Annotated in this window: 58 protein-coding genes (1 of these 58 running past the window's edge); 34 read left to right on the top strand and 24 right to left on the bottom strand. The window is 49.4% G+C overall.

Features of this window, described 5'->3' with window-relative positions; translation table 11 throughout:
* The 4 genes from feoB to greB form a co-directional block, all read right to left on the bottom strand.
* On the bottom strand, positions 1-48 hold the start of the coding sequence (gene feoB / locus M979_RS16000) for a Fe(2+) transporter permease subunit FeoB (protein ID WP_064555568.1). The gene continues 2274 nt to the left of window position 1, outside the view; 48 of the gene's 2322 nt are visible here — the first part of the coding sequence; its start codon is at positions 46-48; its stop codon lies beyond the left edge, outside the window.
* 54 nt (positions 49-102) lie between these two features.
* Positions 103-327, bottom strand: coding sequence for a ferrous iron transporter A (gene feoA / locus M979_RS15995; protein ID WP_034460312.1), 225 nt, complete (start codon positions 325-327; stop codon positions 103-105).
* 512 nt (positions 328-839) lie between these two features.
* A complete protein-coding gene (locus M979_RS15990; protein ID WP_064555566.1) occupies positions 840-3170 on the bottom strand; it encodes a Tex family protein in 2331 nt (776 codons plus the stop codon).
* A gap of 120 nt (positions 3171-3290) precedes the next feature.
* Complete coding sequence (gene greB / locus M979_RS15985) at positions 3291-3764, bottom strand: transcription elongation factor GreB (protein WP_034460310.1); 474 nt, start codon at positions 3762-3764, stop codon at positions 3291-3293.
* A gap of 237 nt (positions 3765-4001) precedes the next feature.
* Between greB and ompR the strand changes: the two genes are divergently transcribed.
* Positions 4002-4721, top strand: coding sequence for an osmolarity response regulator transcription factor OmpR (gene ompR, locus M979_RS15980; RefSeq protein WP_001157751.1), 720 nt, complete (start codon positions 4002-4004; stop codon positions 4719-4721).
* Complete coding sequence (envZ, locus tag M979_RS15975; RefSeq protein ID WP_034460303.1) at positions 4718-6070, top strand: two-component system sensor histidine kinase EnvZ; 1353 nt, start codon at positions 4718-4720, stop codon at positions 6068-6070. The genes ompR and envZ overlap by 4 nt, the downstream gene beginning before the upstream one ends.
* 113 nt (positions 6071-6183) lie before the next feature.
* Here the strand turns inward: envZ and pckA are convergent, their stop codons facing one another.
* From pckA to M979_RS15950, 5 genes are all read right to left on the bottom strand, one after another.
* Positions 6184-7803, bottom strand: a complete 1620-nt coding sequence (gene pckA / locus M979_RS15970) for a phosphoenolpyruvate carboxykinase (ATP) (protein ID WP_064555564.1) — start codon at positions 7801-7803, stop codon at positions 6184-6186.
* Between the two features lie 285 nt (positions 7804-8088).
* Positions 8089-8967 (bottom strand): Hsp33 family molecular chaperone HslO, encoded by an 879-nt coding sequence (gene hslO, locus M979_RS15965; protein ID WP_064555562.1) that lies wholly within the window; start codon positions 8965-8967, stop codon positions 8089-8091.
* A 24-nt stretch (positions 8968-8991) separates the two neighbouring features.
* A complete protein-coding gene (hslR, locus tag M979_RS15960) occupies positions 8992-9393 on the bottom strand; it encodes a ribosome-associated heat shock protein Hsp15 (RefSeq protein WP_034460297.1) in 402 nt (133 codons plus the stop codon).
* Entirely contained in the window at positions 9393-10073 is a 681-nt protein-coding gene (yrfG, locus tag M979_RS15955; RefSeq protein WP_034460295.1) for a GMP/IMP nucleotidase, read from the bottom strand. The genes hslR and yrfG overlap by 1 nt, the downstream gene beginning before the upstream one ends.
* A 60-nt stretch (positions 10074-10133) precedes the next feature.
* Positions 10134-12275 carry an intracellular growth attenuator family protein gene (locus M979_RS15950; protein ID WP_064555560.1) on the bottom strand — a complete coding sequence of 714 codons (2142 nt, stop codon included), beginning with the start codon at positions 12273-12275 and terminating at the stop codon, positions 10134-10136.
* 329 nt (positions 12276-12604) lie between these two features.
* Between M979_RS15950 and nudE the strand changes: the two genes are divergently transcribed.
* Positions 12605-13165 carry an ADP compounds hydrolase NudE gene (gene nudE, locus M979_RS15945; protein ID WP_064555558.1) on the top strand — a complete coding sequence of 187 codons (561 nt, stop codon included), beginning with the start codon at positions 12605-12607 and terminating at the stop codon, positions 13163-13165.
* Between the two features lie 49 nt (positions 13166-13214).
* Here nudE and mrcA read toward each other — a convergent pair whose 3' ends face one another.
* Positions 13215-15767, bottom strand: a complete 2553-nt coding sequence (mrcA, locus tag M979_RS15940) for a peptidoglycan glycosyltransferase/peptidoglycan DD-transpeptidase MrcA (protein ID WP_064555557.1) — start codon at positions 15765-15767, stop codon at positions 13215-13217.
* Between the two features lie 80 nt (positions 15768-15847).
* On the opposite strand from mrcA, the gene pilM reads away from it, so the two are divergent.
* The 12 genes from pilM to trpS all read left to right on the top strand — a co-directional run bounded on the left by pilM (position 15848) and on the right by trpS (position 25970).
* A complete protein-coding gene (gene pilM / locus M979_RS15935; RefSeq protein WP_157093258.1) occupies positions 15848-16711 on the top strand; it encodes a type IV pilus biogenesis protein PilM in 864 nt (287 codons plus the stop codon).
* Entirely contained in the window at positions 16711-17262 is a 552-nt protein-coding gene (locus tag M979_RS15930; protein ID WP_064555552.1) for a PilN domain-containing protein, read from the top strand. The genes pilM and M979_RS15930 overlap by 1 nt, the downstream gene beginning before the upstream one ends.
* Positions 17246-17713, top strand: coding sequence for a HofO family protein (locus M979_RS15925; RefSeq protein WP_157093257.1), 468 nt, complete (start codon positions 17246-17248; stop codon positions 17711-17713). The genes M979_RS15930 and M979_RS15925 overlap by 17 nt, the downstream gene beginning before the upstream one ends.
* Positions 17703-18089 carry a DNA utilization family protein gene (locus M979_RS23390; protein WP_064555548.1) on the top strand — a complete coding sequence of 129 codons (387 nt, stop codon included), beginning with the start codon at positions 17703-17705 and terminating at the stop codon, positions 18087-18089. The genes M979_RS15925 and M979_RS23390 overlap by 11 nt, the downstream gene beginning before the upstream one ends.
* On the top strand, positions 18028-19275 hold the full coding sequence (gene hofQ, locus M979_RS15915; RefSeq protein ID WP_074388674.1) for a DNA uptake porin HofQ: 1248 nt from the start codon (positions 18028-18030) through the stop codon (positions 19273-19275). Before M979_RS23390 ends, hofQ begins: the two co-directional genes overlap by 62 nt.
* Before the next feature lie 319 nt (positions 19276-19594).
* Positions 19595-20116 (top strand): shikimate kinase AroK, encoded by a 522-nt coding sequence (gene aroK / locus M979_RS15910; protein ID WP_034460280.1) that lies wholly within the window; start codon positions 19595-19597, stop codon positions 20114-20116.
* 60 nt (positions 20117-20176) lie between these two features.
* Positions 20177-21265: a 3-dehydroquinate synthase gene (aroB, locus tag M979_RS15905; protein ID WP_064514320.1), complete on the top strand. Its 1089-nt coding sequence runs from the start codon at positions 20177-20179 to the stop codon at positions 21263-21265.
* Between the two features lie 97 nt (positions 21266-21362).
* A complete protein-coding gene (gene damX, locus M979_RS15900) occupies positions 21363-22661 on the top strand; it encodes a cell division protein DamX (protein ID WP_064555547.1) in 1299 nt (432 codons plus the stop codon).
* Positions 22662-22725: 64 nt separating this feature from the next.
* Positions 22726-23544 (top strand): adenine-specific DNA-methyltransferase, encoded by an 819-nt coding sequence (dam, locus tag M979_RS15895; RefSeq protein WP_034460273.1) that lies wholly within the window; start codon positions 22726-22728, stop codon positions 23542-23544.
* Between the two features lie 45 nt (positions 23545-23589).
* Positions 23590-24267, top strand: a complete 678-nt coding sequence (gene rpe, locus M979_RS15890) for a ribulose-phosphate 3-epimerase (RefSeq protein WP_064555545.1) — start codon at positions 23590-23592, stop codon at positions 24265-24267.
* The gene (locus M979_RS15885; RefSeq protein WP_034460268.1) at positions 24260-24961 is read left to right on the top strand and encodes a phosphoglycolate phosphatase; all 702 of its coding nucleotides are present in this window, start codon (positions 24260-24262) and stop codon (positions 24959-24961) included. Before rpe ends, M979_RS15885 begins: the two co-directional genes overlap by 8 nt.
* Positions 24962-24965: 4 nt before the next feature.
* A complete protein-coding gene (trpS, locus tag M979_RS15880) occupies positions 24966-25970 on the top strand; it encodes a tryptophan--tRNA ligase (protein ID WP_034460265.1) in 1005 nt (334 codons plus the stop codon).
* Positions 25971-26077: 107 nt separating this feature from the next.
* Here the strand turns inward: trpS and M979_RS15875 are convergent, their stop codons facing one another.
* The 5 genes from M979_RS15875 to nirB all read right to left on the bottom strand — a co-directional run bounded on the left by M979_RS15875 (position 26078) and on the right by nirB (position 31700).
* On the bottom strand, positions 26078-26248 hold the full coding sequence (locus M979_RS15875; protein ID WP_034460262.1) for a DUF4223 family protein: 171 nt from the start codon (positions 26246-26248) through the stop codon (positions 26078-26080).
* Between the two features lie 214 nt (positions 26249-26462).
* Positions 26463-27836, bottom strand: a complete 1374-nt coding sequence (gene cysG / locus M979_RS15870) for a siroheme synthase CysG (RefSeq protein ID WP_064555543.1) — start codon at positions 27834-27836, stop codon at positions 26463-26465.
* A 19-nt stretch (positions 27837-27855) separates the two neighbouring features.
* Positions 27856-28662 carry a nitrite transporter NirC gene (gene nirC, locus M979_RS15865; protein ID WP_064555541.1) on the bottom strand — a complete coding sequence of 269 codons (807 nt, stop codon included), beginning with the start codon at positions 28660-28662 and terminating at the stop codon, positions 27856-27858.
* Positions 28663-28824: 162 nt separating this feature from the next.
* Entirely contained in the window at positions 28825-29151 is a 327-nt protein-coding gene (nirD, locus tag M979_RS15860) for a nitrite reductase small subunit NirD (protein ID WP_064555539.1), read from the bottom strand.
* A complete protein-coding gene (gene nirB / locus M979_RS15855; protein WP_064555537.1) occupies positions 29148-31700 on the bottom strand; it encodes a nitrite reductase large subunit NirB in 2553 nt (850 codons plus the stop codon). Before nirB ends, nirD begins: the two co-directional genes overlap by 4 nt.
* A gap of 227 nt (positions 31701-31927) precedes the next feature.
* On the opposite strand from nirB, the gene M979_RS15850 reads away from it, so the two are divergent.
* Positions 31928-33205 carry a cytosine deaminase gene (locus tag M979_RS15850; protein WP_064555534.1) on the top strand — a complete coding sequence of 426 codons (1278 nt, stop codon included), beginning with the start codon at positions 31928-31930 and terminating at the stop codon, positions 33203-33205.
* A 60-nt stretch (positions 33206-33265) separates the two neighbouring features.
* On the opposite strand, the gene tsgA is transcribed toward M979_RS15850, so the two are convergent.
* Complete coding sequence (tsgA, locus tag M979_RS15845; protein WP_064555533.1) at positions 33266-34447, bottom strand: MFS transporter TsgA; 1182 nt, start codon at positions 34445-34447, stop codon at positions 33266-33268.
* Positions 34448-34727: 280 nt separating this feature from the next.
* Between tsgA and ppiA the strand changes: the two genes are divergently transcribed.
* The 4 genes from ppiA (at position 34728) to argD (ending at position 37926) form a co-directional block, all read left to right on the top strand.
* Complete coding sequence (gene ppiA, locus M979_RS15840) at positions 34728-35300, top strand: peptidylprolyl isomerase A (RefSeq protein ID WP_034460242.1); 573 nt, start codon at positions 34728-34730, stop codon at positions 35298-35300.
* Positions 35301-35406: 106 nt separating this feature from the next.
* Positions 35407-36009 carry a putative adenosine monophosphate-protein transferase Fic gene (locus M979_RS15835; RefSeq protein ID WP_064555531.1) on the top strand — a complete coding sequence of 201 codons (603 nt, stop codon included), beginning with the start codon at positions 35407-35409 and terminating at the stop codon, positions 36007-36009.
* 33 nt (positions 36010-36042) lie between these two features.
* Positions 36043-36606: an aminodeoxychorismate synthase component 2 gene (gene pabA / locus M979_RS15830; RefSeq protein WP_064555530.1), complete on the top strand. Its 564-nt coding sequence runs from the start codon at positions 36043-36045 to the stop codon at positions 36604-36606.
* A 99-nt stretch (positions 36607-36705) separates the two neighbouring features.
* On the top strand, positions 36706-37926 hold the full coding sequence (argD, locus tag M979_RS15825) for a bifunctional acetylornithine/succinyldiaminopimelate transaminase (RefSeq protein ID WP_064555528.1): 1221 nt from the start codon (positions 36706-36708) through the stop codon (positions 37924-37926).
* A gap of 3 nt (positions 37927-37929) precedes the next feature.
* On the opposite strand, the gene M979_RS15820 is transcribed toward argD, so the two are convergent.
* Positions 37930-40014 (bottom strand): YccS/YhfK family putative transporter, encoded by a 2085-nt coding sequence (locus tag M979_RS15820; protein ID WP_064555526.1) that lies wholly within the window; start codon positions 40012-40014, stop codon positions 37930-37932.
* A 176-nt stretch (positions 40015-40190) separates the two neighbouring features.
* Positions 40191-40823, bottom strand: coding sequence for a cAMP-activated global transcriptional regulator CRP (gene crp, locus M979_RS15815; RefSeq protein ID WP_003852956.1), 633 nt, complete (start codon positions 40821-40823; stop codon positions 40191-40193).
* 315 nt (positions 40824-41138) lie between these two features.
* On the opposite strand from crp, the gene M979_RS15810 reads away from it, so the two are divergent.
* A complete protein-coding gene (locus tag M979_RS15810; protein WP_034460229.1) occupies positions 41139-41543 on the top strand; it encodes an OsmC family protein in 405 nt (134 codons plus the stop codon).
* Between the two features lie 93 nt (positions 41544-41636).
* Here the strand turns inward: M979_RS15810 and M979_RS15805 are convergent, their stop codons facing one another.
* The 3 genes from M979_RS15805 to M979_RS15795 all read right to left on the bottom strand — a co-directional run bounded on the left by M979_RS15805 (position 41637) and on the right by M979_RS15795 (position 43865).
* Positions 41637-42515 carry a phosphoribulokinase gene (locus M979_RS15805; RefSeq protein WP_064555524.1) on the bottom strand — a complete coding sequence of 293 codons (879 nt, stop codon included), beginning with the start codon at positions 42513-42515 and terminating at the stop codon, positions 41637-41639.
* 113 nt (positions 42516-42628) lie between these two features.
* Positions 42629-42847: a YheU family protein gene (locus tag M979_RS15800; protein ID WP_034460225.1), complete on the bottom strand. Its 219-nt coding sequence runs from the start codon at positions 42845-42847 to the stop codon at positions 42629-42631.
* A 1-nt stretch (position 42848) separates the two neighbouring features.
* Complete coding sequence (locus M979_RS15795) at positions 42849-43865, bottom strand: hydrolase (protein ID WP_034460222.1); 1017 nt, start codon at positions 43863-43865, stop codon at positions 42849-42851.
* 62 nt (positions 43866-43927) lie between these two features.
* Between M979_RS15795 and M979_RS15790 the strand changes: the two genes are divergently transcribed.
* On the top strand, positions 43928-44527 hold the full coding sequence (locus tag M979_RS15790; protein WP_034460220.1) for a LysE family translocator: 600 nt from the start codon (positions 43928-43930) through the stop codon (positions 44525-44527).
* Between the two features lie 58 nt (positions 44528-44585).
* Here M979_RS15790 and M979_RS15785 read toward each other — a convergent pair whose 3' ends face one another.
* Entirely contained in the window at positions 44586-45527 is a 942-nt protein-coding gene (locus M979_RS15785; protein WP_064555522.1) for an omptin family outer membrane protease, read from the bottom strand.
* Between the two features lie 249 nt (positions 45528-45776).
* On the bottom strand, positions 45777-47681 hold the full coding sequence (locus tag M979_RS15780; RefSeq protein ID WP_064555520.1) for an ABC transporter ATP-binding protein: 1905 nt from the start codon (positions 47679-47681) through the stop codon (positions 45777-45779).
* A gap of 125 nt (positions 47682-47806) precedes the next feature.
* On the opposite strand from M979_RS15780, the gene kefG reads away from it, so the two are divergent.
* From kefG to slyD, 4 genes are all read left to right on the top strand, one after another.
* Positions 47807-48358, top strand: a complete 552-nt coding sequence (kefG, locus tag M979_RS15775; RefSeq protein ID WP_064514274.1) for a glutathione-regulated potassium-efflux system ancillary protein KefG — start codon at positions 47807-47809, stop codon at positions 48356-48358.
* Positions 48358-50166 (top strand): glutathione-regulated potassium-efflux system protein KefB, encoded by a 1809-nt coding sequence (gene kefB / locus M979_RS15770; protein WP_064555519.1) that lies wholly within the window; start codon positions 48358-48360, stop codon positions 50164-50166. The genes kefG and kefB overlap by 1 nt, the downstream gene beginning before the upstream one ends.
* Before the next feature lie 15 nt (positions 50167-50181).
* Positions 50182-50382 carry a YheV family putative zinc ribbon protein gene (locus M979_RS15765; protein WP_034460208.1) on the top strand — a complete coding sequence of 67 codons (201 nt, stop codon included), beginning with the start codon at positions 50182-50184 and terminating at the stop codon, positions 50380-50382.
* A 99-nt stretch (positions 50383-50481) separates the two neighbouring features.
* Positions 50482-51066, top strand: coding sequence for a peptidylprolyl isomerase (gene slyD / locus M979_RS15760; RefSeq protein ID WP_034460207.1), 585 nt, complete (start codon positions 50482-50484; stop codon positions 51064-51066).
* Positions 51067-51118: 52 nt separating this feature from the next.
* On the opposite strand, the gene M979_RS15755 is transcribed toward slyD, so the two are convergent.
* Entirely contained in the window at positions 51119-51337 is a 219-nt protein-coding gene (locus M979_RS15755; RefSeq protein ID WP_034460204.1) for a protein SlyX, read from the bottom strand.
* A gap of 226 nt (positions 51338-51563) precedes the next feature.
* Between M979_RS15755 and fkpA the strand changes: the two genes are divergently transcribed.
* The 8 genes from fkpA (at position 51564) to fusA (ending at position 57597) form a co-directional block, all read left to right on the top strand.
* The gene (gene fkpA, locus M979_RS15750; protein WP_064555517.1) at positions 51564-52388 is read left to right on the top strand and encodes an FKBP-type peptidyl-prolyl cis-trans isomerase; all 825 of its coding nucleotides are present in this window, start codon (positions 51564-51566) and stop codon (positions 52386-52388) included.
* Between the two features lie 177 nt (positions 52389-52565).
* Positions 52566-53288 carry a helix-turn-helix transcriptional regulator gene (locus M979_RS15745; protein WP_034460202.1) on the top strand — a complete coding sequence of 241 codons (723 nt, stop codon included), beginning with the start codon at positions 52566-52568 and terminating at the stop codon, positions 53286-53288.
* On the top strand, positions 53288-53674 hold the full coding sequence (gene tusD, locus M979_RS15740; protein WP_064555515.1) for a sulfurtransferase complex subunit TusD: 387 nt from the start codon (positions 53288-53290) through the stop codon (positions 53672-53674). Before M979_RS15745 ends, tusD begins: the two co-directional genes overlap by 1 nt.
* Positions 53674-54033, top strand: coding sequence for a sulfurtransferase complex subunit TusC (gene tusC, locus M979_RS15735; protein WP_064555513.1), 360 nt, complete (start codon positions 53674-53676; stop codon positions 54031-54033). The genes tusD and tusC overlap by 1 nt, the downstream gene beginning before the upstream one ends.
* A gap of 6 nt (positions 54034-54039) precedes the next feature.
* Positions 54040-54327 carry a sulfurtransferase complex subunit TusB gene (gene tusB, locus M979_RS15730; protein WP_064555511.1) on the top strand — a complete coding sequence of 96 codons (288 nt, stop codon included), beginning with the start codon at positions 54040-54042 and terminating at the stop codon, positions 54325-54327.
* Between the two features lie 126 nt (positions 54328-54453).
* The gene (gene rpsL, locus M979_RS15725; protein ID WP_003023654.1) at positions 54454-54828 is read left to right on the top strand and encodes a 30S ribosomal protein S12; all 375 of its coding nucleotides are present in this window, start codon (positions 54454-54456) and stop codon (positions 54826-54828) included.
* Positions 54829-54918: 90 nt separating this feature from the next.
* Positions 54919-55389 (top strand): 30S ribosomal protein S7, encoded by a 471-nt coding sequence (rpsG, locus tag M979_RS15720; RefSeq protein ID WP_034460190.1) that lies wholly within the window; start codon positions 54919-54921, stop codon positions 55387-55389.
* Between the two features lie 93 nt (positions 55390-55482).
* Positions 55483-57597, top strand: coding sequence for an elongation factor G (fusA, locus tag M979_RS15715; RefSeq protein ID WP_034460188.1), 2115 nt, complete (start codon positions 55483-55485; stop codon positions 57595-57597).
* Positions 57598-57671: the final 74 nt, after the last annotated feature.

Raw genomic sequence — 57671 nt, 5'->3', positions numbered from 1 at the left:
TTTCCCTGAGTTAGGGTTACCTATTAAGCCGATAGTTAATTTTTTCATTTTTTTCGTGAACTTAAAGAAAATAGCAACGAGCGCGAGCGCTCACCCCGCCAATCAGGCAATGGCTTCAACGTGCAGCAATTCGAGATCTTTTTTACGTAGTACCAAACTGACGCGACGTGTTTCGATATGAATCGGATCGCCTAACGGCGCAACACGTACAACGTTGAATGAAGAGCCTGGCAACATACCGAGTGATAATAATTTTTGGCGGTATGACGGGCTAATTTCACTGGCAAAACCGGTAATCTTCCACGCACTACTTGGTAAGAAACGCATAGGACCTACTTAGAGCTGGGCTCGGGTATTTAAAAATATCGTTGGGCATTGAGGAGAAATAACGAACAAATCAATGATAATGAGAATGGTTTCTGTCTTCAATAATTATTTTTGGGGTGAATGACTCGTTTAAATTTATTTTTTCAGAGGGATTTTATTTATTAGATATGTTGGCTGTATAAGCTATTTTTATATAAACATCATTAATAACAGTGTGTTGCATTTGTTTTAAAATAATAATTTTATTATTTTATCTCTTTTAATGTTGTCATGATATTTCAGGTGTTACATATTTGATAAATATTAGTGGTGTTTTTATATTTTTGCGAAAATTGATCTATCGCAAACTCACTCTATTTTCTGACGAATTACTGCGGATGCTAAAGAAATGTTATTCATTCGCTGCGGGGAATGAAACAAGCAAATTGTGCTGAATTTAACTGTGAGGAAATACATTCGGGTTTGTTCCGCCCCCTCCTGATGAAAGGAGAGGGGGAAATCAGCATTAAGGATTAACGTTTCTTACCCAATGCCGCTGCCAGTGCATCACTCATCGCACTGTTACCGGTACTGCTGCTGGTGTTTTCACGGCCGCGAGGTTTTTGTTGCTGTGCCGGGCGGCGTTCGGTTTGCTCGCGTGGTGCACTGCCACGGCGGTTGGACTCACCCGGTTGCTCATCCAGACGCATGGTCAGCGCAATACGTTTGCGAGCCAGATCCACTTCCATCACTTTCACTTTGACGATATCCCCGGCTTTCACCACTTTGTGCGGGTCGTCGATGAACTTGTCAGAAAGTGAGGATATGTGGACTAAACCGTCCTGATGTACGCCGATATCTACAAACGCGCCGAAGTTGGTGACGTTCGTGACAGCACCTTCCAACACCATGCCAGGCTGAAGATCGTTCATGGTTTCAATGCCATCAGCAAACTTCGCAGTTTTGAACTCAGGGCGCGGGTCACGGCCTGGTTTTTCCAGCTCTTTGATGATGTCGGTAACTGTTGGTACACCAAAACGTTCATCGGTGAAATCGCGTGGGCTCAGACCGCGTAACGCTTCACCATTACCCATCAAATCCTGCAGTGCTTGCTCGGTCGCAGCCAGGATGCGCTCAACAATCGGATACGCTTCCGGGTGCACGGTGGAGGCATCGAGTGGGTTATCGCCGTGGTTAATACGCAGGAAGCCCGCGCACTGCTCAAAGGCTTTTGGCCCAAGGCGGCTGACTTTCAGCAACTGCTGGCGGTTCTGGAAACGGCCATTCTCATCACGCCAGTTGACGATGTTCTGCGCCATCATGCGCGTTAAACCTGCCACGCGAGTCAGTAGCGGCACAGACGCAGTGTTCAGATCCACACCCACGGCGTTTACGCAGTCTTCTACCACCGCATCCAGTTTTTTTGCCAGTTGTGACTGGCTAACATCGTGCTGATACTGGCCGACACCGATGGATTTCGGATCGATTTTTACCAGCTCGGCAAGGGGATCTTGCAGGCGGCGGGCAATCGAAACTGCACCACGGATCGAAACATCGAGATCAGGGAATTCCAGCGCTGCAAGCTCAGATGCGGAATACACTGATGCCCCCGCTTCGCTGACGATGACTTTCTGCGCGGTGACTTTCGGGAATTGTTGCTGCACATCGAGGAAGAAGCGCTCGGTTTCACGTGATGCTGTTCCGTTGCCGATAGCGACCAGCTCAACATTGTGCTTCTCGCACAGTGCAGCAACAGCAACAGCGGCTTTTGCGGCTTGTCCGGTATGTGGGTAAATGGTGTCGGTGGCAACCAGTTTGCCGGTTGCATCAACCACCGCCACTTTTACGCCAGTACGCAGGCCCGGATCGAGGCCCATTGTGGCACGTAAGCCAGCAGGTGCCGCCATTAACAAGTCGTGGAGGTTACGGGCGAAAACGTTAATTGCTTCGTCTTCAGCACGTTCACGTACGGTTCCCATTAGTTCGGTTTCGAGGTGCATCAGCACTTTGATGCGCCATGTCCAGCTCACTACCGCACGGCGCCAGGCATCTGCTGGGGCGTTGTTCAGGCGCAAACCGAGATGGTCGATAATGATTTGTTCGCAATAGCTTTCACGCGGCGGTTCATCGTGTTGCGGATCGGCATTCAGCGCGAGTTGTAGAATGCCTTCGTTGCGGCCTCGGAACATGGCGAGGGCGCGGTGCGAAGGAGCGGTGGCGATAGGTTCGTGATGGTCGAAGTAGTCGCGGAATTTCGCGCCTTCCTCTTCCTTACCACTGACCACGGTAGCCACCAGATGCGCGTTCTTCCACAGGTAGTTACGTACTTTTGCCAGCAGCGCGGCATCTTCGGCAAAACGCTCCATCAGAATGTAGCGTGCGCCATCGAGTGCGGCTTTAGTATCAGCAACACCTTTATCGGCATCAACGTAACTTGCAGCGGCTTCTTCCGGCGTGTGGGAAGGGTCATTCCACAGCAATTCAGCCAGTGGCTCAAGACCTGCTTCGATAGCAATCTGTCCGCGTGTACGGCGCTTTTGCTTATACGGTAAATAGAGGTCTTCGAGCTCGGTTTTGCTCAGCGTGCCGTTGATGGCTGCGGCAAGTTCGTCACTTAATTTACCCTGCTCGGTAATTGATTTAAGGATCGTCTGACGACGGTCTTCTAATTCGCGCAGATAGCCCAGACGAGTTTCGAGCTGACGCAGTTGCGTGTCATCCAGACCGCCGGTGACTTCCTTACGATAACGTGCAATAAACGGCACGGTATTCCCTTCATCCAGCAGGCGAACGGCGGCATCAACCTGTTCGTTTCGGGCTTTTAGCTCGCTGGCAATAATGCGGCAGAGTGAATCATTCATCATGGCTTTTCATCTGAGTTAGTCGGAATTATTTGGGGATAGTTATACGGATTGGAGGGTAAAAATGCCAGCCGCAGCGCCCGACAGGTGATGAATCGGACTGTTCTGTTGCTGGCCTGTATGCTATTTCACATACTCGATTTCATTAACGTACCACTGCGCTTCTCCGGCGGGTGTCTGCACAACGGCGAGGTCACCCACTTCTTTTTTCAGCAATGCTCGCGCCATCGGTGAATCGATAGAAATGTAATCTTTGCGTCCAAAAATCTCGTCGTAACCGACGATGCGAAAACGCATCTGGTTTCCTGCATCATTTTCAATCTCGACCCACGCGCCAAAGAACACTTTTCCTTCTTGTTGCGGTGAATAGTCGACAATTTTCAACTGTTCGAGGCATTTCGTGAGATAACGCACTCTACGATCTATTTCTCGCAGGCGTTTTTTGTTGTACTGGTAGTCGGCATTTTCACTGCGATCGCCAAGGCTTGCCGCCCAGGTGACCTTTTTTGTCACCTCTGGACGCTCTTCACGCCACAAGGTGTCCTTTTCTTGTTTGAGCTTTTCATAGCCTTCGCGGGTAATTAATGGCGTTTTCATCAGCAAGCCTTGCATGGGTGAAACAATTAACGGTGATTTAAACCGAAATATCAGGGTGATGGCAATCCCGGAGATTTGCGAAGTAAGTCATTGTTCTGTGCTAAAAAGTGCCTATAACCATCTGTTTAATATGCTTTGTAACAATTTCGACTAGAATATATACCAGATTTGACTGGTCGTAACGTCGCAGTTTTTTAAGAATACGCACTCACTGTTCGAGCCTTTGGGAGTATAAGAATGCAAGAGAATTATAAGATTCTGGTCGTGGATGACGACATGCGCCTGCGTGCGCTGCTAGAGCGTTATCTCACCGAACAAGGCTTCCAGGTCCGTAGCGTTGCTAACGCAGAACAGATGGATCGCCTGCTAACCCGTGAGTCCTTCCACCTGATGGTGCTTGATTTGATGCTGCCGGGGGAAGATGGCTTGTCTATCTGCCGCCGTCTACGCAGCCAAAGCAATCCAATGCCAATCATTATGGTTACCGCGAAAGGCGAAGAAGTTGACCGTATTGTTGGTCTTGAAATTGGTGCCGATGACTACATTCCAAAACCTTTTAACCCGCGCGAGCTGCTTGCACGTATCCGTGCTGTTCTTCGCCGTCAGGCTAATGAACTGCCTGGTGCACCTTCTCAGGAAGAGGCGGTTATTGCGTTTGGTAAGTTTAAGCTGAACCTTGGCACTCGCGAGATGTTCCGTGAAGATGAACCTATGCCATTAACCAGTGGCGAGTTTGCGGTACTGAAAGCGCTGGTGAGCCATCCGCGTGAGCCGTTGTCTCGCGATAAGCTGATGAACCTGGCGCGTGGACGTGAATACAGTGCGATGGAACGCTCAATCGACGTGCAGATTTCTCGTCTGCGCCGCATGGTTGAAGAAGACCCTGCGCATCCTCGCTACATCCAGACTGTATGGGGCCTGGGCTACGTATTCGTGCCGGACGGTTCCAAGGCATGAGGCGAGTCCGCTTCTCCCCCAGAAGCTCGTTTGCACGCACGTTGTTACTGATTGTCACCTTGCTGTTCGTCAGCCTGGTGACGACCTACCTTGTGGTGCTGAACTTCGCAATTCTGCCGAGTTTGCAGCAGTTTAATAAGGTACTGGCTTACGAAGTCCGTATGCTGATGACCGATAAGCTGCAACTGGAAGATGGCACGCAACTGGTGGTTCCGCCTGCATTTCGGCGTGAAATCTATCGTGAATTGGGTATCTCTCTTTATTCCAATGAAGCGGCGGAAGACGCGGGTTTACGCTGGGCGCAGCATTACGAATTCCTCAGCCATCAAATGGCGCAGCAGTTGGGTGGCCCAACCGAAGTTCGTGTTGAGGTAAACAAAAGCTCGCCGGTTGTCTGGCTGAAGACGTGGCTGTCACCGAATATCTGGGTTCGCGTTCCTCTGACTGAAATTCATCAAGGTGACTTCTCACCGCTGTTCCGCTATACGCTTGCGATAATGCTGCTGGCGATAGGCGGCGCATGGCTATTTATTCGTATTCAGAACCGACCCTTGGTTGACCTTGAACATGCTGCTTTACAAGTGGGCAAGGGCATTATTCCGCCCCCGCTTCGTGAATATGGTGCATCTGAGGTGCGCTCTGTAACCCGGGCGTTTAACCATATGGCTGCCGGTGTGAAGCAACTGGCCGATGACCGTACATTATTGATGGCAGGTGTTAGTCACGATTTGCGTACACCGCTCACTCGTATTCGTCTGGCAACAGAAATGATGAGTGAAGAAGATGGCTATCTATCTGAATCAATTAACAAAGATATCGAAGAGTGTAATGCGATAATCGAGCAGTTCATCGATTACCTGCGTACCGGGCAAGAGATGCCACTGGAAACCGCCGATCTCAACACGGTGTTGGGTGAAGTGGTGGCTGCTGAAAGTGGCTATGAGCGCGAAATCGACACCGATCTGCAAGCAGGAGAATTGCTGGTCAATATCCACCCGTTATCCATTAAACGTGCTGCGGCCAATATGGTGGTGAATGCTGCACGTTACGGAAATGGTTGGATTAAAGTCAGCAGTGGCGGTGAGTTAAACCGTGCCTGGTTCCAGGTGGAAGATGACGGCCCAGGGATTAAACCTGACCAGCTCAAACACCTGTTCCAACCTTTCGTGCGTGGCGATAGCGCGCGTAGTACCAGCGGCACCGGTTTGGGGTTGGCGATTGTGCAGCGTATTATCGACAACCATAACGGCTTGTTGGATATCGGCGTTAGTGAGCGGGGCGGTTTGCGGATACGGGCTTATTTACCGTTACCGATGAACAAAACGGTCAGCCAGCTAAAAGAAAGCTGAGTGATAAATAAAAAGCGAACCTCGAAGGTTCGCTTTTTTGTTGGTCGGGTTAGCGTAGATGGTGGATGTCACTTGCGCTAATCCACCCTACAAACTCATTCGCCATTCGAAAATTAAATCTTCGGCCCTGCGCTTACAAGGGCAGCACCCGCCGGAGTGTCGGTATATTTCTCGAAGTTCTCGATAAACAACTTAGCCAGTTGCTCTGATTTTTCCTGCCACTGTTCTGGTGATGCGTAAGTATTACGCGGGTCCAGAATGTTGGCTTCCACACCTGCCAGTTCTGTTGGAACAGCAAGACCAAAGATTGGTAGGGTGAACGTTTCGGTATCATCCAGAGAACCATTAAGAATGGCGTCGATAATCGCACGCGTGTCTTTAATGGAGATACGCTTACCTGTGCCATTCCAGCCGGTGTTAACCAGATAAGCCTGTGCACCTGCCGCCTGCATGCGTTTCACCAGCACTTCGGCATATTGTGTTGGGTGCAAAGAAAGGAATGCTGCACCGAAACAGGCAGAGAACGTTGGAGTAGGCTCGGTGACACCACGCTCAGTACCTGCCAGTTTGGCCGTGAAGCCTGACAGGAAGTGATACTGAGTTTGGTTGGCCGTAAGGCGTGAAACGGGTGGCAATACGCCAAAAGCATCAGCGGTCAGGAAGATAACTTTCCTGGCATGCCCAGCTTTTGAAACCGGCTGAACGATGTTTTCGATATGGTAAATCGGGTAAGAAACTCGGGTGTTCTCGGTTTTCGAACCGTCGTCAAAATCAATTGAGCCATCGGCACGTACCGTTACGTTTTCCAGCAGCGCATCACGACGAATCGCATTATAAATTTCTGGCTCTGCTTCTGGGGATAAACGAATTGTTTTTGCGTAGCAACCGCCTTCGAAGTTGAAAACGCCGTCATCGTCCCATCCGTGTTCGTCATCACCAATCAGGCGGCGTTTCGGATCGGTAGAAAGTGTAGTTTTACCTGTGCCAGACAGACCAAAGAATACCGCAACATCGCCTTTTTCGCCGACGTTTGCCGAACAGTGCATCGAAGCGATGCCTTTTAGCGGCAGCAGGTAGTTCATGATTGAGAACATCCCTTTCTTCATTTCGCCGCCGTACCAGGTGCCGCCAATCAGCTGCACGCGCTCGGTAAGGTTAAAGGCGATGAAGTTTTCAGAGTTTAAACCCTGCTCTTTCCATTGTGGGTTGGTGCACTTGGCACCATTCATCACCACAAAGTCTGCTTCGAATGTTTCAAGCTCTTCTTCGGTTGGACGGATGAACATATTCTTAACGAAATGAGCCTGCCAGGCCACTTCGGTAATAAAACGCACCGACAGACGAGTGTCTGCATTCGCACCGCAGTAAGCATCAATAATAAAGAGGCGTTTGCCAGAGAGTTGGTTAGTGACCAGACCTTTTAGATGCTGCCAGGTTTCTTCACTAAGCGGTTTATTGTCGTTTTTACCTTTGCCGTTATCTGCCCACCACAAGGTATCGCGGGTTGTGTCGTCACGAACGATGTATTTATCTTTTGGGGAGCGGCCAGTAAATATGCCGGTATCTACGGCAATTGCACCGAGATTGGTTTCTATGCCGCGCTCAAAACCTTCCAGATTGGGGTTGAGTTCTTCGTGATACAGAGTGTCGTAATCGGGGTTGTAAACCACTTCACTTGCGTCATGAATTCCATAAGCCTTGAGATCTTGCGGGGTTATGCCTTTAACTCGCATTTCACTGCTCCTTAGCCAATTTGTACTGCCTGAGATTGTAGGGTTGTTTATTGGTTGTTAACCGCGACACCTATCATAGATTTGAGCATCCACTCGAATCCATATAGCGGAAAACGCTGTGAAGCGAGTCACAACGGGGTGAGAGTATGGCAGGAAAAGCTAGTACGGCAGGGAAAATATTCTGAATATGTTAAAAAATAGTGCGATTAACGGACGAGGTGTGATTAAGCACTCAATTCTATGAAACGAAGATTTGCCCTTCCACAAATGGAAGGGCAAAAGGCATTAATGCACTTGCGGATCTGCTGGGGATGCGTTGTTTCGGATCTCTGCAATATCCATGGCATTGAACACGTAGTGATTACCGCAGTAGTCACAGTTCATGTCGATTTCGCCTTCTTCTGCAATGATGCTATTCACTTCTTCATCAGGCAGAGTTCGTAGTGCATCGGCACAGCGTTCGCGTGAACAGGTACACTTAAATTCAACGTTTTGCGGATCGTAAAGTGTCACTTCTTCTTCGTGGTACAAACGCCACAGCACGTCATTGGCCGGTAGGGTCAACAACTCTTCAGCCTTGATGGTTTCAGTCAATGCCGCAAGGTGGTTGAAATCGTCAGCCTGTGCATCTTGCGCTGGCAAAACTTGCAGCAACATGCCGCCCGCTGCTGGCTTACCTTCAACATCGCCAGTACGGATAAACAGACGCGTCGGCAACTGCTCGGAACGTAAGAAGTAATCTTCCAGACATGCTGCCAGAGTATCGCCTTCAAGCCCAACAACACCCTGATAACGCTCTCCCTGAGCCGGGGTGATAGTAATGACCAGATAGCCATTGCCAACCAACGTTTTCAGATCCGCATCGGCAGGGATATCACCTTTAAAACGCGCAACACCGCGCATTTGCTGGTTATTGTTGCCGTTAATCACCGCAAGGGTCATTGGACCATCACCCTGCAATTGCACGGTAATATCACCATCAAACTTCAAAGTTGCAGTCAGTAGGCTGGTTGCGACCAGCAATTCACCGAGAATGGTTTTCACCGGGGCTGGGTAATCATGGTTCTGCATGATTTGCTGCCAGGTGTCGGAAACCGTTACCAGTTCGCCGCGAACGGCAAAGTTTTCAAACAAGTAACGATGTAGTTGGTCGTGTTGAGCCATAATTTTCTCTCATTCAGGTGACAACTATTCGTTGCCACCGTGTTTAAATTTCATCAAATCACGACGCTCTTTTTTATCCGGGCGTCGGTCGGGGTGGGGCATGGTCAGCGCGTTCATTTTGCGTGCCAGCGCTACTTTCTCCCGCTTAGTGATACTTTCTGCTGTCTCTTCATAAAGCTGCGAGGCATCTGTGGCCGGGCGGCGTTGTTCAGTTACCGCCAGCACTTTAACGGTTCTCTCGTCATTGCCCTGGCGTAGTGTCAACATGGCATTCAGCTCAACGATTTTACTCGGTTTGCTGCGTTGCCCGTTGTAATGCACCTTACCGCCTTCAACCATTTCTCGGGCAATAGCACGCGTTTTATAAAAACGTGCGGCCCACAGCCATTTGTCGAGACGCACACCTTCAGACGATTTCTCTTTCATCACAACTCCTTAAACATCAACTTCGGGAGTAGTCGGCGATAGTCGTTCAATGCCGGATGGCGCTGATAAGTTTTGTCGGCCTGGCCAGAATCTGGATTGGTCACGCCCAGGCAATAGCGAATACCAAACTTTGCGGCGGAATCCAGAATCGGTTCGCTATCGTCAATAAATAGCGTTCTGGTGGGTTCCAGCCCGGTATGCTCGGCAACGGCTTGCCATAACCGCTGATCTTCTTTCGGATAACCAAATGTGTGGGTGGAAAGTAATAAATCAAGGTGCTGAGCTAAACCCGTGTGCTCAAGTTTGACAGCCAGATTATGTGGGTGAGCATTCGTCAGTAAGATACGACGTTTACCACAGGATTTTAGAGCATCAAGGAACGGGACCGTATCTTCACGTAGCACCGCATTTGGCCCCTGAGCTGTAGTCATGGCGCAAATGTCCAGGCCCAGACGCTCACTCCAGAAATCCAGGCAGTACCAGTTTAGCGTATGTTGTACGGCGTGATATTCGCGGGCGATCAACTGGTGGGCTTCATCCAATGGAATATTTCTTTGCTCACTGATTGTCTCTGGTACCAATTTTTGCCAGAAGTGACTATCGAACGCGAGATCCAGCAATGTGCCGTCCATATCGAGCAATACGGTATCGACATCCTGCCAGGCAATATCAATATGCATAGGTTCGGACCTGATTAGAGGAAACTGCGCGACAGGTTAGCACAACCTGCCGCGTGACGTTTAGAACAGCGGGCGAACAGCGGAGATCGTGGTTAACGATGGATTCATACAGTTATCGTAGTACTGCTGGATTTGTGCCAGGCGATTGCGGCTGTGGCGGTAGCGGCGAATCGCCAGCACACCGTTAATGAGCAGACAGGCAATCATGCCGATAAGCAACAGTGTAGTACTGATGTAGCGCCACAGGCTGCTGCTGTCCGGGATTTTATGCAGGGTGATGTGCTGCGTACCGTTTGCATCCTGATAGATACCGGTAATAATTCCCTCGGCACTAAATGGGGTTTTAAGCAGCATATCGGCCAGACGTTGGAACTCCCCCCACTGCTCCTGGGCGGGGATGTCATACAACGGAACCGGCGGTAAAGGCTGGTCTACCAAGTCACCACCTTCATCGCTAATAATCACATATCCATCAGGTGCAGGACTGTTTAGAGACTGTGCTGCGCGTGCTGTTTCACGAATAAAGAATGGTGCAGTCGAGGTGGTGACCAGGTTATCTAGTGACTCGGCACTAACCGGTCGCAGCAGAACATTTACGCCTGTGAGTTTTCCTGAATCTGCCTTTTTGGTCAGCGTATCCCAATCCTTGGTATTACCCAGATTGACCAACGCATTCTTCAGGCGAACACATTCATCTTCTGCGGTACAGAGCGCCTGTGTTTTCAGCACAATGCTGGCAAAATCATCTAACAGCACCATGCCTGATTTCTGAATAGCGCTACGTAGCTGCGGGTTTACTTTTGAATCGTCACTAGTCTGCGGATGAATTTGCCCACTCACCGCCTGAGTTAGTGCTGTGGCTTTATCCATAATGTCGGATTCAGGCAACGGCAACGCTTGGGCGTTATTCCAGATGATTTGCGAACAGTCGAAGGGGGTAAACGGATAAGATTGCCGATTGGTATAATTACCAGGAGTGTGGATATTGCACATACCCGTACCGTTTACTTTCAGCGTATCACCAACACGAAGCGTCGTTTTATCGAGGTCAGCTACGGTGGTCGCTTCGATGGTTTGCGCGCCTTTTAGCTTTGAGATGCTCAGTTTCAAAGGCATCTCCAGCGGCACCCAAATTGTCAGCATGATCAAAACGGCCAGGCTTCCAATGGCAATCACCAGATTGCGAACCCAATGCTGAATAGGGAAGTTGCGTACTTCGTCATGCAGTGACAGGAATCGCCCCTGGCGAATAACATGCCTGTCGAGATAAATATCAATATCGGTTTTTTGCCCAAGGTCCTGAGCAACATAAGGTTGCCAGTGCGCAGGGTAGATCAGGTCAATTATCCCCAAAGAGATATTGTTAATCTGATCCTGATTCGATTCCCCAAAAAGCCCCCAGCGCTTAGGAGTACCACGTAGACAGTGGACCTCGCGCAGTGCATTTTTTGCCGGAGGCGCAAATAGCCCCCAAAGGCTCGCAGCCAGCAGCATAAATGCACCACCGACTAACCACGGCAATACAACTGCAGGCGTAACCAGGCATAAAAACAGCATTATAAAGGCGACGCAAATCAGAATGGCTTCGCGTAACCCATCGGGACGGCTCAGCGCATACTCTTCAGGCGTTTCCTGGCGGATATTGAGCAGTTCTATCTGTTCGCTTTCTTCGCCGCGGATAGAGGCCTGACTATGAGGTGTTTGTTCCAGTGCAAAACCACGATTTTCGCTGCTGTAGTCGATAAGCGTGTGCCCGTTAAGGGAGATAACCAACGGCATGGTTTCAGTACGAATCAACTCAACGTAGTTATCGTTAGTAATGTACTGTTCCCAGAATGGCGGAAGATGCACCTCTACTGAATCAAGGTAATAGCGCCATTTATTCGGGTCGTCCGTTGATAAGCCATAGCGGGTGATGGAGCGTGTGAGAGCAAGCGCTGTATTGCTCAGGGAGTTCAATACCAGCTTTGTCGGTGCAGCACTGGCGCCTGAAGGCCCCACGATATCCTGGGTGCGGTCTAATGATTCAATATAGTTTTCAACGGCGCTGCGTTCGTCTGTGGTCAGCTTGCGTGAAGTTGCGCCAGTAAACGATTGGGCTTGTGAAGCATGAGCGCGTAAACGCAGGCTGCGCCAAATAAGCCACCCCGCAATCAAGATGCAGGCCAGCATAGCAGCTAAAAGAAGTAATAAGGTGCTCATGCCTTCCCCATCAAACACTCGTTTTCTTATTAAAACGCAGCAAGTTGCACCCCTTAAAGCATTTGGGTGTAAAAATCGTTATCGGCAGGCATGGCCTCAATCTTGAGACATTTTTGCGTGTATAGCCTGCTGTAACATAATGTTAGCAAAGCGACTTTACGAGAAATATCAGCAAATTCCTATTTCATTTGTCGTGTATTGACATGTGATGGAGGTATTGAAAAATCACCTAAAGTTGCAAAAATGTAAATAATAACTAATGTCCGTTGCGTGAGATATGTGGCATAACGCACAATGGTGCACCTGCATTTACTGTTAACCCAGCCACGATGAGCAAACCATTACAAAAACCGACTATTTTACATGTTGAAACCGTGGCTCGTTCACGTCTGTTTAATGTCGAAACGGTGGACCTGGAGTTCAGCAACGGTGTGCGCCGAGTCTATGAGCGCATGCGTCCATCTGCCCGCGAAGCTGTAATGATAGTCCCTATCGTTGATAACCATTTGATTTTGATCCGTGAATACGCGGTTGGTACAGAGTCTTATGAACTCGGCTTCTCTAAAGGGTTAATTGACCCTGGCGAGACTGTCTTTGAAGCAGCGAATCGCGAGTTGAAAGAAGAGGTTGGCTTCGGAGCTCATCAGCTGACATTCCTGAAAAAATTGACGATGGCGCCGTCCTATTTCTCCAGCAAAATGAATATCGTCATTGCTGAGAGTCTCTATCCAGAATCGCTGGAAGGTGATGAGCCAGAAGAACTACCGCAAGTACGTTGGCCGCTAGACTCAATGCTGGATCTGCTTAATGAGGAAGACTTTAACGAAGCGCGAAATGTGAGTGCGCTTTTCCTCGTGCGTGAATGGTTGAAAGAGCAGGGGCGTTTGTAACTTTTTCTCTTAAAGCCCGTTTCAGGGTGAAACGGGCTTTATCAATTACCTAGAACAGTTCGTGGGTCTCGCCGTTATCAATTATCGTCGTTCCCACCTCATGCACAGCCTGCTGCGTCGGTTGGGTGCCTTCAATAAAGAACTCAGGACGGCTATTCCCGCCATTGGCAAGTTGCCCGGTGCTGCGATCGATATTGACCGTAACAATGCCTGGTGGCGGTGTTAACGGCTCTTCCGGAACACCTTCAAGAGCGGCTTTCATAAATTCATCCCACGCAGGTTGAGCACTTTTCGCCCCACCTTCATAGCCTGAGATCTGGTCTTTTATCGCACCCGATGCCGATGTACGCCCAAGGTCGCGACGATGATCGTCAAAACCAATCCAGACAGATGTCACCACGCCCGGTCCGTAGCCTGAGAACCATGCATCTTTCGAACTGTTTGTCGTACCGGTTTTGCCGCCAATATCATTGCGTTTCAAATCCCGCCCTGCACGCCAGCCAGTACCTTGCCAGCCCGGCTCGCCAAAGATGTTTGAGTTCAATGCACTCTTAATCAGGAAAGCCAGCGGGGTGTTGATAACATGTGGTGCGTATTCAGGCGGGCTGCTCTGCGCAACCAACTCGGTATTCGCTTGTTCAAGCTTCGGCATTGGGACGCTAACATTCTGTTTTTCCTCAGACTGTGCGACGTCTTCGACATTCTGATTTTCCAGCACGTTAGACTTCTGCGTTTCACCGTAAATCACCGGGATATCACAATCCGGGCAAGCTACTTTTGGTTTCGCTTCAAAGATTGTCCCACCGATTTCATTCTCAATTTTAGAGATGTAATACGGGTCAACCAGGAAGCCACCGTTCGCCATCACCGAGTAACCACGCGCGACTTGCATTGGTGTGAAAGATGCCGAGCCTAACGCCAGCGATTCGGTATGCACGATGTTTTGTGCAGGGAAGCCAAAGCGTTGCAGATATTCAGCCGCGTAATCCACGCCCATAGCGCGCATCGCACGTACCATTACCACGTTTTTCGACTGACCAAGACCCTGACGCAATCTTATTGGTCCGGCATATTCTGGCGGGGAGTTTTTCGGGCGCCAATCGGAACCCGCACCGGCATCCCAGCGTGAAATAGGCACATCGTTCAGCACACTCGCCAGCGTCAAACCCTTGTCCATTGCCGCTGTGTAGAGGAACGGTTTGATGTTGGAGCCAACCTGGCGTAATGCCTGCGTTGCACGGTTAAACTTGCTCTGATTGAAATCAAAGCCACCGACCAGGGCGACTATCGCACCATCATGTGGGTTGATGGAAACCAGGGCAGAGTTCACATCCGGGATTTGTCCAAGCCACCAGCTGTCATCAACTTTACGCACCCAGATTTGCTGCCCGGCCTGCACGACATCGGTCACTTTTCTTGGCGTTGGGCCCTGAGCAGTATCTGAACGATAAGGGCGCGCCCAACGCATGCCGTCCATATCAATAGAAACAGCGCTGCCATCCGCCAACAATGCGGTAGCTTCATTCGGTGATGCTTGTGTAATCACAGCAGGGTTAAGCGGGCCATAGACCGGTAGATTCTTTAACGAATCGACAATCTTTGTTTTGTCCCACGGTGTTTCACCTACTTTCCACAATACGTTTGATGGGCCGCGATAGCCGTGGCGCATGTCATAGGCCATAACGTTGTTACGCACGGCTTGTTGTGCAGCTTGCTGAGTTTTACGAGTGATGGTGGTGTAAACCTTATAACCATCTTCGTAGGCTTTCTCACCGTACTTAGCAACCATGTCCTGGCGGACTAACTCAGACAGGTAAGGTGAGGAGAACGCGATTTCTGGTGCGTGGTAGTTCGCATCGATTGGCTGATTTCGCGCTTCATCGAATTGCGCCTGAGTGATGTAGTTTTCACTCAACATACGCGATAACACCACATTACGGCGGGAAGTTGCACGATCGAGCGAGTAAAGCGGGTTAAAGGTTGACGGCGCCTTTGGCAAACCGGCAATAACCGCTATTTCACTCAGGCTTAATTCATTTACGGACTTCCCAAAATAGACCTGTGCTGCGGCACCTACACCATAAGCGCGGTAGCCGAGATAAATCTTATTGAGATACAACTCGAGGATTTCATCTTTGGAAAGCAACTGCTCAATACGAATCGCCAGGAACACTTCTTTTATCTTTCGCGTCAGCGTTCGTTCAGGACTTAAAAAGAAGTTACGTGCCAGCTGTTGGGTGATAGTGCTTGCGCCCTGCGATGCATGACCAGAAAACAGCGCCACGCTAGCGGCGCGGAAAATCCCAACCGGATCAACACCATGGTGTTCGTAAAAACGGCTGTCTTCAGTCGCAATGAACGCTTTCACCATGACGGGGGGAATTTGATCGAGCGTAACCGGAATACGGCGCTTTTCACCGTATTGCGCGATTAACTCGCCATCAGCCGTATAAACCTGCATTGGAATTTGCAGTCGCACGTCTTTCAGCGTAGCGACATCAGGCAACTGCGGCTCAATAAATTTGTAAAGCCCGAAGATCGAGCCTGCTCCCAGCAGAATGCAACATACTGCAAGGATTAATAAATACTTTACGAACTTCACCTTAAATTTCCCATTACGTTTCCATTGGGCAGTTTATAAACAACCGCGCGGTAGTATAAAGGCAAGCCAGTGGCATTGGTATGGCATTTTCCGTAACCGGCGATAAGGAGAACGTAAACATGGTATTCACAACCTGGGAAATTGGTATGGATATTCAACATGAAAACATTCGTGTTGTGGCTGTTCAGCGCCAACGACAAGGGTGGCAACTTCGGCATTGGTGGCAATTGCCACTGCCTGAAGGCACCTTCAGCAACGGCCTGGTAATGAATACTGAAGCGCTGACTAAGGCACTGGTGGATTGGCGAAAAGAGTTACCTCTACGTCACCAGATACGCATCTCTTTTCCTGGGTCACGGACATTACAACGCCCGGTCCCCGCACCTGATAAACGTTTGTCTGAACCAGCACGAGAAGCTTATATCGCCTCAGCAACTGCCCGTCAGTTGCAAATGACATCGGCTCAATTGTGTTGGGATTATTTACCGTCACAAGATGTTGCTGATCCACATTTGATAGTAGCTGCGCGCCAGACAGATGTCGCTGCGTTGCTCAAAAGTCTGGCCGCGATAAGGCTATATCCCACGACATTAACACCTGGAGCCAGCGCATTGCCGACACTTATTTCTCCGTGCCGTCTGGAGAAATGTCAGTACCTGGTTCATCAAGAACAGGGCCATTGGTTATGGGCTTCTACTGAGCCTGTGCCACGTTGGGGATGGAGTGATACCAACGTGGCGCCAACAATTTTCGACTTGTGTCAGCAATTAAAAACCGAGCCTGGATTGGTTGCATTGAGTCATGCGCCATCGTCACCAGTTTCGGCGGACATTTTATCTTTAGATGCCTGGCAAGCGTTTTCCCGTCTACAGCCACCCTTACCACGTAATGGCGCCGAATTTACGGTCGCGATAGCACTGGCGATAGGTAGAGTATTTAGCTGATGCGCCTGATTAATTTACTACCGTGGCGCCAGATACAGCGCCAGCAACGTATGCGCCGTTGGAGTTTTTTATTCTGCCTGGTTTTGGTGTTTGTGCCGTTACTGGTCATGACTGTACGGCAGTTTTCCGCATGGGAAATTCGCCAGCAGCAGGCACGAAATGACTACCTGACAAGCATGCAATCTGCATTAGAGCATCTCTATCAACGGCGATTAGTTCAACAGAAGCAGAACAAAGAAATGCTGCGCTTGCAGCAGACTCGTGAAGCGCAGCAAAAAGCTATCCAGATATGGGAAAAACGCTTGATTCGTATCGCTGGTTTTATGCCCGATGGAGCCTGGTTGTCTTCCTTAACGCTGCAAAAAAGGCAGTTTATTGTAAAGGGACACAGCGGCCTTCTTGACGATTTGCAGGTGCTTGAAAAAGAGCTCACCCATCTTGAAGGTATTTCTGCCGTGCGGACAGGTGCGGTTCAGTACGAAGCACAGGGCGGGTTTGGTTTTGTTTTCACCTTAACGATATCTGAGGTGGCAAATGCCCTGGTTAATTGAATGCTGGCTGAGTGGCCCGGGCTGGAGACGTGTGGTGATGATTGTCGCCGTAACAGGTGTAGTCACGGTTATTGCCTGGATAAGTTTGATACGGCCACATCATTCTCATTTTTCTCAGTTAGAAGCAGACAGCAAGCACCCAGCTCGACGCATTACTGAATTGCAACGCAAAGTCCTTCAAGTTTCACCCTCTGAACTGCACGTGCATCCATCTAATTTACGGGCATTCTCCGTGACGGAGTTCGTTGGGAAATCAAGGGGGAAGTTGCTGAAGTGGCAGCCTGAAAATAAGGAAGGAACACTGGAAATTCTTGTGCCATGGGAGGAACTACCGGGTTTATTTACCAGACTTGCAGAATATCGAGTGGTAGCGGGGCACTCTTTCACCATTACTGCACAAGGGGAGTTACTCAAACTAATGCTGACAATGGAATTTTCCGATGAGTCGTAGCATTTTTTGGGTAGGGTTCATGGTTATTTCAACCGTGAGTGCTATGCCTTCGAACCCCTTTCAGCCGCATATTTCTCCTTGTGAAAAACTGACCGAGCAACTGGCGGCCTGGGTATTACAGGGAGTTCTCAGTTCGCCCACTGCGAGTACGGCGCTGATGCTCAGCCCACAAGGTATCGGGCAGCGAATCAAAGTAGATCAAGAGCTCTTTCCCGATGTACGTATTGAAAATGTCGGGATGGGGTATGTGGTGGCGAGGCTTAATCCCGCCTGCAAACCCTCTTCTTATCGTTGGGAAATAAAAGGAAAAATATATGCCATGGATGCGGGTATTTCTTCTGGTGTTGACTCTGCCTCTCTCCTGCCAGGCAGGTAAAGGAATTTCTCTGGTTCTCGACAACGCGCCGGTAACCCAGGTTTTGCAGGCATTAGCTGAAAACCAAAACGTTAACCTTATGGTTGCTCCAGGTGTGGATGGAGTACTGTCGCTTAACTTGATTGATGTGCCGTGGAAGCAAGCATTTCAATTGGTATTGAATAGCGCGGAACTTAGCCAGCAACAGGAAGGTAATGTAATACAGATTTTTCCGAAGGCTCGCTTGCGTGAGCAACAAGCGCAAGCGATGGAGCAACGAAAGCAAAGGTCTCTCGATCAACCTATGTTCTACCAGATCTTCACTCCTCATCATGCCGATGTTGAAGAGTTATCGACATCACTAAAATCTGGTGGAAATAAGTTGTTGAGTGCTCAGGGTAATATCACGGCTGATAAACGCACTAACCGGCTGATTGTGCGTGATAACAAGACAGTGCTCAAACAGATTGCTGACTGGGTGAAAGAAATGGATTTGCCAATTGGACAAGTGGAAATTTCAGCCCATATTGTCACTATCAACCAGGATAAGTTACGTGAGCTTGGTGTGAAATGGTCTACCGCGGAGCAATCTGGGGAAAATAAGCTCCATCAGACCACTGGTTTTTCAGCCGATCTTTCCGTCAATAACGCTACAACAAAGGTCGGTTTTAATATTGCTCGAATTGACGGGCGATTACTGGAACTTGAATTATCTGCTCTGGAACAACAGCAACAGCTTGAAATCATTGCCAGCCCGCGCCTGATGGCGGCACATCAACAGCCTGCCAGCATCAAGCAAGGTACGGAGATCCCTTATCAGGTATCCAGTGGCGAGAGCGGGGCAACGGCAATTGAGTTTAAAGAGGCTGTTCTGGGGATGGAAGTGACGCCGACTATTCAGTCTGATGGCAATATCCGCTTAAAATTGCGCATTAGCCAAAATATGCCAGGTCGTAGTATTCAGCAATCTGATGGCGAAGTCCTGGCGATTGACAAGCAAGAAATTGAAACTGTCGTTGCGGTGAAAAATGGTGAGACCCTTGCCCTTGGTGGGATCTTCCAGCAACACAACACTGACAGTAGCGACAGCGTCCCTTTGCTTGGCTCAATACCCATTGTGGGCAGCCTGTTTCGCCATGATGCAAAAAATCATCAACGCCGTGAATTAGTTGTATTTATTACCCCTCGACTTATCCCTGTTTCGTAGCTTTTTCTTCCCTCATCGTGCAGTTTTTCTTTGAAACGTTGCCCAGGTGTTTGACGCCAGAGAGGAATTAGCTTACAAGGTGTACCGTTTCGAGAGGCTGGTTGCTCAAGTCTTGTGACAGATAACCCCGATTTATGCATTTTCTTCTTCATAAGAAGGCCGGGGAATATAATCGGTTGCCAAACCACCTTGAGTATTGAGATAATTTTCAGTCTGACTCTCGCACTATCGCTTATGAGGTTTCAGTTCATGTCCCGCTGCACCTGGTTGTAACAGGGCGGGTTTATCATCAACGAATTGTCTTAGTAGTACCGAAAAAATGGCAGAGAAACGCAATATCTTTCTGGTTGGGCCTATGGGTGCCGGCAAAAGCACTATTGGGCGTCAGTTAGCTCAGCAACTCAATATGGAATTTTTCGATTCTGATCAAGAGATTGAGAAACGTACCGGAGCTGATGTGGGCTGGGTATTCGACGTTGAAGGCGAAGACGGCTTCCGCGATCGCGAAGAAAAAATCATCAACGAACTCACTGAAAAACAGGGCATTGTGCTGGCAACTGGCGGCGGTTCTGTAAAATCTCGTGAGACCCGTAACCGTCTCTCCGCCCGTGGAGTTGTGGTGTATCTTGAAACCACAATTGAAAAACAGCTCGCCCGTACGCAGCGTGATAAAAAACGCCCACTACTGCAAGTTGAGACTCCACCGCGTGAAGTTCTTGAAGCCTTAGCTCAGGAACGCAATCCTCTTTATGAAGAGATTGCTGATGTGACGATTCGCACTGACGACCAAAGTGCCAAAGTGGTTGCTAACCAGATTATTAATATGTTGGAAAGCAACTGATTCTGGCTTAATCGAAAAAAACGCCTGCGGGCTAAGCAACATCAAGGTGGACTTCGCGTTATGGAGAGGTTAACAGTCACTCTCGGGGAACGTAGTTACCCTATCACCATTGCTGCTGGGTTATTTAGTGACTCGGCATCTTTTGGGCCGCTGAAGGCTGGCGACCAAACGATGCTGGTGACCAATGAAACCCTGGCGCCGCTCTACCTGGATAAGGTGCGTGGCGTGCTGGAGCAAGCGGGCGTTAAAGTCGATTCCGTCATCCTTCCGGATGGCGAACAATTTAAGAGTCTCGCTGTATTAGACACTGTCTTTACTGCGTTACTTGAAAAGCCACATGGTCGTGATACGACACTCATTGCTTTGGGCGGTGGTGTCGTAGGTGACCTGACTGGCTTTGCCGCAGCGAGTTATCAACGCGGCGTACGCTTTATTCAAGTTCCAACCACTTTGCTTTCGCAAGTGGACTCTTCTGTCGGCGGTAAAACAGCCGTTAACCACCCTCTTGGTAAAAATATGATTGGCGCGTTCTACCAACCTGCTTCGGTAGTGGTGGATCTCGACTGTCTGAATACTTTACCTGCCCGGGAGTTGGCATCTGGTCTGGCAGAGGTCATTAAGTATGGAATTATTCTCGACGGCGATTTCTTTAACTGGCTTGAAGAAAATCTGGATGCATTGCTTGCGCTGGATGGCAAAGCAATGGCCTGGTGTATTCGTCGTTGTTGTGAGCTGAAAGCAGAAGTTGTTGCCGCTGACGAGCGCGAAAGCGGCTTACGTGCTTTACTGAATTTGGGCCACACCTTTGGTCACGCTATAGAAGCAGAAATGGGCTATGGCAATTGGCTACACGGTGAAGCTGTTTCCGCAGGTATGGTTATGGCGGCACGAACAGCTCAGCGTTTAGGGAACTTCAGTGAGGCAGATGTGCAGCGCATTATTAAATTGCTGCAACGTGCCGGGCTGCCAGTTACTGGGCCGAAAGAAATGTCTGCTGCCGCGTATATGCCCCACATGATGCGTGACAAAAAAGTTTTGGCCGGTGAGCTGCGCTTAGTGCTGCCGCTGGCAATCGGGAAGAGTGAAATGCGTGGCGGAGTGCCACACGATATCGTTTTGTCCGCCATTGCTGATTGTCAGCAGGCTTAATTATTAGAAATTTCGGTCGCTGATGTCAGGCGATTTTTAACTTCGGGCGTTGTGCTGACTTTGAATCGCTGGCACAAGCCTTTGAGTGGGGTGTTAAATGGATGAATTTAAACCGGAAGACGAACTGAAACCCGATCCCAGCGATCGCCGTTCAGGCCGTAACCGTAAATCTGATGAGCGCGATAATGATCCGCAGATCAATGTCGATGATGTTGAATTAGACTCTGATGAGCCTCGTCCCGCGCGTACCCGTCGTGCTCGTGATGAAGAAGAGTATGAAAACGACGATGACCTGCAAGTTGACGCAGAAGAACGTCGCCCGGCTCGTACCCGTAAAAAATCCGCTAAACAGAAAGTGCCGGTTTCCCGCCAGCACCTGATGATGGGCATTGGTATTCTTGTACTGTTGCTGTTAATCATCGGGATTGGTTCGGCCCTCAAAGCCCCTTCTACTGATACTGAAACAGCGAATAAGAATCCGAGCGCTGAAAAGAATATCGACTTGTCCGGTTCTGCGGCTGACCAGGCTAATGGCGCGCAACCGCAACCTGGTGACACGTCTGCTGCTAATCAGACCGAAACCGCAGGTAACCCGCAAGAAGTGACTCTTCCTGCAATTTCTTCAACGCCGTCTGATGCACAAACTCAACCTGTGCCACAGGGCCAACAGCGTGTTGAAGTTCCGGGTGACCTGAATAATGCACTGACTCAACAGTCCGGCCAGATTGACAATGCAGTTAATAGCTCAACATTGCCAACAGCTCCGGCTACTGTCGCAGCAGTTGCAGGAGCAACTACAGCTCCACGTGCAGTAGCAAAATCAGAGCCAGAGAAACAAGCCGCTCCACGTCAGGAACGTAAAACTGTCGTGATTGAGTCGCAGCACAAAGCTCAACCTGTAAAACAACCAGCCGTGAAAGCGGAACCAAAACCGGTAGCAACGGCAAAACGTAGTGAGCCTGTTACTGCTCCTGCGCCAACAGCAGCGGCACCAGTTAAAGCACCGGTCAGTGCTGCGGCACCTAAAGCTGCTCCGACTCAAACTGCAGCAGCCCCGGTATCGAAAGCAGCAGAAGCAACTCCTGCAGCGGCCGCCACTGGCGCTGTCGCGGGTGATGCAGGCGCAATCAAAGGTGCTCCGGGAAGCCATTACACCTTGCAGCTCAGCTCTTCTTCTAACTCGGCAAACCTGAATGCCTGGGCGAAGAAAGAGAACCTGCAGCACTATATGGTTTACCAGACTGTGCGAAATGGTCAGCCATGGTATGTGTTGGTTAGCGGTATTTATGCCAACAAAGATGAGGCAAAACGTGCCGTTGCAACATTGCCAGCCGATGTGCAGGCCAAGAACCCATGGGCAAAACCTATCCATCAGGTTCAGTCTGATCTGAAGTGATGAACAAGCGCAGCCGCTGTTGGAACCTTTCCACAGCAGGAAAAGGTGTAAATAGTTAGGCAGCATGAAAAAAAATCGCGCTTTTCTGAAATGGGCGGGGGGGAAATACCCCCTGCTCGAAGACATTAAAAAGTATCTGCCGAAAGGTGATTGTCTGATTGAGCCGTTTGTTGGTGCCGGCTCAGTCTTTCTGAATACTGATTATTCTCGTTATATCCTCGCAGATATTAATAGCGATCTGATTAACCTCTATAACATCGTCAAAACCCGCGCGGATGAGTACGTTCAGGAGTCCCGTAAACTCTTTACTGCTGAGCAAAACGATGAGCAGGCGTTTTATCTCAATCGTACCGAATTTAACCAATGCAAAGATGAGTTTCGTCGTGCATTGCTGTTTTTATATCTGAACCGCCATTGTTACAACGGCCTTTGTCGTTATAACCTACGTGGTGAATTCAATGTCCCGTTTGGCCGTTACATCAAACCCTACTTCCCTGAAGAAGAGTTGTATCATTTTGCCGAACGAGCACAAAACGCCATATTCTTGTGTCAGTCATACGATGTCAGCATGGCAAATGTCAGTGCGGGATCTGTTGTTTATTGCGACCCTCCCTACGCACCTTTGTCTGCAACGGCTAATTTTACGGCGTATCACACCGATAGCTTTAACGCTGTGCAGCAGCAACATCTCGCGCAGTTAGCCGAAAATTTGCAAGGAAATCGCATCCCGGTGCTGATTTCTAACCATGATACGGAACTCACCCGGTTGTGGTACCACCAGGCAAAACTGCATGTCGTGCAGGTGCGTCGTAGCATTAGCCGGAATGGTGGAACACGTAACAAGGTGGACGAACTACTGGCGCTGTATAAAGTCAGTGCCTGAGACGTTTCGTCCGCGGTCTTTTTTGATTTGCTATTGGAGAAGCGGATGAAACAGTTTTTGATTGCCCCCTCAATCCTCTCAGCCGATTTTGCCCGTCTGGGTGAAGACACGGCTGCGGTGCTGGCTGCAGGTGCGGATGTCGTCCATTTCGATGTTATGGATAATCATTACATTCCTAACCTCACCATTGGTCCGATGGTGTTAAAAGCACTGCGAGATTACGGTATTACTGCCCCTATTGATGTGCATCTGATGGTGAAACCTGTTGACCGCATTATTCCGGATTTCGCCGCTGCCGGCGCCAACATCATTACCTTCCATCCCGAAGCGTCAGAGCATGTTGACCGTTCCCTGCAACTGATCAAAGAGCACGGCTGCAAAGCAGGCCTGGTGCTTAACCCAGCAACATCGTTGAGTTGGCTGGATCACGTCATGGATAAACTTGATGTGATTTTGCTGATGTCTGTTAACCCGGGTTTTGGCGGCCAATCATTTATTCCACATACGCTGGAAAAACTGCGCCAGGTACGTGAGCGCATTGATGCTTCTGGCTATGACATTCGCCTGGAAGTGGATGGTGGAGTGAAAGTGGACAATATTGCTGAAATTGCTGCGGCAGGTGCTGACATGTTTGTTGCCGGTTCGGCGATTTTCAATCAGCCAGATTATAAAGCCGTTATTGATCGTATGCGTAGTGAGTTAGCAAAGGTAAGTCATGGATAAGTTAAGTAAAATTCGCGGTATCGCCTTTGATTTAGACGGTACACTGGTCGACACCGCATTGGGGCTGACGCAGGCAATGGATCAGGCGCTTTATGCGCTGGAGTTGCCGACCGCGGGTGAAGACAAAGTTGAAAAGTGGATCGGCAACGGTGCTGATGTGCTGGTTAAGCGCGCATTGACCTGGGCGTTGAAAGGTGAAGAGCCTGAAGCTGACCGATGCAGCATCGCTCGTAAACTGTTTGACACCTACTATGCGCAAACAGCAGAAGAGGGCAGCTTCCTGTTCCCGGAGGTCGCTAATACGTTAGCTGTGTTGGCCGAAAAAGGCTTGCCGATGGGACTGGTAACTAACAAGCCGACACCGTTTGTATTACCGATGCTGGAAAGATTGGGCATTGCGCAATACTTCAAAGTCATTATTGGTGGCGATGATGTGGAAAACAAAAAACCACATCCCGAAGCGCTGCATAAAGTGATGGAAGAGTTGAATCTTAGCGCGGAAGAACTGCTTTTTGTTGGTGACTCCCGCAACGATATTCTCGCGGCTCAGGCGGCTGGTTGCTGTTCCATTGGCCTGACTTACGGTTATAACTATGGTGAGTCCATCGAGTTGAGCAAACCCGATTACGTGTTTGACCATTTCAACGATTTATTGCCCGCATTAGGGCTCTCTAACAAAGAACATCAGGAATAAGAACATGAGTAAGCCCATCGTCTTTAGTGGCGCACAGCCATCAGGTGAATTGACCATTGGTAACTACATGGGTGCGCTGCGTCAGTGGGTCAACATGCAAGATGATTACCACTGCATTTACTGCATCGTTGACCTGCATGCGATTACTGCGCGTCAGGATGCAACGCAATTGCGTAGCCGGACACTCGACACGTTAGCGCTGTACCTGGCTTGTGGTATCGACCCTGCTAAAAGCACCATCTTTGTACAGTCTCACGTGCCAGAACATGCACAGTTGGGCTGGGCTCTGAACTGCTACACCTATTTTGGTGAGCTGAGCCGTATGACGCAGTTTAAAGACAAGTCTTCTCGTTATTCTGAGAACATCAATGCTGGTCTGTTTGACTACCCGGTACTGATGGCTGCAGATATTTTACTGTACCAGACCAATCTGGTGCCGGTCGGTGACGATCAGAAGCAACACCTGGAATTGAGCCGTGATATTGCAGCACGTTTCAATGCGCTGTATGGCGATGTGTTTAAAGTGCCTGAGCCGTTTATTCCTAAATCAGGCGCGCGTGTAATGTCTCTGCTTGAGCCGACCAAGAAAATGTCTAAATCAGATGATAACCGTAATAACGTTATCGGCCTGTTGGAAGACCCGAAATCGGTCGTGAAGAAAATCAAACGTGCGGTCACTGACTCTGATGAGCCACCTGTTGTGCGTTACGACCCGGTGAATAAAGCAGGTGTTTCCAATATGTTGGATATTCTTTCTGCTGTTAGTGGTAAGCCAATCCCTGAACTTGAGCAGCAGTTCGAAGGCAAAATGTATGGCCATCTGAAAGGTGAAGTTGCTGAAGCCGTATCTGGTATGTTGACTGAATTGCAGGAGCGTTATCACGCCTTCCGTAACGATGAAGCTTATCTGCAGAAAGTGATGAAAGAAGGTGCCGAAAAAGCGCGTTCACATGCCAGCGTTACACTGAAGAAAGTTTATGAAGTGATTGGGTTTGTTGCTCAGCCTTAATGATTTATGGCTCACATACTCTCTTAATAGTGAGAATATCGCAGCTGTCCAATAATAAAAAACCGCTCTTATATTTGAGCGGTTTTTTTAAGTTTGCTTCTGAAAAATTATTGTGGAGATGCTGGGCCGCAGCCACCAATAATTTTAGAAATAGAAATTGCTGGGTGCAGTAAATAATCATAACCACAAGATTTATCTTTATTTTCAATATGGCCTGTGCAACCTGACAGCAGAGCAAGGACAGCCAGTGCGGAAGCAGCTTTTACGAGCTTGTTCATTGATATTCCCTATCATTAATTATTTGGATGTAACGAACCTTTCAAAAAGGTGTTTAATTATAGGGTTTACTCATAGCATTACTAAGTCCGGAATCAGACACGCCATTGCATGAAATAAATGTTGCTTATGATAATTATTAAAATAATTAAATACTTATAACAAAAAGGCTTGCCAGAATACTCGGGCAAGCCTTTTTGTTATCTTAAATTAAAATTAATGATTCGAGAACCAGTTCAACTTCTCGCGCAATGCAACGACTCGGCCGACAATAATTAATGCCGGGCTTTCAACCTGTGTCGATAATTCACCTAGCTCACTTAATATTCCGCTGACCACGCGTTGTTTAACCGCGGTGCCGTTTTCAACTAGCGCGACTGGCATTTCCGCAGACATACCGTATTCAATCAGTTTCTCCTGGATAGCAGGAGCCTGGTTTAATCCCATATAGAAGACCAGTGTCTGTTTTTCTGCAGCCAGGTTTTCCCAGTCCAACTCACCACCTGTTTTGAGGTGCCCGGTAATGAGACGCACACTCTGCGCATAATCTCTGTGAGTTAGCGGAATACCGGAATAAGCTGAGCAGCCCGATGCCGCAGTAATTCCTGGTACGACGGAGAACGGAATACCCCCATCGCACAGCGTTTCTAACTCCTCGCCGCCGCGTCCAAAGATAAACGGATCGCCACCTTTCAGGCGCACCACACGTTTGCCGCTCTGTGCTTCACGCAGCAGGATCTGGTTAATTTCTTCTTGCGGGACGCAGTGATAACCTGCGCGTTTGCCAACGAATATGCGGTCGGCATCACGGCGCACCAAGTCCATGATGTCGTCGGAAACCAGTCGGTCATAAACCACCACATCGGCCTGCTGGATTTGTTGTAGCCCTTTGAGTGTCAACAGCCCCGCATCTCCCGGGCCTGCGCCTACCAACACCACTTCACCACGATGATCGAGTGGTGTGGCGAACATGGACTCAATTTCTTTGTTGATGGCTTGCTGATCTTCGTTTGCCAGATATTGTGCCAGGCGGTCGTTAGTGAAGAACTTTTCCCAGAAGCGGCGACGCTCGCCCATGGTTTTGAAATTCGCTTTTACCCGGCCACGCAACGTACCGGCGTAGGAGGCGATATTCCCCAAATGCAGCGGCAGAATGGCTTCGAGTTTTTCACGTAGCAGGCGAGCAAGAACCGGGGAGGTACCGCCGGACGATACAGCTACCATCAGCGGTGAGCGGTCGATAATCGACGGCATGATAAAGCTGGCTTGTTTTGGGGCATCTACGACATTACAGAAAATGCGGCGGGATTCAGCCTCATCGCTGACTTGCTGGTTCACTACATCGTTGTCTGTCGCGGCGATAGCTAGCCAACAAATATCAAGCAGTGCGGCGTCGAACTCACCCTGAACCAGGGTAATCATGCCCTGTTCTGCCCACACATGAAATTGCGGGGAGAAGTCCAGGGCATTTACAGTGACTTGTGCACCTGCCTCCATCAACAAACGCGCTTTACGTTCTGCAACATCGCCACCGCCGACGAGTAGGCAGGCACGACCTTGCAATTGACAAAATATAGGCAGGTGATCCACGTTCAATCCTCAAAAGAAATTAGTTGCGGGCAGTCTCCGGCGCGGCGACTTGCGCAGGCTGGGGACGCTCGGCTTTCGGAGTAGCATACCAATAACCCAGACCCATGAATACTACGCCGGAAAGGGTATTCCCAAGCGTTACCCACAGCAGATTGTGACCGATTCCCGCCATAGTGTATGCATCGCTATGATGACCAAACCAGGAGAGTGCAAACAGCGTCATGTTGGCGATGGAGTGCTCGTAACCGGAAGCGATAAAGGCCAGCAGGCACCACCAGATAGCAATGAATTTCGCGGCACCTTCAGTACGGACGGCCATCCAGATTGCCAGGCAAACCAGCCAGTTACACAACGCACCTTTAAAGAACAGCACCATTGCTGGAGCGGTTGTTTTTGCCAGCGCCGCAGTGTGAACCAGGCTTGTGTCCAACGGTAACAGGCTACCGCCGCCCCATTTGTACAGCAGGGCAACAAACACGGAGCCAATCAGGTTACCTAGCCAGGTTTGCGGCAAAATGCCCCACATTTGGCCCTGAGAAATCGTGCCGGCTTTAACACCAAAAGTCAGGAACATCGTGTGGCCGGTGAATAATTCAGAGCCAGCGATGATAACCAGTGTCAAAGCGATACCGAAGGTCGCTCCCATCACTAGTGGGCGCAAAGATGGCTCGACCAGGTTACCGAGGGTGAATATTAGAATGATCCCAAGGCCTACGTATGCACCAGCCATTGCAGAGCTGATCCAGAAACCGAGAGGGTTGTTTTGTGACAATCGGGCAATGCGAGCGGCATTCGCCGCACATTTATTAATGGTATCGGTGAACATTTTTTTGTTATCCCAACAAATTGAAAGAAAAGTAAAAATTGAAAAATTTGGAAAGTTACCCTCACCCTAATCCTCTCCCTGAGGGAGAGGATTATCCGGAGAAGCCTTTTTGACTTTCTCCCTCTCCTGAGGAGAGGGCCGGAGTGAGGGTTCTATAAAGTCTTATGCTTTAATCTGAACCTGGCCGTCCTGAACGCGCGCTGGGTAGTGCGCAATTGAGCGGCTCTCATCTTCCATACACAGCCCGTCACGCAGTCTGAAACGCTGCTTTTTCAACGGGCTGGCGACCCAAAGCTCGCCCAGGTGTTCGGCGATAATGCCACGAGACAACACGCTCGCTTCGAAGAACGGGTCAATGTTGCTGATGGCAAAAACCTGGTCGTCATTACGTGGGCGGAAAATTGCAATTTGCTCATTACCTACCAGGGCACAAACACCGGTAGCAGGCAAGATGTCGGTTAACGGGCAAACAGTAGTCCACTGGCTCATACATTTTCCTCCACTTCTTCTACCAGGGTGACCGGGATACGCTCGTACGGTGTCGCTGGGCGATGTTGTTCACGTTCAGGCACGATTTGTACGTTCGGGTCGCGCACAGAACTGTTGATAAAGTGTTTGAAGCGAACCTGAGCTTCTGGCGTGTTGACTGTCTCAGTCCATTCGCAAACCACTTTGTCGCGCAGGCGCTCAAGCTCGGCTTCAAGTTGAGCGTTCAGGCCCAGTTTGTCTTCGATGATGACTTTTTTCAGATACTCAATGCCGCCTTCCAGGTTGTCGAGCCATGGAGCGGTACGGGTCAGTTTGTCGGCGGTGCGGATGTAGAACATCATGAAACGGTCGAGGTACTTGATCAGCGTTTCACGGTCTAAGTCAGCGGCCAGCAAATCTGCGTGACGTGGTTTCATACCGCCGTTACCGCATACGTACAGGTTCCAGCCTTTTTCGGTTGCGATAATCCCGACGTCTTTACCCTGTGCTTCCGCACATTCACGAGTACAGCCGGAGACACCAAACTTCATTTTGTGCGGAGTACGAATCCCTTTGTAGCGGTTTTCCAGCTCAACGCCGAAACCAACGCTATCGCCAACGCCGTAGCGGCACCAGGTGCTGCCGACGCAGGTTTTGGCCATACGCAGTGCTTTCGCATATGCGTGGCCTGTTTCAAAACCGGCTTCAATCAGTTGACGCCAGATCTCTGGCAAATCGTCTTTCTGTGCACCAAACAGGCCGATACGCTGGGAACCGGTGATTTTGGTGTAGAGATTGAATTCGCGCGCAATACGGCCAACTTCCATCAATCCTTCCGGGGTAATTTCTCCGCCCGCAGAACGTGGAATGACTGAGTAAGTTCCATCTTTCTGGATGTTGCCCAGGAAGTTGTCGTTGGTGTCCTGAAGCGGTGTGTGCTGCGGTGCAAGCACATAATCGTTCCAGCAAGAAGCCAGCAGAGAACCGACGGTCGGTTTACAAACTTCGCAGCCGTAACCTTTGCCGTATTTTTGCAGCAGCTCGTCGAAGGATTTAATCCCTTCAACCCGGATCAGGTGGTACAACTCCTGGCGTGAAAATGCGAAGTGTTCACACAGGTTATGGTTAACTTCGATACCTTGCTTGCTCAACTCAGCATTCAATACCTGAGTGATCAATGGAATACAGCCACCACAACCGGTACCTGCTTTGGTTTCCGCTTTCAGTGCGGCAACGGTATGGCAACCGTTGTTGATAGCTTTAACCAGATGACCTTTGGTGACATCGAAACAGGAACAGATTTGCGCGCTGTCTGGGAGTTTATCAACACCAATGGCTGGCTTACCGGAGCTGGCGTGTACAGGCAGAATCAGCGCGTCAGGGTTTTCCGGCAGTTCGATGTTATTGAGCACCAGTTGCAGCAGGTTGCCGTAATCGCTGGTGTCACCTACCAGAACCGCACCGAGTAACGTTTTGTTGTCGGCGCTGACAATCAGGCGCTTATAAACCTCTTTGCTTTCGTCGAGGTAAACATAGCTGCGGCAATTTGGTGTGCGACCGTGCGCATCACCAATCCCGCCAACGTCCACGCCGAGCAGTTTTAACTTGGCGCTCATGTCTGCGCCTTCAAAGGCGTTTTCAGTACCTAACAAATGGTCAGCGGTAACTTGCGCCATTTTATAGCCAGGTGCTACCAGGCCGAAGGTGCGGTTATTCCAGCTGGCACATTCGCCGATGGCGTAGATGTCTGGATCAGACGTCTGGCAAGTGTCGTTAACCACTATGCCGCCGCGCTGTGCTGTCGCCAGGCCGCACTGGGTGGCCAGTTTATCGCGTGGGCGGATACCGGTGGAGAAGACGATGAAGTCCACTTCCAGTTCGCTGCCGTCGGCAAAACGCATGGTCTTACGTGCTTCGTTACCGGCTTGTACGATTTCTTGGGTGTTTTTGCTGGTATGAACGCGCACGCCCATGCTTTCGATTTTATTGCGTAACTGCTCGCCGCCCATGCGGTCGAGTTGTTCGGCCATCAGCATTGGAGCGAATTCGATAACGTGTGTTTCTACGCCGAGGTTTTTCAGCGCGCCTGCTGCTTCAAGGCCAAGCAGGCCACCACCGACCACGGCACCACGCTTGCTACGGCGGGCACATGCTTCGATAGCGTTCAAATCTTCGATAGTGCGGTAGACGAAACAGTCTTGTGTTTCAGAACCTTTAATCGGTGGGATCCACGGATAAGAACCGGTCGCCATGACCAATTTGTCGTAATACACCGTACGACCGGTATTCGAGTGGATCACTTTTTCCTGGCGGTTAATGGTGATCGCGCGTTCGCCGACCAGCACTTTTACACCGTGTTTCTCGTAAAAGCCGTCACGAACCAGGGATAACTCTTCAGCTGTATGATGGGAAAAATAGGAAGACAGGTGCACGCGATCGTAGGCTTTGCGCGGCTCTTCACAGAAAACGGTAATGTCGAATTCGCCTGGCTGGGCTTTATCAAGTAAGTCCTCGATAAAGCGATGGCCGACCATGCCATTACCGATGATTGCGATTTTGACTTTGCTCATAATTGCCTCAATTTCTTTTCTATTACCGCCTACCTTAACGATTCAGCAATGGCGATTATTGATACAAATCAAATACACCTTTATATACCTCTTAATGAGTATGCTGCTGATTTTAGTGGGTTTTTATAAGTTGAGGAAATGTTTAGCTATTCGCGGGAAGACAATAAATGCTTCCATTTTGCCTTGTGTGCTATGAATTAGGGGCGGTTAATTAACAAGGAGTGGGTATGAGTAATTTGGCGTTAATTCAAAATGTGCGTCTGGTCGGGCGTCAAGGCTTGTGGCAAATAGCCATCGAAAATGAGCGTATCACCACCATTAAACCAATGAGTGAAACCCCAACTGAAAGCCAGCAGGTGCTTGATGGGCGAGGCGGCCTTGCTATCCCACCATTTATTGAGCCTCATATTCACCTTGATACCACCCAGACTGCCGGGCAACCGAACTGGAACCAGTCAGGAACCTTATTTGAAGGCATCGAACGTTGGGCTGAACGCAAAGCGCTTCTCACGCATGAAGATGTGAAACAGCGAGCCTGGCAGACACTGAAATGGCAAATCGCCAACGGTATTCAGTATGTGCGCACGCATGTTGATGTTTCAGACCCGACATTGACCGCGCTAAAAGCGATGCTGGAAGTGAAGCAAGAAGCGGCTCCATGGATTGAAGTGCAAATTGTCGCATTCCCACAAGAAGGGATTCTGTCGTATCCCAATGGTGAAGCACTACTGGAAGAAGCCTTACGTCTGGGGGCGGATGTTGTCGGCGCAATTCCGCATTTTGAATTTACCCGAGAATACGGCGTTGAATCGCTGCATAAAGCTTTTGCGTTGGCGAAAAAATACAATCGTCAGTTAGATATTCACTGCGATGAAATCGATGATGAGCAATCGCGGTTTGTCGAAACCGTTGCTGCTCTGGCGTTGAGAGATGGCATAGGGCCGCGTGTCACCGCCAGCCATACCACCGCGATGCACTCTTACAATGGCGCTTATACTTCGCGCTTGTTCCGCCTGTTGAAAATGTCCGGGATTAACTTTGTCGCCAATCCGCTGGTAAATATTCATCTACAAGGGCGTTTTGATGATTATCCAAAACGCCGTGGTATCACGCGCGTGAAAGAGTTACTTGAGGCGGGAATTAACGTCTGTTTTGGACATGATGATGTGTTCGACCCGTGGTACCCGCTGGGTACCGCCAATATGTTGCAGGTACTGCATATGGGGCTGCATGTTTGTCAGATGATGGGTTACCAGCAAATTGATGAAGGTTTAAAACTGATTACTGATAACAGCGCCCGTACGTTTGGCGTACACGAATACGGTATTGCCGAGGGAAATACGGCGAACCTGATTATTCTTCCGGCTGAAAATGGCTTTGATGCGGTGCGCAGGCAGGTGCCGGTGCGTTGGTCAGTGCGAGCCGGGAAAGTCATTGCGACTACGCAATTGTCGCAAACCTGGGTGATGTTGGATGAAGCGGAGGAGATAAAATTTGGCGGGTGAAAACACCCGCCATTCGCTTTTCGTAGGTCGGATTAGCGAAGCGACATCCGACGTCTACCGTTAGTGCGCAGTCGCTACATTATGTTGGCGATGTTTCGTTACCAGACCCAAAATCAGGCACATGATAAACACTACTGCGTACAGGGCGTTTGAGGTTTGTAGCGCCGCGTGCGGGCCGCTATGAGCCACAATTGGGCCTGTCACAACGAAGGTTAGCATGGTGCCGATGGTGCCGCAGGTCAGTACGAAGTTAACCAGTTTTGGCGAGGCAACTTTGGTCTGCAATGAACCCAGGGTGATGACAGAGGTATAAATTGCGCTGGAGAAGAAGCCAAGCGCCAAAATAAACCATGTCAGGTGTGCCGGCTCGCTTTTGTTAAATAGGTACATCAGAACGGTAGCGACACCTGCCAGAACAGTCAGAATACGTTGCAGATCGAAGAAACGCAGAATAAAGCTGAACGCCCACATTCCGAACATGTACGACATCCAGAAATCGCTGACCAGTTGGCCAGCATCATTCAGATTCATGCCCAGGCTTTTAGCGTATTCCGGTACCCAGGAGATAAAGCCCAATTGGCCGAGGATATAGCACAGTGCTGCGATGGACAGGAACAGCACGCCTACACCCCATTTCTCTTTCTCGACCACTTTTTCAGGTTGCTGTGCGTGTTTACCCAATGCAGGGAAGTCACAACCGATAGTCAGTATGAAGATGGCGACATAAACCAGACCGATGCAGACATAAACCCAATACCAGTTGATGCTGCGAGCCAGCAGAATCGCGGCCACCATCGGGAAGATCATCCCTGCCATACTGAAGAAGGAGTCGGTAAACAGCAGGCGTGAACCACGCTGACGGCCTTCATACATGTGGGTAATCAGGAACGTACCAATCGACATCGTGATACCACTGACCAGGCCAAGTACAAACATAGCGACCGAGAAAATAGTCAGGTTATCGCCAAAGACAAGCCCGGCAACGGCCAGCACCATCAGAATAAAGCCAAAACGAAGCTGTGTTTTGAGCGGTACGATTTCCATTAACCAGGCATTCAGGAAGATAGAAATCAAAATACCCGCGTTCAGGAAAGTAAAAGTATTACTCATGCTGGAAACGGGGACGTGGAAGTATTCGGCGATATTGCCCATCACCATCCCGGTGACGATCACCAACGCACCAGTCAGGGCGTAGGAGAAGAAGCTGATCCATGTGAGCTTAATGCGGTTGCTGTTAGTCATGACAAGCCTGTGAATAGAAATGTAAAGTGCTTTGACAGCACTCGAGAAGAATGGATTTTAGTCAAAAATGTGACTCATTCATACAATTTATAAGTCATTTGCTGCAACGACTTGAATTTAAGGTGACCGTTGTCACAATTAATCGCGTTATTTGATTATTGATTCATTTAACTTATTGATTTGTGTGAAAGTAAAAAACCGTAAATGGCTGGCGCATACTTGAGTGCGTCTTTACAATCTAGCAACTTGCCTCATTCACTGCATTCGTAAGGAATTATTCATGCTCAAATCGACTCTGGCGGCTGTAGCAACTGTGTTTGCTCTAACCGCTCTCTCTCCTGCGGCGCTCGCTGCTAAAGGCGACCCACATGTCCTGCTGACCACGTCAGCGGGTGAAATTGAGCTTGAGTTAAATAGCCAAAAAGCCCCTATCTCTGCGAAAAACTTCGTGGATTACGTCAACAGTGGCTTCTACAACAACACTATTTTCCATCGCGTAATCCCAGGCTTTATGCTCCAGGGCGGCGGCTTCACTGAAGATATGAATCAGAAGCAGCCAAATCCACCGATCAAAAATGAAGCTGATAATGGCTTGCGCAATACTCGTGGCACCATTTCTATGGCGCGTACCGCAGATAAAGACAGCGCAACCAGCCAGTTCTTTATCAACGTGGCAGATAATGCCTTCCTCGATCACGGCCAGCGTGACTTCGGTTATGCGGTATTTGGTAAAGTTGTGAAAGGGATGGAAGTTGCCGATAAGATCTCTCAGGTACAAACTCATGACGTCGGCCCTTATCAAAATGTGCCGTCAAAACCTGTAGTTATCCTCTCCGCGAAAGTCCTGCCGTAAAAAATTCCTGTGCGGGTATTCTGTACCCGCACATTCTCACCTTCCTGCACGTCTACCGATTGCTGCTTATACTTGTGGCAACTATGGGTCATGTTAGGGAGGCATCATGACAAAGAAACTGACCGACAAACAAAAGTCCCGCCTTTGGCAGCAACTGCGTAACCGTTCATTTCAGGCCAGTAGTCGACTGGATATTCTTGAACCTCATGCGCAAGACGAGACAATCGCGCAGCGCGTGGAGACCATTGAACTTGGCCCGCTGCATCGCGGATTACCCTGGCTTTGTGCCATCCACCAGCAGCTTTTTCAGGATGTTTTCGACTGGGCGGGTGAACTACGGGATGTGGATATTTCCAAAGGGGAAACACGTTTCTGTCATTTCGAATATATCGAAAATGAAGGCAACGATTTGATGCAGGAAATGGAAGACGAACATTATCTGGTTGGACTTGCCAGAGATGAGTTCGTTAAGCGCCTGGCACATTACTATTGTGAAATTAACGTCCTTCATCCGTTCTTTGTCGGCAGTGGACGAGCACAGCGTGTGTTCTTCGAGCAACTGGCGATACATGCCGGGTATGTGCTGGACTGGAGCGATGTTGATCCGGACGAATGGCAAACGGCGAATCAGGCTGGCGCGCTGGGGGATTTAAACCCGCTGTGCGAGATTTTTACTAAAGTCGTGAGTGAAGCGCGCGAAAGCGAATAGAATAGCGCGGTTCTTTTTTACCCCGGAGCCGCGATGCTACTGCTTATCGACAATTACGACTCATTTACCTGGAACCTTTATCAGTACTTTTGTGAATTAGGCGCAGAAGTGGTGGTGAAACGTAACGATGAGCTGACCCTTTCTGATATCACTGCCCTGGCACCAGAAAAACTGGTCATATCCCCTGGCCCTTGCACTCCTGATGAAGCGGGTATTTCCCTTGCGGTGATTCAACATTTTGCCGGGAAATTACCGATTCTCGGTGTGTGTCTTGGCCACCAGGCTATTGCACAAGCATTTGGTGCAACTATTGTTCGGGCGCAAAAAGTGATGCATGGTAAAACATCGGCCATCATGCATAACAATTCTGGTGTATTCACTGGTTTGAACAACCCCCTTACTGTCACGCGTTACCACTCTTTGGTCATCGACCCGCTATCGCTGCCGGATTGCTTTGAATTGACCGCGTGGACGGACAAACAAGAGATTATGGGCATCCGTCACCGTGATTTTGACCTGGAGGGTGTGCAATTCCACCCGGAAAGTATTCTTAGTGAGCAGGGGCACCGGCTGTTAGCTAATTTCCTTAATCGTTGATTTTTTATTGCCAGGTAATGATTTTTTATGCATATTTCATGACTATATTTTCAAATATATTTCATGAAGCGTTATGCGTAAAAAGGGGATAGGCAATTAATGGCAACTGAACAATCAGCAATTACCCGCGCAACTTTCGACGAAGTGATTCTGCCGATTTATGCACCTGCGGAGTTTATCCCGGTAAAAGGCAAAGGCAGTCGCGTATGGGATCAGCAAGGGAAAGAGTATGTTGATTTCGCGGGCGGCATCGCGGTTACGGCGTTAGGCCACTGCCACCCGGCGTTAGTGGAAGCATTAAAAAGCCAGGGCGAAACACTGTGGCATACCAGCAATGTTTTCACCAACGAACCTGCGCTGCGCCTGGGCCGCAAGTTGATTGACGCTACTTTTGCTGAACGTGTGCTGTTTATGAACTCCGGCACCGAAGCAAATGAAACAGCCTTTAAACTGGCCCGCTACTACGCTTCTACCCGTCATAGCCCGTATAAAACCAAGATTATCGCATTCCATAACGCCTTTCATGGCCGTTCTCTGTTTACTGTTTCAGTTGGCGGGCAGCCTAAGTATTCTGATGGTTTTGGTCCAAAACCTGCTGACATCATTCATGTGCCATTTAACGATTTGCATGCGGTAAAAGCCGTGATGGACGACCATACCTGCGCGGTGGTGGTTGAGCCGATTCAAGGTGAGGGCGGTGTTACGGCGGCAACGCCAGAATTCTTGCAAGGTTTGCGCGAACTGTGTGATGAGCACAAAGCTTTGTTGGTATTTGATGAAGTGCAGTGTGGCATGGGGCGTATCGGCGAGCTGTTTGCCTATATGCACTATGGTGTGACGCCAGATATTCTGACCAGTGCGAAAGCGCTCGGTGGTGGTTTCCCGGTTAGTGTGATGCTGACAACGCAGGAAATTGCTTCTGCATTCCATGTCGGAACACACGGCTCAACCTACGGCGGCAATCCGCTGGCTTGTGCGGTTGCGGGCGCGGCGTTTGATATCATTAACACGCCTGAGGTACTGAGTGGCGTCACGGTAAAACGGGAACAGTTCGTCACTCACTTACAGAAGATCGATGAGCAGTTTGATCTGTTCAGCGATATCCGCGGGATGGGGCTATTGATCGGTGCTGAGTTGAAACCGCAATACAAAGGTCGCGCACGTGAGTTCCTTTACGCAGCAGCGGAAGAGGGCGTGATGGTACTCAATGCGGGGCCTGACGTAATGCGTTTTGCACCTGCGTTGATTGTTGAAGATATCGATATTGAAGATGGCATGAAGCGTTTCGCTAAAGCTGTCGCGAAGATAATTAAGGCGTAATACTTAGCTGGACCGTCGTAGGCGGCTCAGCCAGATACCATGATGTGGCCGTTGGCGCCATGCAACTGAAGATATGGTATGCATGGTGCTCAGATGTCCCAGTATCCGCTGCAAATGTTGCTCCATCGTACTTAGCGGCCCGTTTGGAAGCCCTTCAAGCGGGTCCAGAATATTCGCGTCATTGGTTTCTCCTGGCTCATCATATTGAAGACGCTGCTGGCATCGTTGCAGAGCAATTTCACATGACTGCAAATAACGCTGGGCAAGGCCTGGCGTCAACATATTGTGCTCGCGAGCCAAAGTCGTCATTGCGTTAATATGTTCGACAATAAATTGGCTGTGTGTCACCCACAGTTTCATATCCGCCAGATAATGCGAATTAAAACCAGGCTCTTGCATTGCTTGATTCAGGGAGTTAAACAGAGCGTTATGTGCCTGGTTGACCTTCATGCGTTCATAAGCCAGCGGCGTTGGTTCGGGGTCATTACTTAGAATCAGGCGAATGGCACTTTGATCCCTTTCCAGCGCATCGTGCGCGTTCTGGCGCAACAAGCCACTCTGCCATTGTGGCCACAGCCACACCATACCGCCAAAGGCTATCAAACAGCCTAGCAAGGTATCTATCAGGCGAGGGACGATGTACTGCTCGGCACTTAATGTTATCAATTGCAGGGTATAAACGGCTGTCACCGTAAAGCCTATCGTCGCCCAGCCGTAGCTTTTGCGAATAAACAAATAGCTCACCAGCGTAATGACCAACATCGCGCCCAGGGCAATGCTTTGCGGGAAGTGGAAGTGCAGCGCAATACCTGCGATGGCAAGGCCTGCGATGGTGCCAGCCGAACGGTGGAGAATTCGAACACGTGTGGCCCCGTAGCCGTTTTGCGTCACGAACATTACCGTCATTAAAATCCAGTAGGGCTTGGGCAGATGTAAAAATGCACCTAACAGACTGGCTATCGTGAGCATCACACCCAATCTTGCTGCGTTGCGAAGCGCCGCTGACTTCAATGATAAATAGCTTTTTAATGCCGCCCACAGCGGCAAACGGCGCTGCCGGTCTTCCATTAAATCACGGACATAGAGTGGGCGTTGAGTGCGTAGCACGCGAGCGACACGGCTGAAGTGGTAATGACAAAATTGCCCTACCGGGTTATCTGGATTCTGTCGGGCGATTTTCTCAAGGGCATCGATCTGTTTTTCCATCGTAAAACGCTGTGGATAACGATGATAAAGAATATCGTCAGCCAGTACACGTAGCCGCGCCGCGATTGTCTGGGCATTCCAGCGAATAACCGCTTCTGCATGGCTTTTCTCGACGAGTTTTTGCACTTCCGCAGGCTGGTGAAGGCTTACCGAGATGTGTTCCTGTAAATCTAAAGCCACCTGAAAAGCACGCAGCAAGCGCTTGTAGCCGTTATGCTGATTCGCCGCCAGCATATGAAGCTGTTGGTAGCATTGAGTAATGAGATCTACTGCTTTTTGCTGACGAGCCAGTAGCGGAGGCAGCGCTTTTTCCGGATCGGTATGTTGAGTCAGCATGCCGTATTTTGCTTCACAGTAATCTGCTAACTGCCGATAGAGCAGGCTCAATGATTCGCGTAATGGCTGCTCGCGCCACATCCAGAACCAAAACCAGTTAAATACGCCGTACCAAATCGTACCGGAGACATAAAGTAGCATCGGCTTCCAGATTGGCATATTCCCGGCCATGCTGAGCGTAAAAATAGCGGCAATCAGTGAAGCGGGAAGTAGACGCGCGTGAAGTGAGCTGATTTCTGCCGTGACACCCAGTAAAAGTGCCATCACAACAAGAATGATAGGCAGTGGCACACTGGTATACAAAAGTAGCAACTGCATGATCAAGCTACTGATGGCAAAAAGGCTGCCGCCAATAATCAAACGTTTGAAGAAGCGCTTATGGGGAGTGTCAAGGCCCGCAATATTGCAGCAGGCAGGAACTAACGAGAAAAGCAGGCCAGACTGGAGATCGCCAACGAGTAAACCTACCGCCACAGGGAGGCACAGCACCAGCGTTTGTCGCAGTGCGTAATTCACCTCGGGATGGTAGATAACTCTTCGCCACATAAACCCTTCTTACTTAAAGCTGCAGCGGCGTTAGCTGCATTCATTCACCCGAATCACTTACTTGAGTAAGCTCATCGGGATGAACTCACTTGCTGCCTAAACGGGTTTCAGATTTGGTTTTTTTGAGACAAAAATGGCGTGTTATTGAAGTAACACGCCATTTTTTTAGACGGAGATTAACGAGTGCCGTATACGACGATCGTTTTACCGTGAGCGGAGATCAGATTTTGATCTTCCAGCATTTTCAAGATGCGACCAACAGTTTCGCGAGAGCAACCCACGATCTGACCGATTTCCTGACGGGTAATTTTAATCTGCATACCGTCCGGGTGGGTCATTGCATCAGGTTGTTTAGCAAGGTTCAGCAGTGTCTGCGCGATACGACCGGTAACGTCCAGGAATGCCAGGTTGCCTACTTTCTCAGAAGTGACTTGCAGACGGCGTGCCATCTGCGAAGAAAGGCGCATCAGAATGTCTGGGTTGACCTGGATCAGCTGGCGGAATTTTTTATATGAAATTTCAGCCACTTCACAGGCACTTTTAGCACGAACCCAGGCACTACGCTCCTGACCTTCTTCGAACAGCCCTAACTCACCAATGAAATCGCCCTGATTTAGATAGGAGAGGATCATTTCCTTGCCCTCTTCATCTTTAATCAGAACAGCCACAGAGCCCTTGACGATGTAATACAGCGTCTCTGCCTTCTCACCTTGGTGAATGAGTGTGCTCTTCGATGGATACTTATGAATGTGGCAATGGGACAAGAACCATTCGAGAGTCGGGTCTGTTTGCGGTTTGCCAAGCACCATGCGCGGTTATCCTCTGTTTTATAACTGGCTACCAACGACAGGACGCTAAACATCCTGTCTGGCGTTGCAAGTAATTAGAATATTCCCCACCTTGGGGAGATGGCATGCAAGTCATTCTTGCTGCCTGTAATTAGTGATGTCCTCTGCATACATGCATTACGTCAATGTATCGATGTAGCATCTGGATTGTTTTAGCATAGCTTTTGACAAGTGTCTCCTGTTGTATCGTTTCAGCTTGACGCATGTCGCCTTCCGTTGCCAGATTTGCTGAATCTGCGTACTCTGAACGGTAATTTATCTACAGGAGTAAGTAGCATGCAGGCACGAGTGAAATGGGTTGAAGGGTTTACCTTCCTGGGTGAATCCGCTTCAGGGCACCAGATTCTTATGGATGGCAATTCTGGTGATAAAGCACCAAGCCCAATGGAAATGGTGCTGATGTCCGTTGGCGGTTGCAGTGCAATTGACGTAGTTTCTATTTTGCAAAAAGGCCGCTACACCGTGACCGACTGTGAAGTGAAACTGACCTCTGAGCGCCGTGAAGAGGCTCCGCGTTTGTTTACACATATCAATCTGCATTTCATCGTGACAGGCAAAGAGTTAAAAGATGCTGCAGTTTCCCGCGCAGTAGATCTCTCTGCTGAGAAGTACTGCTCTGTTGCACTGATGCTTGAAAAAGCTGTCAATGTTACTCATAGCTATGAAGTGATTGAAGGCTAATTTATCCGTTATCCTTCGAGCAGCAGGGGGTTGTGAGTGCCGCCCACCAGCAAATCGAATGCTAACGGGCATAAGTCATGACAAGGGCGGTGATCAATCGCCCTGATTAATATTTCGCCCTTCCGCCAACCGTTTCACTAACGGTGTCATAATCAATTCCATCGCCAGCCCCATCTTGCCGCCCGGCACCACCAATGTATTGATATGCGAAATAAATGAGCCTTGTAGCATGGCGAGTAAATACGGGAAATCGATGTCATCCAGCCCGCGAAAATGAATCACCACAAAACTTTCATCCAGTGACGGGATGCCGCGAGCCGCAAATGGGTTCGACGTATCAACAGTTGGGACGCGCTGGAAGTTGATGTGGGTGCGAGAGAATTGCGGCGTGATGTAATTGATATAGTCATCCATAGAACGAACCACAGAATCCATTACCGCTTCACGGGAATGCCCGCGCTCGCTGGTATCTCGCACCAGTTTTTGTATCCACTCCAGGTTCACAATCGGTACCACACCAACCAGTAAATCCACGGCTTTGGCTACATCATGCTGTGGCGTGACCACACCGCCGTGCAAACCTTCATAAAACAAAACATCAGTGGGTTCTGGTAGTGGCTGCCATGGCGTAAAGGTTCCGGGGATTTGGTTCCAGGGTACTGCTTCATCGTAAGTATGTAGATACTTGCGTGACTTACCTTGCCCGGTTTTCCCGTACTCAATGAAAGTTTGCTCAAGTAAACCAAAGTCATTGGCTTCCGGGCCGAAATAGCTGATATGGCGCCCAAGGTCGCGTGCTTTACGAATAGCCATATCCATTTCAGGACGAGTGAAACGATGGAAACTGTCACCTTCAACTTCCGCTGCACGTAAATTGAGTTGCTGGAAGATTTTACGGAAAGCAAGGCTGGTGGTTGTCGTTCCCGCGCCGCTGGAACCTGTAACGGCAATAACCGGATGTTTGGCTGACATAAGGCAACAACTCCATGGGTGATAGCAAGTGTGTGTAAGTAAGGGCTGGCCCTCACTCTCAGGGAGATAGCTGGGTGAGGGTGGTTTTATTATGCAGTATAGAAGTTAAACGCTTAGCCGCGAAACTGCCCACGAGCCATAATATTTACCGTTTCATGGAGTTCCGACCATACCAGTACAGCCTCACCACTTTGCAGTTGGCGCTTAACGTCGGCCACTTTCTGCTCCAGTGAACGCTCTTGTTCACCATAATCTGTGCCTTCGCGTAATACAAAGGATTCAATCAGATTATCAAGCGTTTCGGGAGGCAGATCTTGCCAGGGAATCATCATATTACTGGTCCAAAAATTTAGACAGCCACTGGGGGATTCGTTGCTCAAGCCACATTTCAGGGCGGCGCAGCGTACCGCCAACAAATCCAACGTGCCCGCCGTAGCGTGTCAGTTGATATTCAATATTGGCAGGTAAGATAGCTTTATCAGGGATCACATGGTGATCCATAAATGGGTCATCTTTTGCGTGGATGATGAGCGTCGGTGTTTTGATTTGTGGCAGCAGCGGCATAGCGCTGCACTGGCGGTAGTAATCGATAGCGTCAGCAAAGCCGTGAATCTTTGAGGTAATCAAATCGTCAAATTCGCGCAGACGACGCATTCCTTTTAGCTGACGCATATCTACCGGGAGTGTGCCCGGATAACTTCTTAACTTACGCGCGGCATTTTTCTTCAGCAGATTCAAAAGATAGTGCTGATAAACACGGGAGAAGCCTTTTTCGATATGCTTGCTGCAATGCTCCAGCATCAGGGGGGCTGAAACCACTACACCGGCCTGAAGCGTACAATCGGCACCCTGTTTTGCCATCAGGCAGGCGAGCATATTACCGCCGAGTGAAAACCCGACCGCCGCTGTTGGTACTTTGCCATAACGCTCGGATAGCCAGTTTAAAAAGAAGCTGCCATCTTCTGTTTCACCCGAATGGTAGATACGCTTCATGCGATTAGGAACACCGCTGCAACCACGGAAATGCATTACCACGCCTAACCAGCCTTGCTTGCTGGCGGCCTCAATTAAACCGTGAGCGTATGGGCTGTGCAGGCTACCTTCTAGTCCATGAAAAACGACTAACCGTGGTTTATGCATTGCCAGGCGCGGGTCCTCGCTCCAGGCAAGATCAACAAAATCCCCATCCGGCATGTCCAGACGCTGCCAGTGAGGTTTGAAATTGAGGCGACGGCGAATCAAACGCGGAAGCATGGTTTGCAGGTGTGGATTACTCACACCTTTTAAAGGACGAAACTGTTCATCGTCTTCGTGATTAAAATTCAATGCTGCGGGACTTGTCGTGGCCATATCACACTGTTAGTTTCATTTAGTTTGCTAATCAACTTTACCGGGTGTGGAACACCCATTTCATGGAAACGCTTTTTTTCTCAATGCTAGGCTTTCTCTGGGTTGCTGCTATCACACCAGGCCCAAACAACATGCTACTCACTTCATCCGGCGCGAATTACGGATTCCTGCGCACCATACCATTGATGATAGGTATCATGCTTGGTATGCAGTGCATTTTATTATTGGTGGCTTTTGGTGTGGGTAGCTTAATTCTATTGTACCCCGCTTTACACCTCATTCTGAAAGTTGCCGGTAGTGCTTACCTTTTGTGGTTGGCCTGGAAAATTGGTACGGCGGCCTACGAACGTCTGGAAACAGATGCCCCACCTCCTGAGCCAATTCCATTCTGGCAGGGTGGTTTGCTGCAAGTCATTAATCCAAAAGCTTGGTTGATGGCGTTAGGTGCTGTCGCAAGTTTCAGTCTGGCGGGTTCTCAGTACCTGCATTCTGTGGTGTTAATCAGTATCGGTATTGCACTGGTGAACATTGTTGCGGGGATCATCTGGATTGCGTTTGGTAGCTTGATAGGCACGCTGCTGCGTAGTCGCCGTGCCTGGACTGTGTTTAACGTCTTTATGGGATTGCTGACTGCGGCGTGTGTGTTGCTGATTTGGCACTAAGAATGTAGTCAATGTTCAAACGCGTAACTGGCCCACAAGTGGGCCAGTTTGTTTTTGATTAAAAGCGATAGTGGATTCCGGCAGAAATGATGTAATTTTCGTTTTTAATTCCTGCAGCATCACCGTCTGTGTACTTTGTTTTGCCTGTAGCGCGGTTGATCATTTCACTCCCGCCCTTACCTTCTGAGTAATAGTTATAAGCAAACTCAGTGGAGACTTTTGCATTAGGCGTAATATAATATCCGACTTCGATTGCGGCCGCATAATAATGAGAGCTGGTTGTTTTTTCACGGAATGTGGTATCTCGGGAATAGTGCTCATCATTATCTTTCGCAGTTACCCAATCGCTGAATTTCAATAATGTATTAACCTCAATACCTTGATATAGGTATTGACCTGCAAGGCCGATATAGGGTAGCGAAAATTTTTGTTGGTAACCAATAGTGCGCTTACCATCTGTGAAAGAGCCAATATCAGTCCCATTGTCGTAATTATAGTTACCACCATATGCACTCCAGCTAAATCGAGTTTGTTGATAACCTGCCACTGCTGCTACTTTATAATTGTCAGCTTTTAATAACCAACCCCTGATACTGAGATCAAATTCATTAGCGTAATTGAGACGGGTATTGGAATGATGTGACCAGTCGCTCCAGCCAGATTTGTTATCGTCAAGCCAGTCATAGTCGTCCATCGTGTTGCCGCGTGAGGCTAGAGAGGTCCAGCCTCTGGCATTAAGTGTGAGCCTTTGCCAGGCATCCCAGTTTACTTCCCCTTTAAGAACAGGAGTGTTTTTTATTTTCCAATCGAGTTGGCTTATTTTTTCACCGCTTTTGTTATCATATACTCGCTCTGTAGATTTCCCGCCCAGAATACCTAACGATGTTCCTACAGATAAACTTTCTGATTTTAGTGAGGGTGTTAAGTCGTCAAGGTTATTTGCATATGCAAGATGGTTAAATGCAGAAAGCATAATAATAGATGTAATTAGTCGTCTCATTATATTCATTCCATTGAGGTGAGTTTTTATATGTTATGACCATTCTTGTTAAGAAGGCTGTAAAATATAGCGCGCGCGATAACGAATAAATTTGTTATCTTTTGCCGTTGTACTCTATTCGTTGACGAATACACAATGTGACAAATCTATCGTTGCGATAAGATTCAAATATGCGATGAAATAGGAGATTACCCGGGATGTTATCTTATAGAAACCTCCCGGGATAAGTGATACTTTTCGTGAGTTAATTTATTCGCTTTGCATCATCTGTTCTAACTGCTCATGAGCATCCAGCCATTCCATTTCGCACTCTTCCAACGCCGACTTCACTTTTACCTGAGTTTGTAGGCATTCAGTCATTTCTGCCTTGCGACTTTGGTCGTAAATGGCACTGTCAGCCAGCTTTTCTTCGACGGCTGCAAGCTGCACGTTCAGTTTTTCCATCTGCTTTTCAAGCTGCGTGATTTGCTTACGCAACGGTTGCGTTTGGGTGCGTAATTCCGCCTCGCGGCGTTTTTGGTCTTTACGCGCTTGCGCACTGTTTGCGTTATCTTTTACTGAATCAAGCGGTTGGTTTTCCTGCTTTTGCAGATCTACAAGCCACTGCTGATAATCTTCCAGATCGCCGTCAAAGGCTTCAACTTTCCCGTCGTGGACCAGATAGAGATCGTCGGTAGTGGAACGCAACAGGTGACGGTCGTGCGAAACCACAACCAGTGCGCCTTCGAAATCAATTAATGCTTCGGTCAGTGCCTGACGCATATCGAGATCGAGGTGGTTGGTCGGTTCATCGAGCAGCAGTAGGTTAGGGCGCTGCCAGACAACCAAGGCAAGGACCAGGCGCGCTTTTTCGCCGCCAGAGAAGCGAGCTGTTTGTTCGGTGACTTTATCGCCCCGGAAACCGAAACCGCCGAGGTAATCTCGCAGTTGCTGTTCAAGTTCTTTCGGTGCGATACGAGCCAGGTGCTGCAACGGGGATTCGTCGGCGCGTAAATATTCCAGCTGATGCTGCGCGAAGTAACCGAGCTTAACTCCTTTTGCCAGGCCGATATCGCCCTGCAAAGGTTTGATCTCCTCCGCCAGCAGTTTAATCAGCGTTGATTTACCGGCGCCGTTGCGACCAAGCAGACCGATGCGAGAGCCAGGAACCAGATTCAGTTTGATCGAGTCAAGGATCACGCGCTCGCCATAACCCGCGCTGACTTTTTCCATACGCAAAAGTGGGTTCGGCAAACTTTCAGGCGCGCGGAAACTGAAATGGAACGGGTTATCGACATGAGCCGGAGCAATTAACTCCATGCGTTCAAGCATCTTCACGCGGCTTTGCGCTTGCTTTGCTTTACTGGCTTTGGCTTTGAAACGATCGATAAAGCTTTGCAGATGCGCGACACGCTCCTGCTGGCTTTCAAACATCGACTGTTGTTGAGCAAGGCGCGTGGCGCGCTGGCCTTCAAACGATGAATAGTTGCCGGTGTATTCAAACATCGACTCTTGTTCGATGTGAATAATTTTTCCAACTACCGGGTCTAAGAAGTCACGGTCGTGGGAAATCAGAATCAGTGTGCCTTGATAGCTTTTCAGCCAGCGTTCCAGCCAGATAACGGCGTCTAAGTCCAGGTGGTTAGTTGGTTCATCGAGCAGAAGTAAATCTGAGCGGCAGATCAGTGCTTGCGCCAGGTTCAGGCGCATACGCCAGCCACCGGAAAAATCACTGACCGGGCGTTCGAGTTGCTCATTGCTGAAGCCTAAACCGTGCAGCAGGCTCGATGCGCGAGAGCGAATCGTCCAGGCATCAACCGCATCCAGCTTGCCGTGCACCAGCGCAATGGCATGGCCATCATTGCGCTCATTGGCTTTTGCTAGTTCCGCTTCAAGCTGGCGGAATTCACGGTCACCATCAATAACATATTCAATAGCTGGCATTGCCAGTGCAGGCGTTTCCTGGTTTACCCAAGCCAGCGCCCAGTTACCTGGATAGGTCATACTTCCGCCATCGGCGCTGATCTCGTTCTTCAGCAGCGCCAGCAGCGTGGATTTACCGCAGCCGTTTTTACCTACCAGACCCACTTTCTGGCCTGGATTGATGGTAGCGGTGGCGTTATCCAGCAGAACGCGGGTACCGCGACGAATTTGTAACGAGGAGAAAACAATCATAAAGCGCCGTATGTTCAGAGTATGTTAAATTGTCATTATATTAAGGTAACGTGATGCCATTGGCACCGCGTCGGGCTGCATGGTAGCCCAAAAAAATCACTATGACGACGCCCTGGAGGGTAATGATGTCGCAGCCGCCGAAAGTTTTGCTGCTATATGCCCATCCGGAGTCACAAGACTCGGTCGCAAACCGCGTCTTACTCCAGCCGGCGCAGCAGCTTGCCAATGTCACTGTGCATGACCTTTATGCGCACTATCCTGACTTTTTTATTGATATCTATCGCGAGCAGGCATTACTGCAAGAGCATGATGTTATCGTCTTTCAACACCCTCTCTATACCTATAGCTGCCCAGCGTTACTCAAAGAGTGGCTGGATCGCGTTCTAAGTCGTGGTTTTGCCAGTGGTGTCGGAGGTACTGCTCTGGCGGGAAAGTACTGGCGTAGTGTCATAACCACCGGCGAGCCGGAAGGTGCTTATCGGCACGATGGGTTTAACCGTTTTCCGTTGACCGATATTTTGCGCCCTTTTGAACTCACTGCTGCCATGTGCCGTATGCACTGGATGAACCCGATGATTGTTTATTGGGCGCGTCGGCAATCTCCTCAGGAACTGGCCAGCCATGCGAAAGCTTATGGCGAGTGGTTGGCTTCACCGACATTACCGGGAGGCCGCTGATGGAAGGTTCTGACGTATTACTGGCAGGAGTGCTGTTTTTATTTGCTGCGGTTGTCGCTGTGCCTATTGCCGCCCGTTTGGGCATTGGCGCGGTGTTGGGATATCTGCTTGCAGGTATAGCCATCGGGCCGTGGGGGTTAGGTTTTATCAGTGATGTGGATGAAATTCTTCATTTCTCTGAGCTGGGTGTGGTGTTCCTGATGTTTATCATCGGGCTGGAACTGAACCCATCGAAGTTGTGGCAGTTACGGCGTTCGATATTTGGCGTGGGTGCCGCACAGGTGTTGCTCAGCGCAGTGGTGCTTGCTGGGTTGTTGATGCTGACGAAGTTCTCCTGGCAGGCGGCGGTGGTCGGCGGTATTGGCCTTGCGATGTCCTCCACCGCAATGGCGCTACAGTTGATGCGCGACAAAGGCATGAATCGCAATGAATCCGGGCAGCTCGGTTTTTCCGTGCTGCTGTTCCAGGATTTGGCGGTAATCCCGGCGATTGCGCTGGTGCCGTTGTTGGCCGGTAATGACGGCGGCCATACCGACTGGATAAAGATCGGTTTCAAAGTGCTGGCCTTTGCGGGGATGTTGGTTGGCGGGCGTTATCTGCTAAAACCTGTGTTCCGCTTTATTGCGGGTTCCGGTGTGCGCGAAGTCTTTACTGCGGCGGCATTGCTGTTGGTGTTGGGGTCGGCGTTATTTATGGATGCGCTGGGCTTCTCAATGGCGCTTGGGACATTCATCGCGGGCGTCTTATTAGCTGAAAGTGAATATCGTCACGAATTGGAAATCGCGATTGATCCTTTTAAAGGATTATTGCTCGGCTTGTTCTTTATCTCCGTTGGCATGGCATTAAACCTCGGGGTGCTTTACACACATATCTTCTGGGTTGTTTTAGGTGTCGTGGTGCTGGTAGCAGTTAAAGGCGGTGTGTTGTATGGCCTGTCGTGGTTTTTCGGTTTGCGCAGCTCCGAGCGTCTACAGTTTTCAGGCGTGCTAAGCCAGGGCGGGGAGTTCGCATTCGTACTTTTCTCTACGGCTTCATCTCAAAAGCTGTTCAGCGGTGACCAAATGCCGCTCTTACTGGTGACTGTCACACTTTCAATGATGACTACACCGCTATTGATGAAAGGCGTTGATGCCATTCTTGCGCGGCGATTTAATGTTGCTGATGACGAAAACGATGAAAAGCCTTATGTGGAAGACGATCAGCCACAAGTCATTATTGTGGGCTTTGGACGTTTCGGGCAGGTGATTGGCCGCTTACTGATGGCGAACAAAATGCGCATTACAGTTCTTGAGAGAGACATTAGCTCTGTCAGTCTGATGCGTAAATATGGCTACAAGGTCTATTACGGCGATGCTACCGAACTTGAGTTGCTGCGTTCAGCAGGTGCCGAGACGGCAAAATCTATTGTGATTACCTGTAATGAGCCGGAAGACACAATGAAAGTGGTTCATTTGTGTCAACAACACTTTCCACATCTGGCGATACTGGCGCGAGCAAGAGGGCGTGTAGAAGCGCATGAATTGTTGCAAGCTGGAGTGACGCAGTTCTCACGTGAAACCTTCTCCAGTGCGTTGGAATTAGGGCGCAAGGCGCTAATGACATTGGGGATGCATCCTCATCAGGCGCATCGTGCACAACTTCATTTCCGCCGTCTGGATATGAGTATGCTGCGTGAGTTAATGCCGATTCATACCGATAACGCTCAAATTTCCAGAGTGCGTGAAGCGCGTCGTGAGCTAGAAGAGATTTTCGAACGCGAGATGCAGCAAGAGCGTCGGCAGTTCGATGGTTGGGATGAGTTTGAATAAAATAAGGTGAAGCGAATGCCGGTGCGTAAACGTTTTATTGCCGGGGCCGTCTGCCCCGAATGCCAGGCGCGGGATTCCCTCGCGATGTGGCGTGAGAATAATGTCGATATTGTAGAGTGTGTTAAGTGCGGCCATCAAATGCGTGAAGCGGATAAGCAAGTTCGTGAGCATGTTCGCGAACAAGAGCAAGTCATTGGGATTTTTCATCCAGACTAGCGAGATGCCCCAGCTTTTTTTAAGCTTAAGGGTACACCGGCGCTAAATTCCGCTACAATCGGCGCCAGTTTTTTTTCTCACGCTCGCTCAGGAGATATCATGAAAGTAGCAAAAGACCTGGTGGTCAGCCTGGCTTACCAGGTACGTACAGAAGACGGTGTGTTGGTTGATGAGTCTCCGGTGAGTGCGCCGCTGGACTATCTGCATGGTCACGGCTCCCTGATTTCAGGTCTGGAAACTGCGCTGGAAGGTCACGTTGTTGGTGATCGTTTCGACGTGAATGTTGGCGCAAATGACGCTTACGGCCAGTATGACGAAAACCTGGTGCAACGCGTTCCTAAAGACGTGTTCATGGGCGTTGATGAACTGGAAGTTGGTATGCGCTTTATGGCGGACACCGACCAGGGCCCAGTGCCAGTTGAAATTACTGCAGTTGAAGATGAGCACGTTGTTGTTGATGGCAACCACATGCTGGCAGGCCAAAACCTGAGCTTCAACGTAGAAGTTATCGCGATTCGCGAAGCAACTGCTGAAGAACTGGCTCATGGCCACGTTCACGGCGAGCACGATCATCATCACGATCACGACCATGAAGGTGGTTGCTGTGGTGGTCACGGTCACGGCGACGACCATGAACATGGTAAAGGCGGCTGTGGCGGTAACGGCGGTTGCGGTTGCCACTAATCTGCGAAAGATAAAAAAAGGCGTGTCACTGACACGCCTTTTCTTTTGGTAACTAGTAATGCGGAGGTGGAGTCTCTTCGGCTTCTGATGCCACCATCGAAGGCTGGCTGGCTTTTAGTTTTTCAACCAGCAAGCGGAAATGCTCGCGCAGTTTGACCATCTCCAATTCATGAGCCGTTACCGTCTGATTTAACTCTTCTATAGTAATCTCCTGGAAAGCGAGACGACTCTCAAGTTCTTCTAGCCGCTGTTCGGTCGATTTCTGTTGCATGGCTAATACTCCTGGCCTGCGGATGGACAATTTCGGGCGATTCTACTGAAAAATCCTGCACGTTACAGCGCTGTTTTACTCATGACGAAACTTCTTTATACAAAAAGAGTCTGAATTTGTCTCGATATGGCGCGGAGAGATTGTGTAGATTTCTTCCACGACGTTATAGTACATCTCTTAGTTGATAATAACCTTGGGGTTAGAGGCCCCGGCCCTGGAGAAATGGATGAAATCACTGTTTAAAGTAACGCTACTGGCGACCACGATGGCCGTTGCCCTGAGCGCTCCGGCGTTCGCTGCTCCTGCTACTCCGGCAGCCGCTAAAGATACTGCGGCCCCAGCTGCAAGCAACGCGGCATTCAAAAATGACGACCAGAAATCTGCGTATGCATTGGGTGCTTCGCTGGGCCGTTATATGGAAAACTCTCTGAAAGAACAAGAAAAGCTGGGTATTACTCTGGATAAAAACCAGCTTATCGCCGGTGTTCAGGATGCATTTGCTGATAAGAGCAAATTATCCGATCAGGAAATTGAGCAGACTCTGCAAGCTTTCGAAGCTCGCGTGAAGTCTTCTGCTCAAGCTAAAATGGAAAAAGACGCTAAAGAAAATGCGGATAAAGGCAAAGCCTTCCGTGATACTTTCGCAAAAGAGAAAGGTGTTAAAACCTCCCCAACTGGCCTGATGTATAAAATCGACAAAGCCGGTACAGGTGAAGCACCAACTGACAGCGATACTGTTGTTGTTAACTACAAAGGCACGCTTATCGACGGTAAAGAGTTTGATAACTCTTACACCCGTGGCGAGCCACTCTCTTTCCGTCTTGATGGCGTAATCCCAGGTTGGACTGAAGGCCTGAAAAACCTGAAGAAAGGCGGGAAAATCAAACTGGTTATTCCACCAGAACTGGCTTATGGCAAAACTGGCGTTCCGGGAATTCCGGCTAACTCCACACTGGTATTCGACGTTGAGCTGCTGGATATCAAACCAGCGCCTAAAGCAGACGCGAAACCTGAAGCCGCTCCAGAAGCTGATGCAGCTAAGAGCAAATAAGGCATTATTAACCGCCGTCCTCAGGGGCGGCGGTTTTTTATTTGAGGCAGGATATAATAAAAGCTGGAAAGCGCCTCTTACGCTGTATTACCTTAGCAGGCTGCGCAACAACGAGTATGAGTCTGCCCTGACACCATTTAAGCGCGACAGGCTCTCTGTAGAGGGTGGTATCTTTAAATGTCCAATTCGCTTTTAACCAATGAAACCAGTGAGCTTGATTTACTGGACCAGCGTCCTTTCGAACAAACCGACTTTGAAATATTAAAATCCTACGAAGCGGTGGTGGACGGGTTAGCGATGCTGATTGGTTCTCACTGTGAAATCGTGTTGCACTCGCTGCAAGATCTGAAGTGTTCCGCTATTCGCATCGCAAATGGTGAACACACTGGGCGCAAAATTGGCTCGCCAATTACCGATCTTGCCTTACGTATGCTGCATGATATGACTGGTGCGGATAGTAGCGTTTCCAAATGCTATTTCACCCGTGCAAAAAGCGGTGTCCTGATGAAATCAGAGACTATTGCCATTCGTAATCGTGATGAACGTGTTATCGGCCTGTTGTGTATCAACATCAACCTTGATGTTCCCTTCTCGCAAATTATGTCGACGTTCATTCCGCCAGAAACGCCTGAAGTGGCTTCATCGGTGAACTTTGCGTCCTCAGTTGAAGATCTGGTTATGCAGGCACTGGAATTCACGATTGAAGAGGTGAATGCCGATCGCAATGTATCCAACAATGCCAAGAATCGGCAGATTGTGCTGAACCTCTATGAGAAAGGCATTTTTGATATCAAAGATGCGATTAATCAGGTTGCGGATCGTTTGAATATTTCTAAGCACACGGTTTATCTCTACATCCGTCAATTCAAAAACGGTGATTTCCAGGGGCAGGATAAGTAATGCGTTTTGCCATCCTGGTGACCGGCCCGGCTTATGGTACGCAGCAGGCGAGTAGTGCATTGCAATTTTCTCAGGCCGTTATTGCTCAAGGGCACACATTAGAAAGCGTGTTCTTTTACCGTGAAGGTGTTTATAACGCAAACCTTCTTACATCCCCGGCAAATGATGAATTTGATATTGTTCGTGCATGGCAGCAACTCAATGAACAGCATGGTGTTGAATTGCATATCTGTGTTGCAGCAGCGCTGCGTCGAGGCGTTACTGATGCAGAGCAAGCTAATCAGCTCGGTTTACCTTGCTATAATATGCAACCTGGCTTCACCCTTAGTGGGTTAGGTGCACTGGCTCAGGCTTCGTTAAGCTGTGATCGGACGGTACAATTCTGATGAAGCGCGTAGCATTCGTATTTAAATCCGCGCCTCATGGAAGCGCCAGCGGGCGCGAAGGACTGGATGCCTTACTTGCCACGTCAGCACTAACCGAAAACATCGGCGTGTTTTTCATTGGTGATGGGGTTATGCAACTGATACCAGATCAGCAACCAGGCCTTATCCTCTCCAGAGATTACATCGCGACCTTCCGCGTGCTGCCATTGTACGATATCGAGCAGTGTTATCTCTGCGCGGCCTCCATCCGTGAACGAGGGTTGTCGCCAGACAGAACCTGGGTTCTCGATGCTAAACCGCTCGAGCCTGATGCATTGTGTGAAATGCTGCACCAATTTGATGTGGTGCTAACCTTCTGAGGCGAAATGCTGCATATTTTACAACACTCACCTTTTCATACCGATTTTGAATCGCTGCTGCGCTGTGTGAAACACGGCGATGAACTTTTATTACGGCAAGATGCGGTCATTGCAGCCCTTTCAGGGACCAAAGCCCTTGATTTACTGCTCGCCGCCCCCATTTCTATCTATGCTCTGCAGGAAGATATCGAGGCCCGCGGCTTAACTGCTCAAATTTCAACCGGTGTAGGCAAGGTCAGCTATACTGACTTCGTTGCATTGACGGTTAAACACGAACAACATATTTCCTGGTAAAATCCAGGATTGTTGTATATTTCTTGACACCTTTTCGGCTCAGCCCTAAAATTCTGCGTCCTCATATTATATGAGGCCGTTTTATTACGTGTTTACGAAGCAAAAGCTAAAACCAGGAGCTATTTAATGGCAACAGTTAACCAGCTGGTACGCAAACCACGCGCTCGCAAAGTTGCAAAAAGCAACGTGCCTGCGCTGGAAGCCTGCCCGCAGAAACGTGGCGTATGTACTCGTGTATATACTACCACTCCTAAGAAACCAAACTCCGCACTGCGTAAAGTATGCCGTGTGCGTTTGACTAACGGTTTTGAAGTTACCTCCTACATCGGCGGTGAAGGTCACAACCTGCAGGAGCACTCCGTGATCCTGATCCGTGGTGGTCGTGTAAAAGACTTGCCAGGTGTTCGTTACCACACCGTTCGTGGTGCACTTGACTGCTCCGGCGTTAAAGACCGTAAGCAATCTCGTTCCAAGTATGGCGTGAAGCGTCCTAAGGCTTAATGGTTTCCGTTAAGTAAGGCCAAACGTTTTAAATAAATGTCAAACTCAATAGAGTTTTGGACAACCCTGAATTAACAACGGAGTATTCCCATGCCACGTCGTCGCGTCATTGGTCAACGTAAAATTCTTCCAGATCCTAAGTTCGGATCAGAGTTGCTGGCCAAATTTGTAAACATTCTGATGGTAGATGGTAAGAAATCTACTGCAGAAACTATCGTCTATACCGCGCTGGAGACCCTGGCTCAGCGTTCTGGTAAAAACGAACTGGAAGCTTTCGAAGTCGCTCTGGACAACGTTCGTCCGACTGTAGAAGTTAAGTCCCGCCGCGTTGGTGGTTCTACTTATCAGGTTCCAGTAGAAGTACGTCCGGTTCGTCGTAATGCTCTGGCAATGCGTTGGATCGTAGAAGCTGCTCGTAAACGCGGTGATAAATCCATGGCTCTTCGCCTGGCGAACGAACTTTCTGATGCTGCAGAGAACAAAGGTACTGCAGTTAAGAAACGTGAAGACGTTCACCGTATGGCTGAAGCCAACAAGGCGTTCGCTCACTACCGTTGGTAATCCCTTCGGAGTGTTAGTCACCAAGCGGGCGCTTCATGTGAGCTGCCCGCTTTGGGTTACTTAAATGAACGTCCCAGGATATAGAGGAATCAAATGGCTCGTACAACACCCATTGCACGCTACCGCAACATCGGTATCAGTGCACACATCGACGCCGGTAAAACCACTACTACCGAACGTATTCTGTTTTACACCGGTGTAAACCATAAAATCGGTGAAGTTCATGATGGCGCTGCTACCATGGACTGGATGGAACAGGAGCAGGAACGTGGTATCACCATTACTTCTGCTGCAACTACTGCGTTCTGGTCAGGTATGGCTAAGCAGTATGAACCGCATCGCGTAAACATCATCGACACCCCTGGGCACGTTGACTTCACCATCGAAGTAGAACGTTCCATGCGTGTTCTTGACGGTGCGGTAATGGTTTACTGCGCAGTTGGTGGTGTTCAGCCACAGTCTGAGACCGTATGGCGTCAGGCTAACAAATACAAAGTGCCACGCATTGCGTTCGTTAACAAAATGGACCGCATGGGTGCTAACTTCCTGAAAGTTGTAGGCCAGATTAAATCCCGCTTGGGCGCGAACGCAGTTCCGCTTCAGTTGGCGATTGGCGCTGAAGAAGGTTTCACCGGTGTTGTTGACCTGGTGAAAATGAAAGCAATCAACTGGAACGATGCCGATCAGGGTGTGACCTTCGAATACGAAGAAATCCCTGCTGATATGGCTGAACTGGCTGCTGAATGGCGCCAGAACTTGGTTGAGTCTGCAGCAGAAGCTTCTGAAGAGCTGATGGACAAATACTTGGGTGGCGAAGAGCTGACCGAGGAAGAAATCAAAACTGCGCTGCGTGAACGTGTACTGCGTAACGAGATCATTCTTGTTACCTGCGGTTCTGCGTTCAAGAACAAAGGCGTACAGGCAATGCTGGATGCGGTAATTGATTACCTGCCAGCACCAACAGACGTACCTGCAATCAACGGTATGCTGGACGACGGTAAAGACACTCCATCTGAGCGTCATGCAAGTGATGAAGAGCCGTTTGCTGCTCTGGCATTCAAAATTGCAACCGACCCGTTCGTTGGTAACCTGACGTTCTTCCGCGTTTACTCTGGCGTGGTTAACTCCGGTGATACCGTTTATAACCCAGTGAAATCCGCTCGTGAGCGTTTTGGCCGTATCGTTCAGATGCACGCTAACAAACGTGAAGAGATCAAAGAAGTTCGCGCGGGCGACATTGCAGCGGCAATCGGTCTGAAAGACGTGACCACAGGTGACACCATCTGTGATCCGGACAACGTGATCATTCTGGAGCGTATGGAATTCCCTGAACCGGTAATCTCCATCGCTGTAGAACCAAAAACCAAAGCTGACCAGGAAAAAATGGGTCTGGCTCTGGGCCGTCTGGCTAAAGAAGACCCATCATTCCGCGTATGGACTGATGAAGAATCTAACCAGACCATCATCGCTGGTATGGGTGAACTGCACCTTGACATCATCGTTGACCGCATGAAACGTGAATTCAACGTTGAAGCTAACGTTGGTAAACCTCAGGTTGCTTACCGTGAAGCGATTCGCGCGAAAGTTACCGATATTGAAGGTAAACACGCTAAGCAGTCTGGTGGTCGTGGTCAGTACGGTCATGTTGTTATCGACATGTACCCACTGGAGCCGGGCTCGAATCCGAAAGGTTACGAGTTCATCAACGACATCAAAGGTGGTGTAATTCCTGGTGAATACATCCCTGCTGTTGATAAAGGCATCCAGGAGCAGCTGAAGTCTGGTCCTCTGGCGGGTTACCCAGTAGTAGATCTCGGCGTGCGTCTGCACTTCGGTTCTTACCACGACGTTGACTCCTCTGAACTGGCGTTTAAACTGGCCGCTTCTATTGCCTTCAAAGATGGCTTTAAGAAAGCGAAACCAGTTCTGCTTGAGCCTATCATGAAGGTTGAAGTTGAAACTCCGGAAGAGAACACTGGTGACGTTATCGGTGACCTTAGCCGTCGTCGTGGTCAGCTGAAAGGTCAAGAATCTAACGCTACTGGCGTTCAGATTCACGCTGAAGTTCCGTTGTCTGAAATGTTCGGTTACGCAACTCAACTGCGTTCACTGACCAAAGGTCGTGCATCTTACTCCATGGAATTCCTGAAGTATGATGACGCGCCAAACAACGTTGCTCAGGCCGTAATCGAAGCTCGCGGTAAATAAGCCCCGGGTTTTAAAAAACATTGATCCCGCGCTCTCTCCTTGAGGGGAGAGCGCAACAGTAAGGAATATAGCCG

Source organism: Buttiauxella noackiae ATCC 51607 (assembly GCF_001654865.1).
Taxonomy (GTDB): Bacteria; Pseudomonadota; Gammaproteobacteria; order Enterobacterales; family Enterobacteriaceae; genus Buttiauxella; species Buttiauxella noackiae.
This window is presented reverse-complemented; position numbering and strand designations above follow the sequence as displayed.

Excerpts from the sequence above, each read along its gene's own strand:
- M979_RS15805 (WP_064555524.1), bottom strand. The coding sequence starts at position 42,515 with ATGTCAGCCAAACATCCGGTTATTGCCGTTACAGGTTCCAGCGGCGCG.
- M979_RS15820 (WP_064555526.1), bottom strand. The coding sequence starts at position 40,014 with ATGTGGCGAAGAGTTATCTACCATCCCGAGGTGAATTACGCACTGCGA.
- dam (WP_034460273.1), top strand. The coding sequence starts at position 22,726 with ATGAAAAAAAATCGCGCTTTTCTGAAATGGGCGGGGGGGAAATACCCC.
- hofQ (WP_074388674.1), top strand. The coding sequence starts at position 18,028 with ATGCCATGGATGCGGGTATTTCTTCTGGTGTTGACTCTGCCTCTCTCC.
- M979_RS15835 (WP_064555531.1), top strand. The coding sequence starts at position 35,407 with ATGACAAAGAAACTGACCGACAAACAAAAGTCCCGCCTTTGGCAGCAA.
- kefG (WP_064514274.1), top strand. The coding sequence starts at position 47,807 with ATGTCGCAGCCGCCGAAAGTTTTGCTGCTATATGCCCATCCGGAGTCA.
- aroB (WP_064514320.1), top strand. The coding sequence starts at position 20,177 with ATGGAGAGGTTAACAGTCACTCTCGGGGAACGTAGTTACCCTATCACC.
- ompR (WP_001157751.1), top strand. The coding sequence starts at position 4,002 with ATGCAAGAGAATTATAAGATTCTGGTCGTGGATGACGACATGCGCCTG.
- M979_RS15875 (WP_034460262.1), bottom strand. The coding sequence starts at position 26,248 with ATGAACAAGCTCGTAAAAGCTGCTTCCGCACTGGCTGTCCTTGCTCTG.
- M979_RS15790 (WP_034460220.1), top strand. The coding sequence starts at position 43,928 with ATGGAAACGCTTTTTTTCTCAATGCTAGGCTTTCTCTGGGTTGCTGCT.
- trpS (WP_034460265.1), top strand. The coding sequence starts at position 24,966 with ATGAGTAAGCCCATCGTCTTTAGTGGCGCACAGCCATCAGGTGAATTG.
- rpe (WP_064555545.1), top strand. The coding sequence starts at position 23,590 with ATGAAACAGTTTTTGATTGCCCCCTCAATCCTCTCAGCCGATTTTGCC.
- M979_RS15885 (WP_034460268.1), top strand. The coding sequence starts at position 24,260 with ATGGATAAGTTAAGTAAAATTCGCGGTATCGCCTTTGATTTAGACGGT.
- nirC (WP_064555541.1), bottom strand. The coding sequence starts at position 28,662 with ATGTTCACCGATACCATTAATAAATGTGCGGCGAATGCCGCTCGCATT.
- hslO (WP_064555562.1), bottom strand. The coding sequence starts at position 8,967 with ATGGCTCAACACGACCAACTACATCGTTACTTGTTTGAAAACTTTGCC.
- pckA (WP_064555564.1), bottom strand. The coding sequence starts at position 7,803 with ATGCGAGTTAAAGGCATAACCCCGCAAGATCTCAAGGCTTATGGAATT.
- M979_RS15990 (WP_064555566.1), bottom strand. The coding sequence starts at position 3,170 with ATGATGAATGATTCACTCTGCCGCATTATTGCCAGCGAGCTAAAAGCC.
- nirB (WP_064555537.1), bottom strand. The coding sequence starts at position 31,700 with ATGAGCAAAGTCAAAATCGCAATCATCGGTAATGGCATGGTCGGCCAT.
- M979_RS15745 (WP_034460202.1), top strand. The coding sequence starts at position 52,566 with ATGTCCAATTCGCTTTTAACCAATGAAACCAGTGAGCTTGATTTACTG.
- M979_RS15780 (WP_064555520.1), bottom strand. The coding sequence starts at position 47,681 with ATGATTGTTTTCTCCTCGTTACAAATTCGTCGCGGTACCCGCGTTCTG.
- feoA (WP_034460312.1), bottom strand. The coding sequence starts at position 327 with ATGCGTTTCTTACCAAGTAGTGCGTGGAAGATTACCGGTTTTGCCAGT.
- slyD (WP_034460207.1), top strand. The coding sequence starts at position 50,482 with ATGAAAGTAGCAAAAGACCTGGTGGTCAGCCTGGCTTACCAGGTACGT.
- hslR (WP_034460297.1), bottom strand. The coding sequence starts at position 9,393 with ATGAAAGAGAAATCGTCTGAAGGTGTGCGTCTCGACAAATGGCTGTGG.
- ppiA (WP_034460242.1), top strand. The coding sequence starts at position 34,728 with ATGCTCAAATCGACTCTGGCGGCTGTAGCAACTGTGTTTGCTCTAACC.
- rpsG (WP_034460190.1), top strand. The coding sequence starts at position 54,919 with ATGCCACGTCGTCGCGTCATTGGTCAACGTAAAATTCTTCCAGATCCT.
- tusD (WP_064555515.1), top strand. The coding sequence starts at position 53,288 with ATGCGTTTTGCCATCCTGGTGACCGGCCCGGCTTATGGTACGCAGCAG.
- M979_RS23390 (WP_064555548.1), top strand. The coding sequence starts at position 17,703 with ATGAGTCGTAGCATTTTTTGGGTAGGGTTCATGGTTATTTCAACCGTG.
- M979_RS15800 (WP_034460225.1), bottom strand. The coding sequence starts at position 42,847 with ATGATGATTCCCTGGCAAGATCTGCCTCCCGAAACGCTTGATAATCTG.
- yrfG (WP_034460295.1), bottom strand. The coding sequence starts at position 10,073 with ATGCATATTGATATTGCCTGGCAGGATGTCGATACCGTATTGCTCGAT.
- nudE (WP_064555558.1), top strand. The coding sequence starts at position 12,605 with ATGAGCAAACCATTACAAAAACCGACTATTTTACATGTTGAAACCGTG.
- damX (WP_064555547.1), top strand. The coding sequence starts at position 21,363 with ATGGATGAATTTAAACCGGAAGACGAACTGAAACCCGATCCCAGCGAT.
- pilM (WP_157093258.1), top strand. The coding sequence starts at position 15,848 with ATGGCATTTTCCGTAACCGGCGATAAGGAGAACGTAAACATGGTATTC.
- tsgA (WP_064555533.1), bottom strand. The coding sequence starts at position 34,447 with ATGACTAACAGCAACCGCATTAAGCTCACATGGATCAGCTTCTTCTCC.
- rpsL (WP_003023654.1), top strand. The coding sequence starts at position 54,454 with ATGGCAACAGTTAACCAGCTGGTACGCAAACCACGCGCTCGCAAAGTT.
- envZ (WP_034460303.1), top strand. The coding sequence starts at position 4,718 with ATGAGGCGAGTCCGCTTCTCCCCCAGAAGCTCGTTTGCACGCACGTTG.
- M979_RS15810 (WP_034460229.1), top strand. The coding sequence starts at position 41,139 with ATGCAGGCACGAGTGAAATGGGTTGAAGGGTTTACCTTCCTGGGTGAA.
- tusB (WP_064555511.1), top strand. The coding sequence starts at position 54,040 with ATGCTGCATATTTTACAACACTCACCTTTTCATACCGATTTTGAATCG.
- M979_RS15850 (WP_064555534.1), top strand. The coding sequence starts at position 31,928 with ATGAGTAATTTGGCGTTAATTCAAAATGTGCGTCTGGTCGGGCGTCAA.
- tusC (WP_064555513.1), top strand. The coding sequence starts at position 53,674 with ATGAAGCGCGTAGCATTCGTATTTAAATCCGCGCCTCATGGAAGCGCC.
- argD (WP_064555528.1), top strand. The coding sequence starts at position 36,706 with ATGGCAACTGAACAATCAGCAATTACCCGCGCAACTTTCGACGAAGTG.
- M979_RS15925 (WP_157093257.1), top strand. The coding sequence starts at position 17,246 with ATGCCCTGGTTAATTGAATGCTGGCTGAGTGGCCCGGGCTGGAGACGT.
- M979_RS15785 (WP_064555522.1), bottom strand. The coding sequence starts at position 45,527 with ATGAGACGACTAATTACATCTATTATTATGCTTTCTGCATTTAACCAT.
- M979_RS15930 (WP_064555552.1), top strand. The coding sequence starts at position 16,711 with ATGCGCCTGATTAATTTACTACCGTGGCGCCAGATACAGCGCCAGCAA.
- aroK (WP_034460280.1), top strand. The coding sequence starts at position 19,595 with ATGGCAGAGAAACGCAATATCTTTCTGGTTGGGCCTATGGGTGCCGGC.
- M979_RS15795 (WP_034460222.1), bottom strand. The coding sequence starts at position 43,865 with ATGGCCACGACAAGTCCCGCAGCATTGAATTTTAATCACGAAGACGAT.
- kefB (WP_064555519.1), top strand. The coding sequence starts at position 48,358 with ATGGAAGGTTCTGACGTATTACTGGCAGGAGTGCTGTTTTTATTTGCT.
- M979_RS15755 (WP_034460204.1), bottom strand. The coding sequence starts at position 51,337 with ATGCAACAGAAATCGACCGAACAGCGGCTAGAAGAACTTGAGAGTCGT.
- greB (WP_034460310.1), bottom strand. The coding sequence starts at position 3,764 with ATGAAAACGCCATTAATTACCCGCGAAGGCTATGAAAAGCTCAAACAA.
- M979_RS15765 (WP_034460208.1), top strand. The coding sequence starts at position 50,182 with ATGCCGGTGCGTAAACGTTTTATTGCCGGGGCCGTCTGCCCCGAATGC.
- nirD (WP_064555539.1), bottom strand. The coding sequence starts at position 29,151 with ATGAGCCAGTGGACTACTGTTTGCCCGTTAACCGACATCTTGCCTGCT.
- pabA (WP_064555530.1), top strand. The coding sequence starts at position 36,043 with ATGCTACTGCTTATCGACAATTACGACTCATTTACCTGGAACCTTTAT.
- M979_RS15950 (WP_064555560.1), bottom strand. The coding sequence starts at position 12,275 with ATGAGCACCTTATTACTTCTTTTAGCTGCTATGCTGGCCTGCATCTTG.
- crp (WP_003852956.1), bottom strand. The coding sequence starts at position 40,823 with ATGGTGCTTGGCAAACCGCAAACAGACCCGACTCTCGAATGGTTCTTG.
- fusA (WP_034460188.1), top strand. The coding sequence starts at position 55,483 with ATGGCTCGTACAACACCCATTGCACGCTACCGCAACATCGGTATCAGT.
- fkpA (WP_064555517.1), top strand. The coding sequence starts at position 51,564 with ATGAAATCACTGTTTAAAGTAACGCTACTGGCGACCACGATGGCCGTT.